This window comes from Pseudoalteromonas luteoviolacea (assembly GCF_018100925.1).
Taxonomy (GTDB): Bacteria; Pseudomonadota; Gammaproteobacteria; order Enterobacterales; family Alteromonadaceae; genus Pseudoalteromonas; species Pseudoalteromonas obscura.
This window is the reverse complement of sequence record NZ_JAGJEH010000002.1, coordinates 634,388-692,058: the sequence shown is the minus strand read 5'-3', so window position 1 is coordinate 692,058 and position 57,671 is coordinate 634,388. Positions and strand designations below refer to the sequence as shown.

50 protein-coding genes (2 of these 50 running past the window's edge) are annotated in these 57,671 nt (G+C 42.0%); 19 read left to right on the top strand and 31 right to left on the bottom strand.

Annotation, left to right across the window (positions count from 1 at the left end; all coding sequences use genetic code 11):
- From edd to glk, 3 genes are all read right to left on the bottom strand, one after another.
- Nucleotides 1-91, bottom strand: the 5' end (the start) of a protein-coding gene (gene edd, locus J8M00_RS05960; RefSeq protein WP_023399285.1) for a phosphogluconate dehydratase. 1,763 nt of this gene lie to the left of the window's left edge; only the first 91 of its 1,854 coding nucleotides appear in the window; it begins with the start codon at nucleotides 89-91; its stop codon lies beyond the left edge, outside the window.
- Nucleotides 92-363: 272 nt separating this feature from the next.
- The gene (locus J8M00_RS05955; protein WP_211009416.1) at nucleotides 364-1,374 is read right to left on the bottom strand and encodes a LacI family DNA-binding transcriptional regulator; all 1,011 of its coding nucleotides are present in this window, start codon (nucleotides 1,372-1,374) and stop codon (nucleotides 364-366) included.
- A 12-nt stretch (nucleotides 1,375-1,386) separates the two neighbouring features.
- Nucleotides 1,387-2,403 (bottom strand): glucokinase, encoded by a 1,017-nt coding sequence (glk, locus tag J8M00_RS05950; RefSeq protein WP_211009415.1) that lies wholly within the window; start codon nucleotides 2,401-2,403, stop codon nucleotides 1,387-1,389.
- 281 nt (nucleotides 2,404-2,684) lie between these two features.
- Between glk and J8M00_RS05945 the strand changes: the two genes are divergently transcribed.
- Together J8M00_RS05945 and J8M00_RS05940 are read left to right on the top strand one after the other, a co-directional pair.
- A complete protein-coding gene (locus J8M00_RS05945) occupies nucleotides 2,685-3,710 on the top strand; it encodes a LacI family DNA-binding transcriptional regulator (RefSeq protein WP_211009414.1) in 1,026 nt (341 codons plus the stop codon).
- A gap of 92 nt (nucleotides 3,711-3,802) precedes the next feature.
- The gene (locus J8M00_RS05940; protein ID WP_211009413.1) at nucleotides 3,803-6,142 is read left to right on the top strand and encodes a zinc dependent phospholipase C family protein; all 2,340 of its coding nucleotides are present in this window, start codon (nucleotides 3,803-3,805) and stop codon (nucleotides 6,140-6,142) included.
- A 64-nt stretch (nucleotides 6,143-6,206) separates the two neighbouring features.
- Here J8M00_RS05940 and J8M00_RS05935 read toward each other — a convergent pair whose 3' ends face one another.
- Nucleotides 6,207-7,127, bottom strand: a complete 921-nt coding sequence (locus J8M00_RS05935; RefSeq protein WP_211009412.1) for an ABC transporter substrate-binding protein — start codon at nucleotides 7,125-7,127, stop codon at nucleotides 6,207-6,209.
- A 99-nt stretch (nucleotides 7,128-7,226) separates the two neighbouring features.
- Entirely contained in the window at nucleotides 7,227-7,565 is a 339-nt protein-coding gene (locus J8M00_RS05930) for a gamma-glutamylcyclotransferase family protein (protein WP_247687237.1), read from the bottom strand.
- Nucleotides 7,566-7,841: 276 nt separating this feature from the next.
- Between J8M00_RS05930 and J8M00_RS05925 the strand changes: the two genes are divergently transcribed.
- Both J8M00_RS05925 and J8M00_RS05920 read left to right on the top strand, forming a co-directional pair.
- Complete coding sequence (locus J8M00_RS05925) at nucleotides 7,842-8,933, top strand: GGDEF domain-containing protein (RefSeq protein WP_211009411.1); 1,092 nt, start codon at nucleotides 7,842-7,844, stop codon at nucleotides 8,931-8,933.
- 82 nt (nucleotides 8,934-9,015) lie between these two features.
- Nucleotides 9,016-9,423, top strand: coding sequence for an aldehyde-activating protein (locus tag J8M00_RS05920; RefSeq protein WP_211009410.1), 408 nt, complete (start codon nucleotides 9,016-9,018; stop codon nucleotides 9,421-9,423).
- 53 nt (nucleotides 9,424-9,476) lie between these two features.
- Here J8M00_RS05920 and J8M00_RS05915 read toward each other — a convergent pair whose 3' ends face one another.
- Genes J8M00_RS05915 through J8M00_RS05900 form a run of 4 tightly spaced genes read right to left on the bottom strand, consistent with a single transcriptional unit; the run spans nucleotide 9,477 to nucleotide 12,758 of the window.
- Nucleotides 9,477-10,307: a hypothetical protein gene (locus tag J8M00_RS05915; RefSeq protein WP_211009409.1), complete on the bottom strand. Its 831-nt coding sequence runs from the start codon at nucleotides 10,305-10,307 to the stop codon at nucleotides 9,477-9,479.
- Nucleotides 10,300-11,337, bottom strand: coding sequence for an MlaD family protein (locus J8M00_RS05910; protein WP_211009408.1), 1,038 nt, complete (start codon nucleotides 11,335-11,337; stop codon nucleotides 10,300-10,302). Before J8M00_RS05910 ends, J8M00_RS05915 begins: the two co-directional genes overlap by 8 nt.
- A 3-nt stretch (nucleotides 11,338-11,340) precedes the next feature.
- Nucleotides 11,341-12,006 (bottom strand): ATP-binding cassette domain-containing protein, encoded by a 666-nt coding sequence (locus J8M00_RS05905; protein ID WP_211009407.1) that lies wholly within the window; start codon nucleotides 12,004-12,006, stop codon nucleotides 11,341-11,343.
- Nucleotides 12,007-12,008: 2 nt separating this feature from the next.
- Nucleotides 12,009-12,758, bottom strand: a complete 750-nt coding sequence (locus tag J8M00_RS05900) for an ABC transporter permease (protein ID WP_211009406.1) — start codon at nucleotides 12,756-12,758, stop codon at nucleotides 12,009-12,011.
- Between the two features lie 229 nt (nucleotides 12,759-12,987).
- Between J8M00_RS05900 and J8M00_RS05895 the strand changes: the two genes are divergently transcribed.
- Both J8M00_RS05895 and J8M00_RS05890 read left to right on the top strand, forming a co-directional pair.
- Nucleotides 12,988-13,578 carry an ACP phosphodiesterase gene (locus J8M00_RS05895; RefSeq protein WP_211009405.1) on the top strand — a complete coding sequence of 197 codons (591 nt, stop codon included), beginning with the start codon at nucleotides 12,988-12,990 and terminating at the stop codon, nucleotides 13,576-13,578.
- A gap of 88 nt (nucleotides 13,579-13,666) precedes the next feature.
- Entirely contained in the window at nucleotides 13,667-14,038 is a 372-nt protein-coding gene (locus J8M00_RS05890; protein WP_211009404.1) for a VOC family protein, read from the top strand.
- A gap of 13 nt (nucleotides 14,039-14,051) precedes the next feature.
- On the opposite strand, the gene J8M00_RS05885 is transcribed toward J8M00_RS05890, so the two are convergent.
- The 11 genes from J8M00_RS05885 to J8M00_RS05835 form a co-directional block, all read right to left on the bottom strand.
- Nucleotides 14,052-15,704, bottom strand: a complete 1,653-nt coding sequence (locus tag J8M00_RS05885) for an HD domain-containing phosphohydrolase (RefSeq protein ID WP_211009403.1) — start codon at nucleotides 15,702-15,704, stop codon at nucleotides 14,052-14,054.
- Nucleotides 15,705-15,721: 17 nt separating this feature from the next.
- Nucleotides 15,722-17,947 carry a CHASE2 domain-containing protein gene (locus J8M00_RS05880; protein ID WP_211009402.1) on the bottom strand — a complete coding sequence of 742 codons (2,226 nt, stop codon included), beginning with the start codon at nucleotides 17,945-17,947 and terminating at the stop codon, nucleotides 15,722-15,724.
- The gene (locus J8M00_RS05875; protein WP_211009401.1) at nucleotides 17,944-18,762 is read right to left on the bottom strand and encodes an MBL fold metallo-hydrolase; all 819 of its coding nucleotides are present in this window, start codon (nucleotides 18,760-18,762) and stop codon (nucleotides 17,944-17,946) included. The genes J8M00_RS05880 and J8M00_RS05875 overlap by 4 nt, the downstream gene beginning before the upstream one ends.
- A 22-nt stretch (nucleotides 18,763-18,784) precedes the next feature.
- Complete coding sequence (locus tag J8M00_RS05870) at nucleotides 18,785-24,499, bottom strand: Ig-like domain-containing protein (protein WP_211009400.1); 5,715 nt, start codon at nucleotides 24,497-24,499, stop codon at nucleotides 18,785-18,787.
- Between the two features lie 10 nt (nucleotides 24,500-24,509).
- Nucleotides 24,510-25,718, bottom strand: a complete 1,209-nt coding sequence (locus tag J8M00_RS05865) for a FecR family protein (RefSeq protein ID WP_211009399.1) — start codon at nucleotides 25,716-25,718, stop codon at nucleotides 24,510-24,512.
- Nucleotides 25,708-27,051 carry a tetratricopeptide repeat protein gene (locus J8M00_RS05860; protein ID WP_211009398.1) on the bottom strand — a complete coding sequence of 448 codons (1,344 nt, stop codon included), beginning with the start codon at nucleotides 27,049-27,051 and terminating at the stop codon, nucleotides 25,708-25,710. Before J8M00_RS05860 ends, J8M00_RS05865 begins: the two co-directional genes overlap by 11 nt.
- 315 nt (nucleotides 27,052-27,366) lie before the next feature.
- The gene (locus J8M00_RS05855; protein ID WP_211009397.1) at nucleotides 27,367-28,884 is read right to left on the bottom strand and encodes a polyamine aminopropyltransferase; all 1,518 of its coding nucleotides are present in this window, start codon (nucleotides 28,882-28,884) and stop codon (nucleotides 27,367-27,369) included.
- Nucleotides 28,884-29,669 carry a hypothetical protein gene (locus tag J8M00_RS05850; protein ID WP_211009396.1) on the bottom strand — a complete coding sequence of 262 codons (786 nt, stop codon included), beginning with the start codon at nucleotides 29,667-29,669 and terminating at the stop codon, nucleotides 28,884-28,886. The genes J8M00_RS05855 and J8M00_RS05850 overlap by 1 nt, the downstream gene beginning before the upstream one ends.
- A 1-nt stretch (nucleotide 29,670) precedes the next feature.
- Nucleotides 29,671-30,510: a DUF350 domain-containing protein gene (locus J8M00_RS05845; protein ID WP_211009395.1), complete on the bottom strand. Its 840-nt coding sequence runs from the start codon at nucleotides 30,508-30,510 to the stop codon at nucleotides 29,671-29,673.
- A gap of 209 nt (nucleotides 30,511-30,719) precedes the next feature.
- Nucleotides 30,720-32,057, bottom strand: a complete 1,338-nt coding sequence (astB, locus tag J8M00_RS05840) for an N-succinylarginine dihydrolase (RefSeq protein WP_211009394.1) — start codon at nucleotides 32,055-32,057, stop codon at nucleotides 30,720-30,722.
- Nucleotides 32,058-32,327: 270 nt separating this feature from the next.
- On the bottom strand, nucleotides 32,328-32,594 hold the full coding sequence (locus tag J8M00_RS05835; RefSeq protein WP_348772544.1) for a hypothetical protein: 267 nt from the start codon (nucleotides 32,592-32,594) through the stop codon (nucleotides 32,328-32,330).
- Between the two features lie 336 nt (nucleotides 32,595-32,930).
- Here J8M00_RS05835 and J8M00_RS05830 point away from each other — a divergent pair, with 336 nt between their 5' ends.
- Nucleotides 32,931-33,404, top strand: a complete 474-nt coding sequence (locus tag J8M00_RS05830) for a deoxycytidylate deaminase (RefSeq protein ID WP_023399260.1) — start codon at nucleotides 32,931-32,933, stop codon at nucleotides 33,402-33,404.
- A 48-nt stretch (nucleotides 33,405-33,452) separates the two neighbouring features.
- On the opposite strand, the gene J8M00_RS05825 is transcribed toward J8M00_RS05830, so the two are convergent.
- Nucleotides 33,453-34,028, bottom strand: a complete 576-nt coding sequence (locus tag J8M00_RS05825) for a hypothetical protein (protein ID WP_211009393.1) — start codon at nucleotides 34,026-34,028, stop codon at nucleotides 33,453-33,455.
- Between the two features lie 153 nt (nucleotides 34,029-34,181).
- Here J8M00_RS05825 and J8M00_RS05820 point away from each other — a divergent pair, with 153 nt between their 5' ends.
- Entirely contained in the window at nucleotides 34,182-35,366 is a 1,185-nt protein-coding gene (locus J8M00_RS05820; RefSeq protein WP_211009392.1) for a quinone-dependent dihydroorotate dehydrogenase, read from the top strand.
- 89 nt (nucleotides 35,367-35,455) lie between these two features.
- Here J8M00_RS05820 and J8M00_RS05815 read toward each other — a convergent pair whose 3' ends face one another.
- Complete coding sequence (locus J8M00_RS05815) at nucleotides 35,456-35,971, bottom strand: hypothetical protein (protein ID WP_023399257.1); 516 nt, start codon at nucleotides 35,969-35,971, stop codon at nucleotides 35,456-35,458.
- Nucleotides 35,972-36,259: 288 nt separating this feature from the next.
- Between J8M00_RS05815 and cyoA the strand changes: the two genes are divergently transcribed.
- The 7 genes from cyoA to J8M00_RS05780 are packed head-to-tail and all read left to right on the top strand — an operon-like array spanning nucleotide 36,260 to nucleotide 42,051.
- Nucleotides 36,260-37,069, top strand: a complete 810-nt coding sequence (gene cyoA, locus J8M00_RS05810; protein ID WP_247687236.1) for a ubiquinol oxidase subunit II — start codon at nucleotides 36,260-36,262, stop codon at nucleotides 37,067-37,069.
- Entirely contained in the window at nucleotides 37,059-39,095 is a 2,037-nt protein-coding gene (cyoB, locus tag J8M00_RS05805; RefSeq protein WP_023399255.1) for a cytochrome o ubiquinol oxidase subunit I, read from the top strand. Before cyoA ends, cyoB begins: the two co-directional genes overlap by 11 nt.
- A gap of 16 nt (nucleotides 39,096-39,111) precedes the next feature.
- Nucleotides 39,112-39,732: a cytochrome o ubiquinol oxidase subunit III gene (gene cyoC, locus J8M00_RS05800; RefSeq protein WP_023399254.1), complete on the top strand. Its 621-nt coding sequence runs from the start codon at nucleotides 39,112-39,114 to the stop codon at nucleotides 39,730-39,732.
- Entirely contained in the window at nucleotides 39,732-40,073 is a 342-nt protein-coding gene (gene cyoD / locus J8M00_RS05795) for a cytochrome o ubiquinol oxidase subunit IV (protein ID WP_023399253.1), read from the top strand. Before cyoC ends, cyoD begins: the two co-directional genes overlap by 1 nt.
- A 1-nt stretch (nucleotide 40,074) precedes the next feature.
- Nucleotides 40,075-40,959, top strand: a complete 885-nt coding sequence (gene cyoE / locus J8M00_RS05790) for a heme o synthase (protein ID WP_023399252.1) — start codon at nucleotides 40,075-40,077, stop codon at nucleotides 40,957-40,959.
- A gap of 4 nt (nucleotides 40,960-40,963) precedes the next feature.
- Complete coding sequence (locus tag J8M00_RS05785; RefSeq protein WP_023399251.1) at nucleotides 40,964-41,566, top strand: SCO family protein; 603 nt, start codon at nucleotides 40,964-40,966, stop codon at nucleotides 41,564-41,566.
- Complete coding sequence (locus J8M00_RS05780) at nucleotides 41,563-42,051, top strand: hypothetical protein (RefSeq protein ID WP_211009390.1); 489 nt, start codon at nucleotides 41,563-41,565, stop codon at nucleotides 42,049-42,051. The genes J8M00_RS05785 and J8M00_RS05780 overlap by 4 nt, the downstream gene beginning before the upstream one ends.
- Nucleotides 42,052-42,759: 708 nt before the next feature.
- Here J8M00_RS05780 and J8M00_RS05775 read toward each other — a convergent pair.
- The 6 genes from J8M00_RS05775 to J8M00_RS05750 form a co-directional block, all read right to left on the bottom strand.
- On the bottom strand, nucleotides 42,760-43,599 hold the full coding sequence (locus tag J8M00_RS05775; protein ID WP_211009389.1) for a glycosyltransferase: 840 nt from the start codon (nucleotides 43,597-43,599) through the stop codon (nucleotides 42,760-42,762).
- Between the two features lie 356 nt (nucleotides 43,600-43,955).
- Nucleotides 43,956-44,420, bottom strand: coding sequence for a hypothetical protein (locus tag J8M00_RS05770; RefSeq protein ID WP_211009388.1), 465 nt, complete (start codon nucleotides 44,418-44,420; stop codon nucleotides 43,956-43,958).
- Between the two features lie 213 nt (nucleotides 44,421-44,633).
- Nucleotides 44,634-45,497 carry a hypothetical protein gene (locus J8M00_RS05765; protein WP_211009387.1) on the bottom strand — a complete coding sequence of 288 codons (864 nt, stop codon included), beginning with the start codon at nucleotides 45,495-45,497 and terminating at the stop codon, nucleotides 44,634-44,636.
- A 434-nt stretch (nucleotides 45,498-45,931) separates the two neighbouring features.
- Complete coding sequence (locus tag J8M00_RS05760; RefSeq protein ID WP_211009386.1) at nucleotides 45,932-46,522, bottom strand: hypothetical protein; 591 nt, start codon at nucleotides 46,520-46,522, stop codon at nucleotides 45,932-45,934.
- A gap of 207 nt (nucleotides 46,523-46,729) precedes the next feature.
- A complete protein-coding gene (locus tag J8M00_RS05755; RefSeq protein ID WP_211009385.1) occupies nucleotides 46,730-48,004 on the bottom strand; it encodes a metallophosphoesterase in 1,275 nt (424 codons plus the stop codon).
- A 55-nt stretch (nucleotides 48,005-48,059) separates the two neighbouring features.
- Nucleotides 48,060-50,849: a TonB-dependent receptor gene (locus J8M00_RS05750; RefSeq protein ID WP_211009384.1), complete on the bottom strand. Its 2,790-nt coding sequence runs from the start codon at nucleotides 50,847-50,849 to the stop codon at nucleotides 48,060-48,062.
- 310 nt (nucleotides 50,850-51,159) lie between these two features.
- Here J8M00_RS05750 and J8M00_RS05745 point away from each other — a divergent pair, with 310 nt between their 5' ends.
- Nucleotides 51,160-52,071, top strand: coding sequence for a GGDEF domain-containing protein (locus J8M00_RS05745; protein WP_211009383.1), 912 nt, complete (start codon nucleotides 51,160-51,162; stop codon nucleotides 52,069-52,071).
- Nucleotides 52,071-53,069 (top strand): helix-turn-helix domain-containing protein, encoded by a 999-nt coding sequence (locus J8M00_RS05740; protein WP_211009382.1) that lies wholly within the window; start codon nucleotides 52,071-52,073, stop codon nucleotides 53,067-53,069. Before J8M00_RS05745 ends, J8M00_RS05740 begins: the two co-directional genes overlap by 1 nt.
- Before the next feature lie 51 nt (nucleotides 53,070-53,120).
- Here J8M00_RS05740 and J8M00_RS05735 read toward each other — a convergent pair whose 3' ends face one another.
- Both J8M00_RS05735 and J8M00_RS05730 read right to left on the bottom strand, forming a co-directional pair.
- The gene (locus J8M00_RS05735) at nucleotides 53,121-54,047 is read right to left on the bottom strand and encodes an electron transfer flavoprotein subunit alpha/FixB family protein (RefSeq protein ID WP_211009381.1); all 927 of its coding nucleotides are present in this window, start codon (nucleotides 54,045-54,047) and stop codon (nucleotides 53,121-53,123) included.
- The gene (locus J8M00_RS05730) at nucleotides 54,044-54,796 is read right to left on the bottom strand and encodes an electron transfer flavoprotein subunit beta/FixA family protein (protein WP_211009380.1); all 753 of its coding nucleotides are present in this window, start codon (nucleotides 54,794-54,796) and stop codon (nucleotides 54,044-54,046) included. The genes J8M00_RS05735 and J8M00_RS05730 overlap by 4 nt, the downstream gene beginning before the upstream one ends.
- A gap of 175 nt (nucleotides 54,797-54,971) precedes the next feature.
- Here J8M00_RS05730 and J8M00_RS05725 point away from each other — a divergent pair, with 175 nt between their 5' ends.
- Nucleotides 54,972-56,621 carry an electron transfer flavoprotein-ubiquinone oxidoreductase gene (locus J8M00_RS05725; protein ID WP_211009379.1) on the top strand — a complete coding sequence of 550 codons (1,650 nt, stop codon included), beginning with the start codon at nucleotides 54,972-54,974 and terminating at the stop codon, nucleotides 56,619-56,621.
- Nucleotides 56,622-56,717: 96 nt separating this feature from the next.
- Entirely contained in the window at nucleotides 56,718-57,200 is a 483-nt protein-coding gene (locus J8M00_RS05720; RefSeq protein ID WP_211009378.1) for an acyl-CoA thioesterase, read from the top strand.
- Nucleotides 57,201-57,256: 56 nt separating this feature from the next.
- On the opposite strand, the gene J8M00_RS05715 is transcribed toward J8M00_RS05720, so the two are convergent.
- Nucleotides 57,257-57,671 carry the 3' portion of a GNAT family N-acetyltransferase gene (locus tag J8M00_RS05715; protein WP_211009377.1) on the bottom strand. It continues 23 nt past the right edge of the window, so 415 of the gene's 438 nt are visible here — the last part of the coding sequence; its start codon lies off the right edge, out of view; its stop codon occupies nucleotides 57,257-57,259.

Here is a 57,671-nt window from a genome sequence, read left to right as displayed (position 1 = left end):
CTTCTTGTATACGCTTAAGGTAGGCACTACGAGTTGTCTGGCTGCGTTTAACGACTCTTTCAGTAACTTCTTGAATTCGAGGATGCAACATAATCCGCCTCTCTGCATGTTTAGAGGAAAAAGGCTCAGTACAACTAGCTGTGTACTGAGCAGCTTTGATTTACCCGTTCAAAGGTACGCTATCAGGTTGTCTCTCACCTCAACCTGACACCGGTGTCACTGTATTAACTCACATTCATGACACCGGTGTCAACCTATTGAACATTAAATTTAGATTAAATTCGGTCCATATCTAAATTATGGACAAAAAAAGCCCAATCGCTAGGGATTGGGCTTTTGACAAGTAGATGTAATTAATCTTTTCTATTTTGCAGCAGTGGACTCTCTGGTGATGAGTTTTGCTTCCAAAACTTTTTGATAAACTTCTATCGATGGATCAGATATTTGCAGTATCAACTGCTCTACAGCTTGACGGGTCATTTCCTCTACAGGCTGCGCTATGGTTGTCAAACCAGGCCAAATATGGCGTGCAATTGGAGCATTATCAAAACCGGCAATAGAAATATCTTCCGGCACTCTGATGCGCCTTTGCGTGGCAAGCTTAAGCACAGCTGCGGCCATGTAATCGTTTGAAGCAAACACGGCTGTTGGCATGGGCTCTAAATCCAAAATTTCTTTTGCGCTGTCAGCACCTGAGTGATAACTAAAGTTACCTTCTGCTACAAGCTTTTCTTCGTATTCAATACCGTGTTTGAGCAAAGCATTTTGGTAGCCACTAAAACGTTTTTCCGTTGCGCTGTGGTCTGGGTGACCTTTAATAAAAGCAATTTCTTTGTGACCAAGCGATATCAAATGCTCGGTAAGTTCATAAGCGCCCTGCTCGTCGTTACTTCTAACTGAAATAGAGGTGTCATCTTCTAAAGCTGAGGCTACTCGAGCAAAAGGAATATTTTGGGTCTTTAAGAAATCAATTAATTCTTGTGAGTCTGAAAAAGGTGGTGTCAGTACTAACCCGTCTAACCTTGACGTAGTCAACAACTGATCAACATTTTCAATTAGTTCATCACCACGCAGCTCACAGGGGTGTATCAGCAAATTATAATTAAACTTGTGACATGCCTCTAATGCACCACTTTGCACTCGAGTGATGTAACTCTTACTGGGGTTGTCATACAAACAACCAATAATAAAGCTTTTATTGCGCGCGAGCCCCCGCGCAATTGGGTTTGGCTTATAATCAAGCTCTTTAAAAACTTTGAGTACCTTCTCACGTGTGGCTGGACTTACATTGGGCTCATTATTGAGTACTCTGGAGACCGTTTTTTTTGATACTCCGGCGTACTCTGCCACGCTGTTAATGGTTACTTTTTTCATATTTATTCCAATCTACGAAAATTGGTTGCGGCTATGTAAACACGCTGCCGCACCAATTAAAGGAATATTATCCTGCACAACTAAAGTTACTGGAATTTGCCCTGCATATTGAGACATTATCCCCTTTTCTGTAAACCTTTCAACAAATCGACTAGAAATCAGTCGTTCAGTCATACGGGGTAAGATTCCACCGCCAATAAACACGCCACCCAACGCCCCGAAGGTTAACGCAAGATCACCTGCTACACTGCCAATCCAGTCACAAAATTGATTAAGTGTCGCATCACATACTTCACATTCACCCGCTCTCGCGCTGATCTGTGCTGCATTTAAGTCTTCTGATGGTAGTCCTTTAACTTGTGCCATTGCTTTATACAGCCTTGCCAACCCTGGTCCCGAAAACACAGTTTCAACCGACACATGACCGATACTTTCTTTAAGCACTTGTAACAACTGTTTGTCTAACTCAGTGACAGCCGCCAAACTAATATGACCCGCCTCACAACTTAGCACCGCACTGCTATGTATATCGCTTACATGACATGCTGAACCAAATCCTGTGCCCGGCCCCATCACCGCAATATTTGCCCCAGGAGCCGCTTGACCTGCTTTTATTTGAATATTGTCTTCTTTTTTCAAGTACGGCGCAGCGTATGCAAACGCTGCAAAATCATTGATCACAGCGAGTTGCTCAAAGCCAAATTGTGTTTGCACATCTTGTGAATTGAAGTTCCAGCCAAGGTTTGTCAGAAAAACCTGTTGACCTTTTATAGGCCCGGCGACAGCAAAACAAGCTCGGGAAGGTTTAGAAATCGTGAGTTTATCAAGGAAAGCGGAAAGAGCAGATTCAAAGGACTGAAACTCTGCACTAGGAAAAGTGAACTGATGGTCAATTGTAAACTGATTAGAGTCTAAATCGTATTTTGTCACGACGGCAAATCGAGCATTAGTACCCCCGATATCGGCAACGATAATCGGCTCGAACGCAAGGTCATGACCATTAAAACTATTCTGTGTTGTCTGGCTCATGATGTTTTTCTCTGTTGTTGCGGTGTTCCAAACACCTTTGGGGCTTTCGCCCACTTGTTATCCCAAATATATAGTCAGCCGAAACTTTGCACGCAGGCTGAAAAAAGAGCTGCCCCAAAAGAGGGCAGCTAAATACGTTTTGACAACAAAATGATAAAACACCGACATTATGACACCGGTGTCAAACTTCATCAACAGAAATTTACAGCTTTTGTGAAATTGGTTGCAAAAAAAAAATAATCAAAGACAATACTCACGACTCCACTAAAATAGTTTTGACCATGAAAACGAAAGGAAAAGCAACTTCATTTGACATCGCACATTTCGCAGGTGTTTCTCAATCAACAGTGTCGCGAGCACTACGAAATAGCCCGCTTGTCAACGAAGAAACTCGCAGAAAAGTGTGGGAAATTGCTAAAAAACTCAATTACAAAGTAGATAAAAATGCCAGTAATTTGCGTACCCAGCAAAGTGCAACATTAGCAATTTTGCTATTTGAAGACCCTACCGGCGATGAGTCTCAGATCAACCCTTTCTTTTTAAATATGCTGGGCAGTATTACCCGGGCATGTGCAAAAGAAGGATATGATTTGCTGGTTTCCTTTCAATCAATCAGTCAAGATTGGCGTGCAGAATATGAAGACAGCCACCGCGCTGATGGGATCATATTGCTCGGCTATGGCGACTATATGGATTACCAGTCAAGACTACAGAATTTATTGGCGCAAGATACAAAGTTTGTTTGCTGGGGAGCAAAAGTTGAAGGACGACCAGATTTAACGGTGAGCTGCGACAATTACGGCGGTGGTGAATTGGCTGCTCAACACTTTATTTCAACTGGTAAAAAACAGTGTGTGTTTATTGGTGATGCATCGGAGCACAGCCCTGAGTTTTTAATGCGATTTAAAGGCTTTAAGGATACCTTAGAGCAACAATCAATTTCATTGAGCGAAAGAAATATTGCCAATGCTATTTCCACCGAGGAGTCAGGGTATCACGCGACTCATTCACTTTTAGCAAATAATGTTAAATTCGACTCCTTATTTGCCGCCAGCGATTTGATTGCAATTGGCGCAATAAAAGCATTAAAGGAAGCTGGGCTTAGGATCCCTGAAGATGTCAGTGTGATCGGCTTTGACAACATCGCTGCTGCAAATTACATTACGCCCTCATTGAGCACAGTCCAACAAAACACGACCTTGGCAGGTCAAATGCTTGTTTCAAACTTGCTAGCGCTGATAAAAGGTGAACAAATAACCGAAACCTTGCTACCACCTAAGCTAATTATTCGCCAATCAACATCGTAATCAAAAACAGGTAATCAGATCCCACCAATAGCCCATTGTTTTATATGGGTTTTAGTGTAAAATCCCGCTTTTTTTTCACTATCAAGATAGTAATGAAACGATTAGCACTCCTTGCGCTTTTATGCAGTACCCAAGCTGCAGCCTTCAAAATAGATACACACGTCTGGGTTGGACAACAAGTCATTGAAGATTTGAAAGATGGTAAATTGGATTTTGATGTCGATGGTAAAACTGTATCAATTCCGGTCAATGACGATACCAAGGCTCTTATCGTCTATAATCAAAACTTCTATAGAGCGGGTAATATTGGTCCAGATATGTCGCCAGACGTATTTGTCGGACAATCTCAAATCCACACTGAAGACAAGCTCGACAACACCATGTGGAATACAAACTCATGGCTAAATTTTATAGACCGCGTCGCTGAATCTGACACTGAACGTGCTTTTGCATTAGGGTTTAAAGCCCACGCTGCCGCTGATATTTTTGCACATACTTATGTAAACAGATATGCCGGTGGTGCCTTTGACTTAGCTGATGGGGAAACGGATGTCGAGCTTCGTCATATATTAATAGAGAGCCTCATCTCAAAGTACACACCAAAAGGCAGCTACAGCAGCCATATTAGTGTGCCGTCTACTTTTATACGTGACAAAATAGTCTATCACCCTGAAACACAAGCACAGTGGAATTCGCCATCCGGTGCGCATTTATACGCTATTAATAACCTTCGTGAAAATGTTGAAAAACTTGCTAATTCAAAATTATGGCACGACCTCAAAGTAGAAGCGGTTAAAGCCATAGCTCAAGCTCAGCTCAACATAAAGTTGAATGATGCCACCGCTGAAAAAGTCGTTAAGCTTGGAGAAGAAGTCAATAAAGCTGGTAACTGGAGTATCGACCGTGCACAAGACGTCAAAGACTCTGTTTCAAGTTTGAAAAAAGAATTAAGCCGGGGTCACGAAAAACTAATTAATGAGCAACTAAATGCCATTAACAATGCATCAGATGCTATCGTCAAATTACACGGAGACATTTCGTCAGCGCAGCTAAAAATTTTAGAATTGCAAAACGAACTGGCTAGTATTCCAGAGAAGCTATACAGAAAGGTTAAAGACGAAGTCTGTAGTAGTGGAGGTCTCGTGGGTTTGATGACATGTAATACCGTGTGGGTCGACGAATTTATTGGTATTAACCCAACTTATACATTGCAAAAAAAGCTCATTAAAGAGCAACAAAACTTAGTTGAGAGCTTTGGCAGCTCAGTGTCAAAGCAGGTATCCGATGCCAAGAAAGCATCTAAAGACTTGCACGATATTATTAATTCCACCATTGAACTTGAGAATCAGCTTTCAAATAACCTGATTGATACTTTACAACAGTACAATTCAGCCTCAATTAGTCCAGTCGAAGCCTTCCTAAAAGCTTGGGTAGAGAACATTGATTTAGCCACATCAAGATATATCCATAACCTAAACTTCGCCGTCGTCTACTCTGTCAGCGATAAAGAGTGGTCGCAACGACTCATTACCCAATGGGTACAATGTAATTCTAGTGCCCTACTGGGTACGCCATTCTACTTAACCGACACACAGTGCATAGTTAAGGATTTTTTGGACGAAGTGCTCAATAAACTAGGGGATATCGCCCCTGTTGTGAGCCCTGCCGCTGCTATTCACAAAAAAATGGGTGAACTAAAACGCAAAGCAACGAAAGAAGTTGTTGAAGTACTCATTAAAAAGCTCACAAGCGATGAAATGCATCAATTGTTTAAGCAATTGCAATCTGACATGGGAGAAGTTGCCCTGCAAAATGCCTTTAAGGTCGACAATTCAGGCAAAGGGTTGATGATCACACATGACATTGTGACCCGTATTAAAGCCGATATGCACGTAAACGGCGGGAATCAATTTGATGTCAATCGATTCGCAGCAATCCGAAACGCTGTAACCCTTGCGAAATTAAGCGTCCTTAACCATAGTGAACTAAATGCACTCATTGCAAAGTTTGGTCTGTCCTCGAGTTCACATTATGGTAGAAACTTTTACTATGCAGGTGAAAACATCTTAACCTCAGCCGTTCGTTCACTAGATGGTAATCATCAATGGCAGGAAACAGCACCGCAATATGTGCGCCGAGACGGCTATCAAGGCGTACCAACCACTGAGCGTATTTTTGGCTATGCGCATAACCACGGTAGAGAGGGATTTAAATTATGGGAAGACGATAATGCTCGCCGCTCTATATTTAAACGCCTGTTTGTTGGCCCGCTCGTTCCAGGCATTGATGCCCCACATGAAGTCGGTCTATCACCGCTCAAAGGTATTCAGCACAAATTAGACACATGCAGCTTTGCGCCATTTCCTACTGATGAAAATGACAAAACCTGTACGGCAATTCGATTAATACCTGCGATTAGTATGTTGTTTTAGAATTAAATTTCAATTAGCTTGCAAATAAGCCGAGCAGATAGCCTCGGCTTATTTTTTAAATTAGCTATTGCTTGCACGTGTTGAAGATAGCGTGCCAACGCGCTCTGTTCTCAATTACCCAACTTTGTGCAACTTGCTTGGGAGTTTGCTTTTCGACATCCACTTTAGCAGACAAAGACTCTATTTCATCGTTTGTTAGGTCAAATTGCCGTAACCCGTTAGCCAAACAAGGAAATAACTCAACGAACCGATTACTAGACACTTTTTTCAACCACCCTGATCTTGGGTTACCGCAATCATAAGGTAGCTCAGCATTTATTCCCCATTTAGCATCCTCTTCACACGCTTTGGAATGGACAGGAAACTCAACAAACTCTCCGGAGTAAACACTTCCAACCCAGTTAGGTGTCCAATTAAATATCAAAATTGCTTGCTGTTGAGCCGTCGCGTTTGCTAACTCCCGCCATAAAGCTTGATCATCTTCGACTTGCTTGACAACAAAATTGAGCCCCAGCGCTTTAATTCTTGCTCTATCTGGCTTCTCCCATGGGCCCGCGACATACACCCCTTTGCCTCTCGAGTCGGATCTTACAAAAATATCATGGCACTTTCTCAGAGCGCGCCAGTCAGGTAATCCAGGACACGCATCTTTAACATACATGGGATACCACCAATCTTCACGAGTCGCCACCGAGTATGTACCTAAATCAACTAGCCCTCCGCTATTTAGCAATTGGGTGTATTTCTCTTCCATTGTGCCCTGCCATACCTCTAATTGCAGATCGGCCTTATTGGATTTGAGTAAGTACCACTGAGCGTCCACTTCAACATTGATAAACTCGACTTCATAGCCAAGCCTTATGAAAACCTGTTCGGCAATATTGGCCAATATTTGCTGACTGCTCCAGTCATTTACCAATACCCTAACAGGTGTAGCGAAAAGGGAACTATGAAAAATCAATAATAATAAACAAAGTTTACGCATAGTCATTGCCATACTTGGATCAGCAAATACATTCTTCTCGTCGTGCAATTCGGTTGTTACTGTTACCTAATCGCTTCAGGTCACTTGGTATGAACAAGACTACTTAGCTAAAGTGTAAATATACGCTTTACAATACTTTGCATTTTCCATTTTCACTTCACACACTTGCCTCGAATACTCTTCACCTTCGAAAGCATCAAGCATAGACAAGTGGTCACACAGCCGTTGTGACAAAAATACATAGCCCTCTACCCATTCAGCTTGTGAATTAAGTAAGATACCAGGATACCCCATATCAGCACCCCAACCCTGCTCACAAAGCTGCCCACGCACCCACCCTTTTTTAAACTCGCCACGTAAAGGTTCTAAAATATGTGCATTTACGCAATTGGGTGCCAAAGAACCATAGACAAATAAACAATTTATTTCCTCACTCATAGTAACTCCGCAACTCCACCTTACTATTACTATAGATTAATACGCTTTTTTAGCCGCCAATAAAGCCTGCCGCCTTGCTTTTCATGCAAAAACCAGAACGTTTGCTAAGCTTTTAAGTACGTTCTGAGTTGAAACATGCGCCCAATCTCTCTGAGCTACAATCAATAACACTAAAAAAGGACAATACTCTAAGTGCAAGTTCATGACTTAACTTTGATGCTTTCACTTTTTATAGCATCCATAACCGGGGCAATTGTCCTAAGCGCAGTCACCAAAATGAGTCAAACGATTGAAGGAGCTCGGTTTTGGGCTATAGCACTCGGTATTTTATCTATTGCTTACCTATCCCAGTTAACGTTGCAAAGTGCGCCAAGGCAACTAACAGTTGCAATCTTTAACACCTGTTTAGTTTTTGGCCATGCTCTGTGGCTAATTGGTGCTTGGCACTTTGTTCACACCCCTCCCTCCACAAAAAAAATACTAATCCTAATAGCACCAGTGCTAGTAATGTCTTTGTTTTTCACTTTCATACTGCCAGATCGTCCCAGCCGTTTGCTGGTGATCGGCATTTGGTTGTTATTGGTAAGAGCGCATTACGGGTGGGTCCTGTGGCAACATGCGAAGCACGATAAAAATGAGTATATAGCAGTAAAAATAACCGTCGCTGTCGTATTACTTGAACTTGTACTTACTAGTATTTATACACTGTATGGTGCCTTTGGCGCACTTCCTAGTATTGGAGAGCAATTCAGTTGGGTGGGAGGGTACACTTGGTTAGTCGCACTCATTGGCATTGTTGCGGGTATTCCATTGCTTATGTTACTCAGCGCAGGGCGATTTGTTCGCAAACTGGAGTATGCAGCACATCACGACGAGTTAACTGATTTACTGAACAGACGTGGCCTATCCCGTTATTTGGGAAACATTATGCCGCTGTCACAAAGAAAGTGCCATTCTCTCAGTGTGATCATGATAGATGTCGACCATTTCAAGAAGATTAACGATCAGTTTGGCCATCAAACCGGTGACATAATACTTACGCATATTGGTAACGAACTGAAAGCGACTATGCGTGCCTCTGATCTGGTCGTTCGTTGGGGAGGAGAAGAATTCTGCATCGTCTTATTTGATACGCCCCCGGCGCACACTCTACAGTTAAGTGAAAAAATAAGAAGTAGCTTTTCACAGAGTATCGAAAAGATTAAACCAGAAATTGGCGAAGTGACTTTGAGTGCGGGTATCGCCTACACTGATTCTGTGTCTCAACAAGCCTTTGAGGCTTCGCAAATTCATGCCGATAAAGCTCTATATCAAGCCAAGAATAATGGCCGTAATAGAAGTGAGGTTTACCACATTGAAGATACATAAACACAGAGAATATATTTTTGATACATAGTAGTAAGTACATTATTGTCAGTAAATTCGTATTCCTTTATCGATCGAGAACCAAATGAAGTACTGTGCAAGCTGTAAATGTGGAAATGTAGAGGTGTCGGTGAACTTTCCTCATCCAATTGAAAAATACCAACCCCGCGAGTGTAATTGTGACTTTTGCCTCGCCAACGGCCTCGCCTATTTATCAGATCCGAATGGTACACTGTCATTGACCGCTAAAGATCCAATGAAGCGACTCAAACAAGGGTCACTACAAGCGACATTTTGGCAATGTCCCCATTGCATGGATATTGTTGCTGTCACACAGGCAAATAACAATAAAACAAGAGGTGCTGTGTCCAAACAGCTATTCGAAGCCAAGTATCGGATCCCGCCTTCTATTCGTGTTAGCCCCAAAAAACTATCTCCAACGGAAAAGCTCATACGCTGGAACACTGCGTGGTCAACTGTCATCGACACCTAATTGTTCTGCTATTTTGTGGTCTCGCAATAAGGTTGGAGCCAGTCGTGTCTAACTTACTCACTTGAATTTGAGATGTTAATGCTGGCAGATAAACGTTGTTGTCTCTTTGCAAAGTATTGAGCTTTGTCTAGCTCACCCCGTTGCCGATAAAATTTAGCGGCGAGGCCATAACAATCCCGAACTCTATTGGTTAACTCTAATTCGGAAAAGTGCACAATAGCTTGTTCAATTGCCTGCTTTGCTTGGGGAGCTTGATGGTCTACACGCCACAGAGCATTGTAGTAAACAGCAAAAGACAATACTTCGATGTTATTTAAATCTCCTTTACTTTTTAGCAGTTCCAACTGAGTAAGGTCTTGGTTCATTTGCTCCCAGGGCAACAAACTGTTCTTTACATACATCCAACTTAACCAACGATAGTAAATCTGTTTTTCAATATTCCCTTCGTAAGCGGCACTTAGTTCATTTGCATAAGCAGAAGCCCTTCGAGTTTCACCTTGTTCAAACGCTTGTTTAGCTTCCAACGCCTTGATAGGCAAAGACAGCTCAGCCCCCTCAAACTCTTGCAATTGACGAGCATGCCCTATGAATTGTGATGCATTATCAGGTTTATCTAAAAGAATATACACCATCGCTTTTTTAAGTTGCAAAATGCCCATTAATTCCACATCATTTCTCAAGTGCGCATACTTATAAGCCGTATTGTAATTGCTTAGGGCTATATCTAACTTTTGCTCTTGTCGCTTTCGATCCCCTCTTGCAGCCCAAGTATTGGCCAAATCTAGGTATCTCGTGACGCGATATTGCTTTTCTGGTGCACTAGAGCACCCCGAATTGAGGAAGAATAACACCATGATCAACACTGCCGCTGCATACTTAATCATGCATTTCCACTCCTGAGGAACTAGGCTTTTGTTCTATACCATCTTTTAGAATTGGGTGATTATTTAGCGCCTGTAACGTTTTATCCATTTTATCCAGCACCTGCTGCATGCTGTGAATCGCTATCGCAAACTGCTCTCTTTCACTATGCACTTCTTTAAGCATAAGCTGCATCACAGTCAGGCTTTCATTTAAATTGCTAAGCACTATAGGCAGCTGTCTATTTGTGACCTCACCTATTATATCTGCGGGTTGAGCATAATTATCTAGTGTTGTTTCTGCTTGCCCCATAAGTCTCTCTGTCGTCAGTAAAGTGGTATTTAACTGCTCTAATACTTGAGGCATTTTCTCTAATAGCTGCTGACTCTGGGCCAATGTACGTTCGGCATCAGGCAATAAGTCACTGCTTTTAACTTCTTCACTAACTACCATTAAGTTATCACTGATCTTGGCAACTCTATCTAACACCCTGAATATGGCACCCGCTTCAGGGTTATCCTCTTTTTGAAAATTCTGCAGTAATTGATTAATACTGGCTAAAATTGACTCGATATCATCGCCTTTTTGGGCGATAAAACCCTGCTCTATGTAACTTTTTCCAAGAGCACTACTGATATGTGGAATAAAACTATTCGGTGCAAGTTGAGCGAACTGGTTAGCTCGATTTAGCTCAGGTAAAATAAGCTCAAAAGTCGTCACATCATCAAAAATGGGATGTTGCTCCCCTGCCAGGACTGCATATTGCACTACTTTATTTTGGTACTCGCGAAATACCCAAAGTTCGACTTCTATCAAGTTGGTTTCATGATTCAATTTAAACCCGTCTATTCTGCCTATTTTTAATCCTTTAAAATAGATAGCTGGCAGCGCGCTTAGCCCACTCGCATCTTGTAAAATGGTTTTATAATACGTTTTATCAGCAAAGGTGTGATTATTTATGAGGATCATAGAAGTTAAAACAACGAGCATTACAATGCCAGCTACGCCAAAAGCGAGTACTATATTATTTGTTTTTTTGGGGCTATGCTGCATAGGCTAAAGCTCCGAATAACAAAGCATCTCATTGAGCTCTAACTGCTCATCCGCTAGCTGGTTGATAACCTCTTTACGATTAGAGCATAAAATAAGCGTTGTCCCCTGTTCTTTTAAGCGTACCAATAGGTTGAGAACATACAGCCCCCACTGCTCATCAATTTCTGTCATTGGGGCGTCCCAGATAACTGCTTTAGGTTTTAACAAAAGTGCCCGAGCTAACCCCGCAAGAGATGCTTGCCCTGATGACAACATCTCTGTTCTTTGTGCGAGATAATGTTGCAGTGAAAACTCCTTAGCTAACGAGTTTACACGTCGTAATTTCTCACCTTTATCCAACTCTTTAAAATGCCTATTGAGGGGCAGCATAAGGTTTTCTTCCAAAGTTAAATTCGAGATTAAACCTGATAACTGAAATACCACACCTAAGTTCCGTCTAAATTCAGCATAGTCTTGGGCGTGCATTTGATTCACAGCACTGCCATTGATAACTACTTGGCCGCTATCAGGTCTAATAATGTCACTCGCTATACTGAAAAATAGTGTTTTCCCACATCCTGAACGCCCAGAAACCACTAAACACTTACCAGTTCCAACCTGAGCATTTAAGTCACTAAAGATCACTCTATTCTTTACGCTGTGTGAGATATTTTTGAACTCAATATGCATAGTTAACGCCCCATCAAAATCACGTATAACAATGTCAATGCGACATGAATCAAACAGACCGAAATTAACCCTCGCCCCACAGCTTTAATATTTCGCTGTGGTACTTCTGTGATTGCTCTATTTACCGTTAATCCGTGATAACTAGATATTAAACTGATGAACAAACCAGATAGTGCGACTTTGGCTAACATAACCACAATATCGAGCCAATGTAGTTCCCCAATTAGTTTTGCAAAAAAAGTACTTACAGGAATTGATTGAAAGGCGTTGCTGACCAAATATCCGCCGAAAATACCACAGGCCACGAAATAGCTCATCAGTAACACCAAAGATATAATCATCCCGAGTACCCGCGGTGCGACTAAATAAGAGATAGGTGAAACCCCCATAGAGACCAAAGCATCTATTTCTTTACTAACAACCATGTTACCTAACTCGGTAGTTATTGCGGTTCCAGAACGTGCCAATACAATAAAGCACACAATAAAAGGTCCAAGATCCCGGACAATTGTCGAGATCAATATGTCATAAATCCAATTACCTTGCCCGATTGCTGCCAGTAGAGGGTAACCTTGAACAATAATCAAAGCCCCTATGAGCATAGCGATAAGTACCACTAATCCAAGCGCTTCAACACCGGTGAATCGGACCTGACGTACTAGCACGTCAAAGCTAATGGAGCGATTGCGATGAAAAAAAATAAAATCAGAGATAACGTATGCAGAAAAAGGCAAAAATCCATATGCAATCATAACTGTACCTCGTTATCAAAGTTCAGTAGATCAAGCATGAATAGTCGTCTTAACAATGAGTCATACCATTAAGGTTAGCAGAACAATCCAAATATTGGCCCCGTAGTCAGAAAAAATCCCTCTTGTCTCGTCATCGTTATCAACCGTCGCTTGATAATAAAAATCTTACCCTTATATTCAATAATAACCCTGAGTAAACCTTGACCTACATATAATCAAAAGGTGATGTGTGAACTATCTAGCTCATTTGTATCTAGCTAAGAAAAATGCAGATTCCTACTATGGCAATTTGTTAGGCGACTTTCAGCGTGGTATCGACACTCGCTCACTTCCTGCAACTATTCAAAATGGCCTAGCCAACCACATCTTAGTAGATAAGTTCACAGACCAACATAAATTAGTTAAGCAATCTCAAACTATGTTTAGTGCCAAACGTAGGCGGTTTTCGGGTATTGCCCTAGATGTTTTCTACGACCACTTATTGATCAAAAATTGGAGTGCATTTAGCACAACTCCCTTTGAAGCATTTAAAACTCAAAGCTACAGTTTACTTAGACAGCATTTGCCATCCATGCACCAGCCTATGCAGCAAGTAGTCGAGAAATTAATTACTGGCGATTGGTTTTCTCACTATCAAACCCTAGATGGAACCACTCGAGCCATAGATAATATTGCCAATAGAATCAGATTTAAAAATGAGTTTAAAGGCGTAGGCAAAGAGCTTACCCAACACTACTGCGAGTTAGAACAGCTATTCCTCATGTACTTTCCTGAACTTATAAATCATGTTGCGGATCACGGCCCGGAAAACCAAAATTAATGTGCATATACAAGCGTTTTGGTTTACAAACTAGATTAGGTTTGAAAGTATGAAGCAATCCTCTTTCTAAAAAACGAAAAGAAAAACCATGAATTTGAATCAAGTTACTTTACCTGTAAAAAATATGCCAGAAGCCGTAGCCTTTTATCAATTACTGGGGTTTACACTTATTGTAGATACGCCTCACTACGCACGTTTTGAATGTCCAGAAGGCGGCAGTACCTTTTCACTGTCTTTAGAAAGTGAGCCTTTTACCAACGGTGCGGTGATTTATTTTGAGCATCAAGAATTAGACAACTGGGTCGATGGATTAATTTCAAAAGGCATTGAGTTTGAACAATTACCCACCATGGAAAGATACCTTTGGAAAGAAGCCGTTTTAAAGGACCCGTCCAATAATAAAATTAAACTCTATTGGGCAGGTGAAAACCGCCTAAATCCGCCATGGCGAGTAAATTAAGTTTAATTACTCATCAAGGCTTTGAATAACCCGGAATGTTGGCGACGTCTATATCATCAATTTGCTCTGGTTTTAAATATTGGTGTGCATAATCAAGATAAACACCAGAGCTCACAAAAACATCAAATAAATCCGGATCAATATGATCTCCGAGTTTCATTTTACCCATAATAAACAGGCATTCACTCAGTGGTTTTGCATCTTTATAGGGTCGGTCCGCAGCAGTTAAGGCTTCAAATATATCAGCGATTGCCATGATCCGTGCTGGCACCGACATTTGATCTCTAGTCAGCCCTTTAGGGTATCCGGTGCCATCCATTTTTTCATGGTGACCACCTGCAAACTCCGGTACCCTGCGTAAATGTTTAGGAAATGGCAATGCCTCTAACATCTCCAATGTAATATCCATATGCTTATTGATCACAAGCCGCTCTTCTTGAGTCAAAGTACCCCTAGCTATACTCAGATTGTAAACCTCTTCTTCCGTCAATAAAGGTTGTCCAACACCACCAATAGAAACATCATAGTTACTCGCTAAATCTTGAACCCGTTGCTGGTCCGACTCTTTCATAAATTCACCGCCAATATTAGCTCGGGACAAGAACGCACTTTCTTCATCAAGTTTATCTAATGCCAATTGCAACTCTGCTTTGAGATTTTCAGCTTCTTGTTGTTGATCCAGCACCTCAGCTTCAACAATTTGCCTGCTAAACTTTAATTCGATATCCCTTTTGGCTATTTCTATTTTCGCTACGACTAGCTCTATTCGATCGTAAACTGAATGCAATTTGGTTGCTTTATCCATGACATATTCTGGAATAGCGATTTTACCGCAATCATGCAACCAACCCGCCAAAGAGAGCTCATGTCTATCTGCCGCAGTCATTTGAAACTCAGCCATTGGACCTGAAGACGCATTATGCACTGCATCAGCAATCATCATGGTTAACTCAGGTACCCTTCTACAGTGCCCCCCTGTATAAGGTGACTTTTCATCAATGGCTTTTGCAATTAGCCGTGTAAAAGCTTGAAATAAAGTTTCCATATCATCAATAAGCTGACGGTTTGTCAGTGCAACAGCAGCCAGTGAACTGATCGAGCAGATCAGTTCAACCAAATCGGCGGAAAATCTCACAACTTTCTCTTTGCTTCTTGGATTAATGAGTTGCAGTACACCATTGAGATCTCTCTCGTGATTTGCCATTGGCACAGTTAGGACTGACTGGGTGTGATAACCGGTTTTTTTATCCATGGCTCTTGCAGCTGACAAATCATAATCGGTGCAATCATATACATCATCAATCCGAATCACGTCTTTTTTGGCTGCTGCAAGGGCGACAAGTGCACTTTCATTAGGTGAGCCGTCTTCTAAATAGATAGGTATGGCAGGAAACGGGATTTCTTTACCGGATGTTCCGCCCATATGAAGGCCTAGCGGCTCATTGATTAGAGTTGCAAACTTAAGCTGAGCATCCTCAGATACCGAGTATATTGTCCCGCCCTCTGCATTACTCAGAGCAATAGCAGACTCTAAAATATGCTCAAGAAGTCGATCTGTATCATGTTCTGATGACAGCTCAATAGCCAGCTTAAGCAAGTGCTTAAGTGCCACTTGGCTTTCTATGCTCTCTTCTTCAGCTACTGTGCTACGAATTGACAAATCCATGGCCCATTACACCTTTACTATTTCGACTTGTGCGTATAGCTGCCATCCCAATTTTCACCAGGAGGGTTTAATTGCATATCTCGCACTCTTTCGCAAAGAAGTTGATAAATTTTTCTTTGCGGCTGTAACTCTATTAGTTTAGTAAAAGCTGACAAAGCTTCCTGCCAAGATTGCGATAAATACAACTGCCATGCAAATTCATGTGCTTTAAGCTCTTCTAATTGCTCATCAGAGATTTCTGTTTTTAGTGCAATCGGCTCAAAAATTGTCACAGCCAAGTTTTTCCCTTTTACTTTTACCTTATCAATCGGCCTAAAAACGATATTGGGACATAATTCATGTGTCATTTCACTGATCAAGACACCCACACCATAAAATTTGGTCAACCCTTCCAAGCGTGACCCTAGATTGACTGCATCTCCCAAAACCGTGTACGCTCTTCGATATTCAGACCCCATATCGCCAACATTCATATCGCCAGTATTTAATCCGATGCCAATAGCAAATGGAGGAAAGCCTTGCTCTAACATTTGTGCCTGTAGGTCTTCCACTTGTCGCTGCATATGCATAGCGCATTTCACTGCAAGTTCAGGATGATCATCGACCAATAGCGGGGCATTCCAAAAAGCCATCACCATATCACCAACATACTTATCAATGGTCCCTTGATACTCAAAAATAATTTTGGTGATTGGTGAAAAGTATTGATTCAAATACGCTTTTAATCGCCCTGCATCAAGTGACTCGGAAATACTGGTAAACTCCCGAATATCGGCAAACAACACCGTCATTACGCGCTTTTCACCTTCCATTGACGCCTGATCGGGCTGTTCTAGCATCGAAGCAATATGGGCTGGAGGAACATACTGATCGAAAATAGACTTAATTTGTACACGCTCTTTATGCTCTCGCACAAACCCTAAACTGCCAAGGACAGTCGTTTGCGATACAGTTAGCCCAAGCACTGCAATTTGAGGAAAGTCTAAGCGCCAAACGACCCAAGCGTAAAAACTAAAGAAAATAAAACAAGCGGTGATAACCGTCGCCAATATCGTCATTCCCATGACCCCCAATAACGGGAGCACTAGAGACATGACGACACCTAAAAAAACCAATAACACCACCACAGCACCATCGATCCAATCCGGCCTTGAGGGCAACAACTCTGGAAAAACCAGCCCTTCCAATACATTTGCATGTACTTCAACACCTGGATATTGCACCCCGACTGGGGTTGTTCTTAAATCTGCATGCCCTACCGCTGATGTACCCACAAAAACGATTGCTTGGTCAAACAATTCTTTGTCAATCTCTCCGTTAATCACATCTATTGCGGAAATATAGGGAAAGCTAAAAGCAGGGCCTCTGAAGGGGATAGCAACACGGCCATAGTCGTCCGTAGGAATAAGCGTAGTACCTAGCTTGATCCCCTGTACACTATGGCCATCACCAAAAGGTTTTGAGATGATTTCAACACTGTCAGCTAAGGTGTATAGCCGTGCAGCTTCCAGCGCTAGGGCTGGATAAGCATGCTCTTTATGCTTGATCATCAACATTGAATATCTTACAAAACCGTCTCCATCTGGCGCACTGTTGATAAACCCGGTACCCGGGCTATTTTGTTGCAATACTTTGACATTCGCGACGTGACCCGCAAAATCAGGGATCGGTAATTCCGTTGGCGCTATGTCACCTGCAAATATAGGTTCGGGCAACTTGCCAACCAAGATATCTTGCTGATGCTCAAATAACATACCTAGTACTGTATCTGTTGCATCCAGAGTTTTTGAAAATGCGATATCTGCATCTATGTCTGGTGCAACTGAGCGCAAAATATCAATTGTGTCTAACTCATTGCTCCCCAAATGCTTCGCCACCTGAATCGCGGGGTTTAATTCTGGTTCTGAAAACAGTACATCATAAGCTACAACGGAAGCGCCAGCTGCTACTAACTGATCCTGCAACTTTCCCATAACGTGTCTACTCCAAGGAAAGCGCCCAACCTCAATTAAGCTTTGCTCATCGATATCAACGATAACAATGGGTAAAAACGACCGCTGCTGCCAAGGCAGCGTTTCTTTCAGCCTTACGTCATAGGCTAGCCCCTCAAACCGCTTCATAACTTGGCCATAAGGCGCTGCCGGTGACAAGGCAAATAAGTGCAGCAGAATAAAAGAAAAAGTAATAATGCAACCGGTAGCCCACTGAAGCCGATAAAGCTTGAAGCGTTTAGCTAGGCTCATTTAATTACTAACCCTTCTTTGGCAATAATTGTTTTAAAATCATAGCCTTGCTGCTTTATATCAACGGCAATTTTATCAAGATCCCTATCAGTCCTTGCTGGATCATGACTGATTATCACTAAGTTTTTGACCTGACCTTGTACAGCCAGTGATAACGCATCTTTGATTTGAGAATGTCCCCACCCCATTTTCAGAGGATAGTCACTGGGAATAAACTGCCCATCGTGGATTAAATAGTCAACACCACGTACAAACTCAATCCATTGATCAAAGCTGGTCACCGGATCATTGGGCGGATAGAGTTCATTATCAATGGCATAAACTATTTTTATTCCATCAACGGTCAAACGATAAGCGCTACCACCTCCGGGGTGATTCATCGCTTTTCGCTCTATTAAGATATCTTTGTACCACCAAGAATCATTTGCTTGTTTACTAACTTGCACTTTTGCAGGTAAGTCATCAGCCTGAACAGGGAAATAACTCCCCCCCATTTGCTGTAAAATTGCATCAGGTGCATTTGCCTCAGTTACACCCGGTACAATGGTGATATCGCGATTGGGCATATAAGCTGGCACAAAAAATGGAAAACCCTGAATATGGTCCCAGTGATTGTGGCTCAGCAAGATGTAAATCTCCCTAGTATCTTTAATTAACTCATCACCTAGTAGTCGGATCCCAGTACCTGAGTCCAATATAATATGTGTGTCAGCTAGGCTTTGCAGTGACACACAAACTGTATTTCCACCATATTCGACAGTATCTGGTCCCGGTGTGGGGATTGAGCCCCGCACACCGTAGAATTTTAACCTCATTCTATGTAAACCTCGCTAACTGCTAATCAGCAATTTCGATTTTACCAGCTTGCAACACAATAACTTTCGGCTCATCCTGTTGTAAAACAAGTACAAAGTTATCGCCGTTATTCAAACTAATAGCAGAAGAAAGCTGCCCTGTCATGGCGGTAGCAAAGTTTTGATAACCCACAGAGTTAAACGTCGCATCGAATGTACCCGCATCATCTGCTAGCTTAACTCTCGCAATATACACATTCAGCCCGCCTGTTTCTTGAAGGAATAACACAAGCTCCCCTGTACTTTGAACCCAACCTTGTTTAATACTCACAGCAGTTGAGCCCAGCTGTTCAAACGTCAGTACGCCAGCCGAACCAAAATTACTATCTATAGAGCCATTAGCATTTACTCTCAGAACAAAGTTTTTACTTCCAGCAGTACCAAAGATGACAAACCGCCCCTCTGAATCAACCAAGGAACCTTGCAAATCAATTGTTTCACCTGACGTCAAACCGATATCCAACTCTGCTACACCCATGTTGCCAAAGGTTGGATCAAGCGCTCCGGTTACTGTTGCTTTAGCGAGGATCACTCTTGGTTCTGGGAATACTTGCTCATCAGTCCCTATCCCTACTAAAAATGTCGACACAGGATGCACAAAATCAATGCTTCTTGCCGATGTATTACAGGCAGGCGTACCCGGCACTGGGTATTGAAAATTGCCAGTTAATACACCTAGGCTTGAGAACACAAAGCCGTAGCTTTGATTTATGCAACCATCATAAATTTTTGCAAATGCAAGGAAATCGCCAGTAGCAAGCCCATACAACCTTTTGATTGTAATAGACTCACCTGAGTATGTACTTGCAGATATTTGTACAATTCCTTGATTTACACCACCTGCAAAGCTCATATCTTGAATGCTACCAGTAGCAAAGCTGGCAATGTATGCATCCGTGTTGGAGGTTACCCCGCTAAAGGCCATAAGGACATTTCCAGAGATTACTTGAGCAGATGCTGTGGCAATCGCATTAATGCCTGTTGATAATTGTGATATTCCCAAATTACCGAAATCTGCTGAACCTTTACCTGTCGAATCCAACTTGTAGATATATGGCACATCATTGTTTTGAGATGTCTTAGCATCCCCTACTAGGAAAAACTTATCACTTTGTAAGACAGATAAGAGGCCAAACTCAAAGCGCTCATCAGCATCTCCAACTGTGACGTTTGCCACTCCATTACTTCCAAATGTCGAATTGGGTACTCCCGCTAAAGTGAACTCACCAAACCAGTATGATCTGAAGAAGTTATTGCCGATCAGATTGTATTTATCCCCAGGGATTAAAAGCCCCTGTGCAGTACGTAACATCCCTCCCGGATTTAACCCTAACGAATTAAATGCTGTAGGACCACCTAAGTCCGGTACCCAATCAGAGTCAGCGACACCGACATGGGAGGTTCTAAAGATTTGCGCAACGCTATAGGAAGATGTTGATTGGCCTCTACCAACACCTATGTAGTAATGATTTTCATCTGCAAACAAACCTTTTCCAGAAGCATGCCAGCTACTCAAGTCGAGCCCACTAATCGACGATGAAGGCAGCTCATTTAAGTCGTATACTTTAAAACCGTCGGTATCGAATGTATTGTCGAGTGTACCGTCATTGGCTAGTCGCATTACAAACGTCGATTTTATTGTCCCGCCAGGCAAGTAGGTATCACCTGTAACCAAGAGCTTATTATCTGACAGTTGAGCAACATCATTTACGCGGTCGTCAAATGATAACGATGCAATGTCTAACTGTAACATGCCTGAAGAGCCAAACGCTGAATCTAAACTCAATGTTGAATCATTGAAGCGCGTAATTAACACATCTTTGTTACCCGCTTCAGATGTTGTTTCACCATAAACTAAAATGGTTCCACCCAAACCAACGGCCCCATTTGCAAACTGAGATGAGTTCGGTGCAATATCTAATGATCCACTTATCTCTCCTGTGCTGCCAATACGGCGAACCATAATGGTCGTCTGAGTGCTCACTGTCACATTTGAAACGACAGTGACAACTTGTGCATCATCAACAAAAATTGCCACCGGTTCAACACGCGCGTTGGATGTTAACGGCAATTGTGTATATCCAGAGCCTGCGCCATAGCTGGTGTCATGAGCACCATCTGCCGTGAGTCTAAATAATAGAAGCTCTTGGGTTGCACCGAAATCGGCATAACCTGCAACATAGATTCTATTTTCACTGTCAATGGCAACTGCGCTGGCCACTATATTTTGTGGTTGCCCGGCAACTTCGATGCCAAAATGACTGGTGAATACGCCATTGGTTGCAAAAGTCCTGTCAAAGAATCCATCAGAATTCAGCTTACTAACCGCCGCTCGATGAATATTTCTACTAATACTCGCTTCAAACTGTCCAACCCCACCAACGGTCAACAACTTACCATCAGATAAAACGATAGTTTGCCCATATTCATGGTATTCCATGCTGGCCCTTAAACGAACAACCTGCTGGCCATCTGTACCAAATGAAGTGAGCTTATTCGCGACATAGGTTTGTACTGCCACACTGACGTTGATGGTAATTGAAGCACTCGCACATAAGGGTGGTGATATGTTGTCACACACTTCAACGGTCAAGTTGTACACAGCTTCACCGTTACTGCTTATTTGGCTCGCATTTGCCACAGTTACATTACCATTTTGAGCAATTGAGAATAGGCTTGAATTGGTACCCGTCAAGGTATAACTAATATCATCCCCATCAGGGTCTGACGCCATAACTTGTAACACAAGAGTGCCATCAGCAACGTCCGTTTCTATGTTTGCCGAATTGGCCGCGACAGTTGGCGGGTAATTTCTCGGTGCAACAGTTATTGTTACTGTTGCTGTATTCGAGGTTTCACCTAGTGTATTTTGAACTTGATAGGTAAAACTGTCAGTGCCCACAAAGTTTGTCATTGGAATATAACTAATAGAACCTGTGGATGTATCAATGAAAGTTGAACCGTGCTGGACCGCACTAATAATTTCAATACTTGATAGATTTAAAGTTTGTCCTTTGGCATCATCATTACTCAGAACATCTATCATCACAGAGGTATTTTTATCAAGGGTTGCAACATCAGCAACTGCAACTGGTGTGGTATCAGGTTCTACAATAGTAATAGTCACAATCGCGATATTAGATTGCAAGCCATCATTATCACTCACTTGATATGAAAAGCTATCTGTACCCACTGCCGTTCCAGTATGAACATACAAGATACTACCCATTGACTCTATCGTCACGTTACCTTTGCTGGGGCTAGACACAAGTTCAAGTGAACTATATTCAATTGTTCCGTCTGGGTCTGAGTCATTATTTAACACCTCAATGACGACTGAACGGCCAATCTCAACTTGCGCACTATCATTATTTGCAATAGGACTTTGATTTACCGCTTGCACAGTCACAGTAACGGAGGCAATGTTTGAGAGAGCTCCTTCGTTGTCTTGTACACGATACTGAAATGAATCTGTTCCAGAAAAGTCGGATTGTGGCACGTAAATTAATACGTTATCGCTACTATTTTTACTCACTTGACCATGAGACGGTGCTGTGGTGATTTCTATCGAATCAAACACCAGCGTACCATCTGGATCTGAGTCATTGGCCAAAACGTTAATATCTACTTGAAAACCCTGCGATGTGCTCGCCGAGTCATTCACAGCAACAGGTGCCACATTATCACCTGTGACAAAAATTCTGACCAATGCCTCGTTAGATCTTGCGCCTTCGTTATCACTCACAACATAGATGAAATAATCTTCCCCTCTGAAGTCCGCATTGCTTTGATAAACAAATTGCCCTGTACCTGAATTAACCGATACGGAGCCATGCATAGGTGGCATTATTATTTCAAGTGTCGTTAAATCTAATTGCCCATCAATGTCTTCATCGTTGTTAGTAGCACTTATCGATACGGCTTGCCCTTGCGCAACTTCAACTGAGTCATCGTTAGCAATTGGTGGATCATTCACAGCAACGACCGTAATGACGCCGTGAGCACTGGCACTTAATCCCGCTTCATCAGTAATACTGTAAATAAAGACATCTTGCCCAGCAAAGTTTGCATTTGGAATGTACCTAAAGCCACCTTCTTCTGTTAACTCCAGTGTGCCACTACTCGTTGCACTTTCAATACCGAGAGAAACGCCACTGAGTGCTTCATCAGAATCATTCTCTAACACCCCAGGTGCCGCAACTGACAGAATAAAATCTTCGCTAGTTTCAAATAGGTCATTGACGGCCACAGGTGGTTGATTAGTAACTTCCTCTTCAACAATAATAGTGACTTCTGCTGTTTGAACTTCACCATCATTACTGCGCACGTTGTAAGTAAATGAGTCTTCTCCAACAAACTCAGCATTAGGTGTATATACAAAAGTACCATCTGAGTTGAGCACTAAAGTGCCGTTGGACACGTCTCGCTCAGGCTGTGTTTCAACTTGTAATTCCTGATTACCCAAGTGTATATCGTTTACTAGTACACCATTGCTTGAAACTGAAAGTTCAGTATTTTTCTCTACTTTATAGGTATTGTTCAGTGTCAATATGAAGACTTGAACAGCCTCAATATTAATCGTTACGGTCGCCTGTGCGGTTGCTCCCTGAGCATTTTCTACCTGATAGACAAAACTGTCGGTACCAAAAAAGCTATTTGTTGGAACATAATTAAAAGCGCCGTTACTTGATATGCTTACAGCTCCGTTTTGAGGCGGGCTGACAAGCTCACTAGAAACTTGCAAAGGGCCAAAGCCTAGGTCTAGATCGTTGCTTAAAACATTTCCTGAAATTGACTCAAACTGTAAACCGGAAAAAGTATCATTATTAGCAATTGGCGGAGTAAACTCAGTAGCAGGTAATAAAATAGACTCGCTAAATGCACTTTCGCCACTACCATCAATACCCGTGATCAAAGCATAATAATGTTTTTTAGGGTCTAACCCAGTAAAGGACTGACTAGTATTTGACAGCGCGACAAAGCGATTTCCTTCAGGTAGCGTTCTGATTTGATTCAGGTTTTCAATTGGTGTCTCTGATACGTATGCGTTGTACCTAAGCGCACTATCTAAAGCCTGCCAATTTAATTGGACGGTTCCATCCTCTTCGCGTTGAACAGGTTCAACCACGATGGTTCGCGGTTGCCAATTGACTTGTTTGATAGCAACAACACTCAAGTTACCATTTAAGTCCTCAACCCAGACCTGTAGGCTAATACTGCCCGCTTGCTGACCAAAATTAAATGGATTAACACCTGTTTGGGTAAATGAAAAAGGAGATACACAACTCTCATCACACAGCACAATTGCTTGCTCAGCATTTTCACCAAAACCTAATAAAACACGGCCAATACCATCTGGGTCTTCGATGTTACCGACCGAAACTGTAATATTCCCCCGTTCAGTGAACTCACCTTGTGGATGAGTAAGATCACCTGTTCCATTGATCATCAATTCGTCAACTATTTGGGTTTCTAGTAATCGTGCATGCCTAAATCTTGGTTGATAGGAAAAGTCGACGACCACTGGGGAGTTTGAATAACTATCAGGCACCTCACTGTTGGTTTGGTTGTCAGGCTGAACGATGGTGTTATTACCGCTCTGTTGAAGTGGTTTGCTGTCATCTCCACCACCACAACTGCTAACCAATAAAATCAGCGATACTGCTGTCAATATTCGAATAAATGCACTTAGGTTCATAGCGACTCTCCTAAGGCTGACTCAGAATAAAAGCACCCTGAGCAAATACGCTAGGGTCTTCTATTTCTTGCAAATTAAACGAACCGGTTAGCTTATCAAGGCCTTGTGTGAATTGGCTTTGAATCGTACCGTTTGCTAAGTTATTGCCATGTGAGGCAAAGTTTACACCTAAGGTCATACCCTGCGAGTTAATGAGCCCGTTAAATGCTGCAAACCACTGCCCTCCTGAATCTTGAAAGGACAGCGCCCCTTGCTCTACAGTTCCGCGGTCAAAGTTGACTGTCATTTGCATATCAATGGCACTCACTGCTCCAAGGCTGGACGTCGCATCAACCCTATCTATTACAGAGTAAGCCGCAGTGCCTGAACGCTGCTCAATCAACTCTTCCAATGGCTCCGTGCCTATACTATCCAGCTCTTGTTCGTTAATAAATTCGTTCTGAGACACATCCTGTACAATTTGTGAGAAGCTACCTGTAACCAGTGGTGTTGATTGCTCTGCGGTGGTTATTTCAACGTTAGCAATTGTGCTCCCCTGCTCGTCCGCTTCTGTAGATTGTGCTGATTTACTTGGCGTTGATGATAATGACGACAGCTCTGAAGGTGGTTTAAGCAACGATGTTACAGTGCCGCTTTCACTTACTTTAGCAAATGAGAAGTCCCCACCCTTTCCAAGTAAAACAGGCCCTTCTCCCCCAGTTGCATTGCTCATATCCAACTCTATCGTGCCATCCCAAACAGCCAAAAATAGCTCGTTGTTTTTCCATTCTACTTCATAATGAGTACCGCGGATCCCAATACTACCAACCGGCGTTTTTAGTTTATAATTGCTTTTGTCTCCTTTTATTTCTCCGGTGATAGTCCGCAGCCCCCCAGATATAAGCTCCATAACAACCGAACCACCGTCACCACTTCCCAATGTATACTCGTCAATCTTCAATTGGGTTTGCGCCTTTAAAGCGATTAAAGCACCATCTTGCATTCTTAACTGCGCTTGACTCGATGTTCCAGTGTTGACGACGTCGACATCATAAACCGGACTTCGACGCTTCAATGGCCTCTGTGACTCAGTACTGCTATCTGAAGCTATAACATCGCCTCGAGACATTATGGTCTTTCCTGCTTGCTCAGCTGAGACAGATATGGGTAATACACAAGCTATAAGCGCAACCCTTGCAGCCAGTTTACTTTTAGCAATTAACTCAAAGTTAGAATTCATAACGGACTCCCGTGAACCATTCGGTTCTGTCATAGCTATACAAGGTAATTGAACTGTGTTTGTCGTAGTATGAGGCAGATAAATCAATACTTAGCGCTTGGCTCCACTGATATCGCCAATTCAAGTTGAGAATGACCAGTTCCTCATTTCTGGTGGTCAAAAAGAACGGGTGTGCAGCACGGTGTTCTATATCTCTGTATTGCACCTTGAAACCAAGTAAACTGTTTTCACTCGTTTTGTGGCTTATAGAGCCAGAGACAAAGTCATAGTCACGTCCATAGTGTTCGCCTTCGTCATATCGAGCTGGCTGCCATGTGTAACCGACATCCGCCCTGAGTAACCAACCAGCAGAGGAATATCCTAAAGAACCTTGCACGGTATAAACACGGCTGTCTAAGTTTCGTTCTTGAACATTGTTTTGCGAAAATACAAAAGCACTAAGCGCAGTAAAGTAGTGGTTGCTGAGAAAGTACTGGGCAGAGCCGTATAGACCAATATCTTGCTGATAAGTGCTATTATCAAGCGTTAAAACACCAAACTGCCCACCTGTTGATAGCGTCAGTGCTTCTTGTTTATGTTCGTATCCAAACCGGATAGTGCCTTGATACCTATCAAACTCGTCGGTGTCTTGATGACGTTGATCCGAGTAATCGACATCTAGTTTCCAGCTTTGGTATTGGGTCTGCTGCCAAACGCCGCGGAAGTTATACTTAAAGCGCATAAAGCTGTCAGCCGTTTTTCGGCTCGTTTGATCAAGTAAAAATGGCACACCGCCAATCACAATACGATCATCTAACGCACCGCTGTTAACGTTAGAGTCATGGCCTAAAGCCAAAGCGATTGCGTGACTAAAGGACTGCTCTAGTTTTTGAGACTTTCTTTCTATTGATTCAAGCGCTTGATCTACGCGCGAACGCATCGAAGGGCTTAATTGGGAGCCCTGAAGCCCCTTAAATACACTGCTAGCCTGCGCCAAATTATTTTGCTTTGCATAGGTCAGACCCAATAAGTAATGACTGGGAATATGGTCAGGCCAGCTTGCAAGCGTACGCTCAAGGGCAAAGATAGCTTCATCATATTTGGCCTGTTCCAAAGCAGCTTGCGCATATAAAAAATCAAAATTAGGTTCACCTGCCCATTCATCTATAGCCGCTTCGGCTTGTCGAAAGGCAGATTGATAATCTTTTGCTGTCAGTTTAGATTTGATCTCAGTGAGCGTTTTTTTTAGCTCATCGCTTGGCTGCGACATCTCGCTTTGCGCCAAACTCAATAAACTTACTCCACTGGCCATTATAATAAGAGCATACCGTACGCATCGAAGTACTAGTGACATAGCTAATCACCCATTATTGGTTATCGTATGTTCATCACTATCTACTTCAAGCAAGACCACTTTACATGACCTACGACTCGCCACTGACTAGAACACTTAAAACATGCCTAGATAGGATAAGCAAAGTATAATCAAGGACGTTAAAAATTCACTTGTGATTTCAGGTACATTTTATAAAAAGCAAGAAATCAGGCTTACTTAATCATAAAATTTAAATATTTCTAGCCGCTCACAACCAAAATATTTGTGGCTCGTAAGGAAAAACGATAACTGACTTAGATAAGCAAGGTGATCAGCCGCTGGCTCTGGGCGTAGTTAGTTCCAATACCGCCACCCATCAAGATACAAATACAACACGTTAGGCCTGTCGAGGGTGCTCACTACTTCTTTATCGACTTTTTGATCACCTGCTAAAACTTGCATAGCGCTATCCAACTCATGGTGATAAAAACGTGTTGAAATATGCTCGAATTTTAATGGTTTCTGGCAATTTGACTGGCACCCCATCACAAACCCCCATTCCCCAAATGAAGGAACATTAGCAAAAAAAGTTTTTACATCCTTCATACCACTGGCTGCAACGGTATTTCTTATGGACCAAAAAGCTTCTTTGGCAAAAAACGGGCTCGTCGCTTGTGTCACGAATATACCACTTGGAGTTAATGCCCTACCGATAAGGCGATAAAACTGTAAGGAATATAAACGTGCCAAACTCACCGTTTTAGGATCTGGTAGGTCAACGATTACCAAATCAAACTTACGCTTAATTTGTTGCAAAAACACCATTGCATCACCATGCCAGACCGACACTTTTTCCGAATTTAGGGCATTGGCATTTAAATCTTTTAAATAGTGGTTTTCACGAGCAAGGCGTGCAACCGCTGGATCTAGGTCGACCAAAGTTACATGTTCCACATCGGCGTACTTGAGTACTTCTCTAACAGCCAGCCCATCTCCCCCACCCAGCACTAGGACATTTTTAATATTATCCCTGCGCTGCATCGCTGGGTGAACCAATACTTCATGGTATCGGTACTCATCGATCGAGGAAAATTGTAGACCTCCATTGAGGTAGAGCCGAACATCATTTTTATGTCTGGTCATGACGATTTGTTGATACTGTGTTTGCTCACTATGTACGACAGGATCGTCAAACACATGCCCATTCCAAGCTTTATTTAAACGAGCACTCGATGCCATAGTGCCAATCAAAATGACCGATACTAAAATCAGCGCCATTCGTAATTGATATTTTGGCTTGTCCATTATCTGAGAAGAGAAATACCACAATAATGACAATGCGATAGACAAGTTGATCAGGCCGAACATGAGCGAAGTTTTGAATATGCCCAACCAAGGAAGAAATATAAATGGGAACAATAAGGTCGCTAATAAGGCACCGAAGTAATCAATAGACAAAACGTTAGAGAGATTCGCTTTAAGACTATAGTGCTTTTCCATCAAGCGACTCAGTAGTGGGATCTCAAGCCCGATTAGCGTACCAATCACAGCTGTCAGCGTAACGGACGTTGCCTGAACCGAAATATCTAACGCATAGGCCAAATACAAAAGCGGCACACTCAAGCCCCCACACAGAGCGAGTAATAATTCAAACCCAATGAACTGTGCGAGTAACTTGTCATCTTTCACAAACCGTGAAAGATAAGATCCCACTCCCATAAATGCCATATAAACACCTATGGTCAAAGAAAACTGCGTTATGCTGTCACCCAAAAAGTACGAACCAGTTGTGGCAATGAGTAACTCATAAACAATTGAGCACAGCCCCGCAATGAAAATACTAAAAAGCAGGATATGGCTTTCGCGCAACATTACTTGCCTCCAACCCCACTGCGAGTGCGATACCCTGCACTTGATAAACTATGTTCACGCATATGTCTGTCAACCGCCAAGTGTTTTTTATAAGCTGCTTTTCGGTGATAATCAATATCGGCGTCTGAATCATTTTGGGCAAGAAAATATGCAAAGATAAGGAGCACTGAATATAACGCTAATAACCACCCAACAGGCTTAAAGTTTAAATCGTAACTGTCTTCGCTTGAACCATACTTGTTATGCATCTCAATATGCTTAAAAACAATAACGCCACACAACAAAGCAATAGGGACAAGTATAAAGAGTAAAACCAAAAACGCCGCCGCATCACCTCTTAGTTCAGTGACCTTAAACCTGAAATCTTTTTTCTTCGAAGGCGCATAACTATGTGGTCCATTGCTTTCATGTAACACCACACTATAAATACCCGCTTCTGCTAAGCGAATCTCAAAATCAAGGTTACCTTGCGATTCCCTCCAAAACCCCTCAGAGTCTCTGCCTGTTTCTGTCCAAAGCTCTCTGCTCAATGTAAATAAGTACTGTTCATTGGGGTCAAAAACCTCAAACTCAACACTCTTCCAGGTGTTATCAGGCATCATGCCATAGACTTCGAAGCGTACCAGTGCACCGTCTTCAGAAACGCGGAACTCATACGGTTTTGACTTATAAGCCTTGCCAAGAACGGTCCTTACCTCCCGTACACTTTCATTGAAGTAAGCATTGAAATAGGCTGCAATAACTATCGCCAATATTGTTGTAGCTAAAACGCGACTTACCATCATTCTAGAGCACAACCACAATCACGCTGGCAACAGATAAAGCGACACCACCTTCGACCAAGGCCACTGACATATTATGCTCTTCACCAACTGCCTTATCTATACACACAGATGGGAATAACACTTTATCAATGAACAAACGAGCCAACGGGAGTACGACAAAGCCGATAACCGCATCTTGAGCAAATAAAGTAATACTTGACTGCCAGTTTTCGAATTCACCAACTAAAGCGTGCAATAACACCATGCCCAAGGCAACTAATGTTGCTGAAAATGTTGCCGCTACGGCATTGTTGCCCGACTCCAATTGCGTCATCAAATTATAATCAGTCAACAAATCGTATACGCGCGCGAACACAACCAAGGTTATCTGACCCAAGACATAAAATACAATTGCAGACATCCACCCTCCTTCCCCATGTAAGGAGGCGCCAATTAAAAGCGCACTGGCAATATAACTCGCAGCTTGTACAGCACCCGTCGAAACATTCTGCTTTTCGATTAACTGCTTTTTATTACAAAATGCGTGCAAAATTAGCTTATCGTTGATAACTCTTGAGATAAGCAGCATTACCATGCCGACAAAACAGTAACCAGCTACAGCCAATAAATCATTGACCAATCCAGCACTTGGGCCCATTAACACAGCGCAAAATATAATAGCAACGGCGACAATATAGCCAGCGACTGATGTCGCAAGCGCACTATTTTTCTTAATCAATATTTCATGAAAGGTATCGTAAGGTGTTGTGAAGTTATATAACCATTTGGCTAAAAACATCATAACCAGTAATAAGCCAACAAAGCTTAAACTTTGCAAAGTCATTAGAAGTGAATCGTACATAATGAATAACTACTTTTTTATTAGAATGGTCGTACTTAGCGTTTAGCCCAGTACAGCTGCAAACTTTTAGAGTTCTTTTCGAAAGCTATAACTTGCCCATAATAACATCAGTTTAGTTATTCAGTCTTTATAATTATCAGGTTTTATCCGACTTTTATAAACAATATAGTTGAGCGCACCGTATGTGCGCTGTCTCCTTCAGTTAAGCACTAAACTCTTTGAAAATCATAAACAGAGCCCAGAGCTAAAATTTGGCTGAGTTCGTCTAAAGCAGTGTAGCTTTCGGTAAGTAATTGAGGATCTGCCAAGTCATACTCAGATAAGTGGTCTCTGTAGTGTTTCTCAACCCATAGACAGAGTGTGTGATACAGGGTTTCATCTAGCAAGCAAGACTGGTTGCTTGCTTTAAGTTCCTGCTCAGACAAAACTACCCTCAACCGCAAACATGCAGGGCCCCCGCCATTTTGCATGCTTTGTTTGACGTCCAAATAAATGACTTCATTGATTGGGGTGCTCGCTTGCTTTAGTGCGCTCAAGTAGGACTCTACACTATCAACCTTTTGACATTCGCTTGGTGCAATTATGGCCATTCCACCATTTGGTAAGCTAACTAACTGACTATTAAAGATGTAACTTTGAACAGCGTCTTCCACGCTAACATCAGCCTCAGATACTTCAATTAAGTGCAATGGGCGACTTCCCTTATACGCATCTCGAATGTGTTTAACGGCAGCTTGTTGCTCATAAAAAGCTTGTTCATGAAACAAGAAAACGTTTTCATTTCCTATTGCTATCACATCGTTATGAAATACTCCTTGATCTATCACGTTTGGATTTTGCTGAATAAAAAGGCAATTATCTGGGTTTAACATGTGACTGCGCGCGACAGCTTCGCTGGCTTGACGAGTTTGCCTTGCTGGAAATTTAGTGGGCCGGACTTCACTACGATTATCTTGACCATACACAAACACAGCTAAGCCGGCGTGGTTGTATGAGTCTGCCAGTCTAGTATGGTTTGCCGCCCCCTCGTCACCAAAAAGAGGGTGCTGAGGTAATGGACTGTGGTGAACAAAAAAAGCCTCATCGTGGAACACTGACTGTAGAATGCGCGCCGTCGTATCAGCTTCAATGGCTCGGTGCAGCTTATTGCTAAGGTTTGCTGGTGTAAAATGCACTTTATTGTCTTGTGTATCGCAACTTGGGGAGATCGTCGCAGCATTGGCTGTCCACATAGAAGACGCCGAATAACAGGCTTTCAACAATTGCGGCTCTACTTGAGCGGCTTTTACAATGACTTGCTTATCACTTCCTGCAAATCCTAGAGAGCGCAAAGTCTTTAGGTCAGGCCGTGCATTTGGTGCTAGCACCCCTTGATGCAGTCCAAGTTGTGATAGTGCAAACATCTTTCCCAACCCTTGCAAAGCAGCTTGCTTCGGATTTGAAAATTTTTTTGCGTTCGCTTTTGAAGCAACATTTCCATACGAAAGACCTGCATAGTTGTGTGTAGGCCCCACGAGTCCATCGAAATTAACTTCATAATAGTTCATTATTGCCCCCTTTTAGTGCGTGCTGCACCGTTTTGGTAAGATTCACACAGGTTGTAGGTCAAAACCCATTTAAAAACCTGTTTAAATACAGCTTTACGCTGGCCAGTAAAGCCAGCACAACGAAGCATCAAGTTTAGTGCCAAATCTCAATATAGGCGGTAATTGTGGATACACGCGGAAGGGAGGAGATAATTAAAGGGTAAATGAACCTTTTCATACATTGACAAATATAAATCTAGCTTTTTACTGGTTGTTTTTGAAGGATCCACCCTATGCGTAGCTCACCCCCATAAGTAAACATAGTGCTGAACTAACAAGCCAAAATGTCAATGAGTTACTTGGAAACATAGGCATGATTACAGGGAATGCAATACCGCGACCGATAAGCATAATTGCAACCAAAAATATGACTGTCTTTAAAAGTGGTAAGCGACGGGTAACACCCGCTCCTGACAATGCAAAAATTCCCCATATAAAAAGCACACCAGCAATAAATGACGTCATTACTACTGGCTCAACTCTGCCCGCTTCGGCCATGCTCTCCAGCACCCAAAAAGCGATACCAAGGTGCGCCAAATATAATACAACCTATATGCAGTAACGCAGCTATAAAACTTGACGATGCCGCAAGAACCAAGGGTTTATTATTCAAGAGTAACGCCCTATTTAATAACTAAAAAGTCATAATAAATTACTTTTTTAAAAAGACTTATAATAATTAATAAGGCACAAAAAAACAGCACTCCCACATTTACTGTAAGTTTAACAAGATTAAAGTATATTAGTTCTTTGTTTGATATCAAAGTTAGGCTTCGAATTATTGCCAATACTGCGTATACTATCATTATAAACGTAGTATTAAAGGCATAAGCAATGAGACCAGATTGGGATGAATACTTCATTGATTTAGTTGACAGTGTTGGCCAGAGAGCCACCTGTGATCGGGGCAAATCAGGCTGTATTATAGTTAAAGATAAAAGAATAATATCAACAGGTTACGTGGGCTCTCCCTCTGGTTTACCACACTGTGATGATGTTGGCCATTTGATGAAGCAGGTGACTGATAGTGATGGGACCACACGACAACACTGTGTACGGACCATCCATGCAGAACAAAATGCTATCTGTCAGGCCGCAAGGTATGGTGTACCTTTAGACGGTGCTACATTGTACTGCACAATGGAGCCATGTCGTGTTTGTGCAATGCTGATAATCAGTTGTGGCATTTCAAAAGTTGTTGCTAAAAAACGATATCATGCAGCCCAAGAAACGAGAGATATGTTTGCAATGGCGGGGGTTGAACTTGTTGTAATAGAACAAGAGGTTGCCACATACGACGACCAATAACCCATTGAGGAGTGGCTTCTACTCTGCCCACTCCTCTAACACTCACCTTTACGCCATCGACAACCTGCCAAAGATATCTTTATGGAAGTTTTCACCAGTTATACCATGGCGTTTGACTTTATCATGATTGATGCGTTTATTTGCTTCCATTAATTGATTAATAAACTCATTAATTTGAATGTTATAGTATTTAAATACTCCGACACTTCTAGATATATTTACATCACTTCTATTTATTTCATCTGCTAAGCAAAACTGATGTTGAAAAAGTACTTGCGTTGGCGAGTCTAGTGCTTGGTTAAACCTAAAAACAGCCGCGTTGTCTATCGCTTTGACTCGTGTTTGATTGCCGTAGCGCTCCCAAGCCACAGCACAGACGGATACAGTAAACTCCTTACCAAACTCCCTAACAAGCTTCTGGAGCGGATCTGTGGCACCATGAGTAAAAGCATTTATGTTAAACGATTCAACAGACACAGTGCCGTAGCGAGACTCATACCTCAACTGCAAAGTATTCAATAAATAAAACACTTCCCCTGTACTTTGCCAAATAGGCTCCACTATGTTTCGTGTTATCGGCTTGGCAACTTGCGTACCCAAGAGTTTTAACATCAGCTTTTTCATTAGCACCTCCATAAATTCATTACCACATTTTAAATGATAATAATTCTTATTGCTATTATTATTTAAAGATCATAAGCTAAAAAGCATGAGTTACCAGATGTGCTTGTGAAAGCACCCAACAACAACAATCGATGACAAATTTGGAGGTTGAAAATGCGCCTTATCATCGGCATTCGTAACTTTGTGTTAAAGCTACTGTACAGAGCGGTTCGTCCGCTGATCTTCCTGATGGACCCAGAAGACGCGCACTACATGTTCAAACGTGTAGGCGTTATATTGGGCTCAAACTTTCTAACTCGCTGGTTCACCTCGCTTTTCTTCAACTATGGACACCGCAGTCTGAATATTGAAGTTGACGGTATCAAATATAGAAACCCATTAGGTTTATCTGCAGGCTTTGACAAAGACGGCGAATTAACCAAAATTTACCCATCGATTGGCTTTGGCTTGGCAGAGCTTGGATCGTTTACTGGTGAAGTTTGTCCAGGTAACCCGGGTAAACGTCTGTTTAGAATGGTTAAATCAAAATCAATCTTAGTGTGGTACGGACTAAATAACCAAGGTGCTGAAAAAATTTCATCTCGATTAAAAGGCGTCAACTTTGGCAAATTAAAAGTTGGTATCAATGCTGCCAAGTCAAATATTACCCCAGAGTTTGACCTTAATGACTCAATCGATGACTACACCAAAACAATGAAGCTCTTTAAAGATATTGGGGATTACTACACGATTAATATCAGCTGCCCTAATACCCAAGATGGCGAACCATTTGTCGACAAAGCCAATTTAGATGCATTACTAATTGCAGTAAACGAGCACAGGGTCGAAGATAGACCTATTTATGTAAAACTAGCGGCAGATATGACTCTTGAAGAAATTAATATCATTGTAGACGCCTGTGTTGAGCACAAAATGGATGGTGTAGTTTTGACAAACCTTGCAAAACCTAAATTTAATCAAGAGTACGTAAAAGACGAACTACCTTTCCATAAAGGCGCGATGAGCGGTTTACCACTTCAGAGGATCTCCACAAATGTGATCAGGCATGTTTATCGAAGAACTCGTGGAGAATTGACTATTATAGGTGTTGGGGGTGTATTCACGGCAAAAGATGCGTACGAAAAGATCACCTCAGGTGCAAGCATATTGCACATGATTTCGACTTTAATATTTGACGGTCCACAAAATATCAGCGAAATCAATCGAGGTCTTGTTAAACTGCTAAAGGCGGATGGCTTTAACTCCATTGAAGAAGCGGTAGGCTCTAGGAACCCACTGCCGAAAATAAAAGAGGTCAATGAAGACCCCTCTGACAAGGGAATAAGCTCGGCAGCATAAAGCTGCAATCACGATTTGATGCTACGAGTGGTGATAACTTTTTCATTCTCCAAAGTTTATCACCACTATTTGCACCAAACTTTCTCGTTTTAATCTGGAATGGGTGACGACAAATTTGAACTATCAGCAATAAATTGGGCTTTAGGATGCCCTTCTAACTGGGTCTCTACAATATGTGTTTGTGACTTTTTGACATCGATAATTATGATAACATCGCCTGCATCGAGGTGCTCATTGACTAAGATTTGGAAATATTCATCGAATGACTTACCAGCAAGCCTAACAATTAGCATGACGACAAAACCACCTATGATGCTTGCGGCCAGTGCTTGTAACAAAAATTTATTTGTCCAGTCAGTAAAAAAATACATAAATGTGATCAGGGCCAACGCGGTGATGCCAGCAAGTAAGAACGCTCGCTTTCTAGCTGACAAGATTTGGGTTTTTTCTATTTGAGTTGAGCCATGTAAATGATGGGTTTCAATACCATTTTCATCCCGCGATAGTACGTAAAAATGGTGATCATCGATACCCAGTTCATGTACCTCATTCGAAATCATTTCTGCGTCGTCTAGGCTATCAGTGGAATAAAATAATCTCTTCATATCGCACGCTCCAGAATTATTTTTGACGGTGTCATTACGAAGTCTAGACATAAATTGCTCAAAAAACATCTAAATTTGCAATTCGTACGTATTGATCTAGCTCAAGACATCCTTGAATTTTGGCTGTATTCCCTATAACATTCCCCTCCGAGAGGGGTGTAAATGGAAACAGTTCTCAATTGCATTAATCTCGTTAATTTATTCAGGCAGGTAATGGGGTAATTACCCGCGATATCAAGTAGGTTGAATATGCTGAAAAAGTCCTTGTCACTCGTAATGGTTTTTACGATGGCGTTTCTTCTAACAGGTTGTGAGCTTGCTCTTTTTGACCCTGCGGGGCCAATTGGTGAACAGGCGAAAGACCTGATTATAATCTCTGTGGCTTTATTACTTATTGTAATAATCCCTGTATTATTTATGTCTATTTACTTCCCGTACAAGTATCGTACTAGCAATAAAAACGCTGAGTACAAGCCGTCGTGGGAACACTCAACAAAAATCGAACTTGTTGTTTGGATTGTGCCTTGTTTGATCATTGCTGCACTTGCATATTTCACATATGTCACGTCTCACGACCTAGACCCGCGTAAGCCGCTAGGTAAAGACGAAGACACATTGACTATTCAAGTTGTTGCGATGGACTGGAAATGGCTATTTATCTATCCAGAGCAGCAGATCGCAACCGTCAACGAAATTTCAATCCCAGTGAATACACCGGTTGAGTTTTTAATCACGTCAGACACTGTGATGAACTCATTCTTTATTCCAAGATTGGGAAGCCAGATTTACGCGATGGCTGGTATGGAAAATAGACTTAACCTGATGGCATCTGAAGAAGGTACATTCAGAGGCATGTCTGCAAACTACAGCGGTTTTGGTTTCTCAGGTATGAAGTTCAAAACACACTCTGTAGATCAAGCAGGCTTCGATGCTTGGGTTAACAAAGTTAAAGCTTCAGAGCATGTACTAGACGAACCTACTTACAAAGCGCTTAGCGAGAAATCAAAAGACAATCCGGTAGTTTACTACTCGGATGTTGACCCTCTGCACTTTAAGAAAACCATAGAGAAATACACTGGGGTTCAAAATGGCAAGTAAAGCTACCATAATCACAGATCCGGATCCGCTCACGGGTAAACTGACCTGGGATTCTATTCCTGTTCATGACCCTGTAATTCTGCCAGTAATGATCTGTGCAATACTTGGCGGTTTATTCCTATTCGCACTTATCACTAAAATGGGTAAGTGGAGATACCTTTGGGAAGAATGGTTCACATCTGTAGACCATAAAAAAATTGGTATCATGTATGTCATCGCAGCGATTGTGATGTTGGTCCGCGGTTTCGCGGATGCAATTATGATGCGTACTCACCAAGCATTGGCAACCGCCGATAGCGTGGGTGCGGGTTATCTCCCTCCTGAACACTATGACCAGATCTTTACTGCTCACGGTGTAATTATGATTTTCTTCGTAGCCATGCCTTTGGTTGTTGGCTTGATGAACATCGTTGTACCACTGCAAATTGGCGCGCGTGACGTTGCCTTCCCATTCCTGAACTCTCTGAGCTTCTGGTTGTTCGTAGTTGGTGCACTACTAGTTAATATTTCACTATTCCTTGGTGAATTCGCAGCGACTGGTTGGTTGGCATATCCACCGCTTTCAGGTATTGAATACAGTCCCTGGGTCGGGGTCGACTATTGGCTCTGGGCACTTCAGATCTCTGGTATCGGTACCCTACTAACTGGTGTTAACTTCTTCGTTACTATCATCAGAATGCGTGCGCCAGGCATGAAGCTTATGCAAATGCCAGTATTCACATGGACTTCTCTATGTGCAAACGTACTAATCATTCTTTCGTTCCCTATTCTAACAGTAACTATCACGCTACTAACGCTTGATAGATACCTAGGTACAAACTTCTTCACTAATGACCTTGGTGGTAACCAAATGATGTACGTAAACCTCATTTGGGCATGGGGTCACCCAGAAGTTTACATTCTAATTCTACCTGCGTTCGGTATCTTCTCTGAGGTTGCAGCGACATTCTCTCGTAAGCGTTTGTTTGGTTATACATCTCTTGTATGGGCAACAGCGGTTATCATGGTTCTAGCAATGGTTGTATGGCTACACCACTTCTTCACCATGGGTGCAGGTTCAAGTGTAAATGCCTTCTTCGGTATCGCCACCATGATCATAGCCGTCCCAACCGGAGTTAAGATCTTCAACTGGCTATTTACTATGTATAAAGGCCGTGTTGAGTTCACAGCATCAATGTGGTGGACATGTAGCTTCCTATTCACCTTCACCATTGGTGGTATGACAGGTGTAATGCTAGCTGTTCCTGCAGCTGACTTCGTACTTCACAACAGCTTGTTCCTAATTGCACACTTCCACAACGTAATCATTGGTGGTGCAGTATTTGGTTACTTCGCAGGTCTTACTTACTGGTGGCCTAAAGCGACTGGTTGGATGCTTGATGAGAAACTTAACAAGCTTTCTTGTGCGCTTTGGACAATCGGTTTCTTCGTTGCGTTCATGCCGCTATACATCCTTGGTTTCAACGGTATGACTCGTCGTCTTAACTACTACGACAACCCAGAGTGGACTCCGTTGCTAATCGTTGCAATGGTTGGTGCATTTATCGTAGCAGCTGGTATCGCTGTTCAGTTCTACATGGGCTTCATCAGCTTCAAGAACCGTAAGCAAAATATGGACGTTACAGGCGATCCTTGGAATGGCCGTACGCTTGAGTGGGCGACTTCGTCACCACCTCCGTTCTACAACTTCGCTAAGCTACCTAAGATCCATGACCGTGATGAGCATCATTACAAGAAAGAGCATGGTATTGCTTACCAAAAGCCTGAGAAGTACTCAAAGATCCACATGCCATCAAACACATGGGCTGGCTTTGTGATCAGTGCATTCTCACTAACTTTAGGTTTCGGTTTCGTATGGCACATCTGGTGGATGGTTATAGCTAGCTTCGTCGGTATCGTAGCTTCTTGGATTGCGTATTCATTTGATCGCAACAAAGACTACTACGTACAAGTCGACCAAGTTGAAGAAATCGAGTCAAAGCACTTGGCAGCTGTTGCAGAACACGCAGCTAACAATGGCAAGTAGAGGAAAGTTTTAAACTATGTCAAACGATCACGTAATCGCAAACGACGTTCATGATCACCACGATGATCATGATCATCATGATACCGGTGGTGATACTATATTCGGATTCTGGATATACATCATGAGTGACTGTATTTTGTTCGCAACATTGTTTGCAACATATGCAGTACTAAGTGGCGGCTTCGCTGGCGGCCCAACACCAAAAGAGTTATTTGACCTTAATCTAGTTGCAGTTGGTACTGCGTTCCTACTATTCAGTAGTTTCACGTTTGGTATGGCAATGCTTCAAGCCAACCAGCGCAAGATGAAAGGCATGATCACTTGGTTGGTCATCACATTACTACTTGGCCTTGGTTTCCTTGGCTTAGAACTGTATGAGTTCTGGCACTTCAGTACGCTTGGTGCAACACCTCAGACAAGTGGTTATTGGTCTGCATTTTATGCACTAGTAGCTACGCACGGTCTGCACGTATTTGGTGGTATCATCTGGATGCTTGTTCTATTCGTTCACTTCAAACGTGACGGATTTACAGAAGACAACCTAGTAAGACTTTCTTGCCTAAGTTTATTCTGGCACTTCCTAGACATCATCTGGATCTGTGTATTTAGCGTTGTGTACTTAGTAGGAGTGATGTAATGGGCCACACTAATAACGAACATGGCACTGGCGGTGCAGCTCACGGTAGCGTTAAAGAGTACACGATAGGTTTACTTCTATCTCTTGTACTAACTGCTATTCCGTTTTTAGTTGTAATGTATGATTTGGCATCTCCAGCGTTAACGCTTGGTGTCATCTTAGTTACAGCAATTGCACAGCTATTTGTACAACTTGTATTTTTCTTACACATGAACTCATCTTCTGAGCAAATATGGAACACTACTTCAGCCGCGTTTATTGTGTTGACAGTGGCCATAGTTGTGATTGGCTCCATTTGGATTATGGAGCACCTAAATCACAACATGCTCATGGGACATTAAAATGTTAAGAAGTTACCTGTTAATTACAAAACCAGGCATTATCTTTGGTAACTTAATCACTGCGGTTGCGGGCTACGTGCTCGCAGCCAAAGGTAATATTGATTTCGTTACGTTTACAGCAATGATAGTGGGTACGGTGTGTATCATCGCCTCTGGTTGTGTTTTTAATAATGTGATTGACCGTGACATCGACCAGTTGATGTCACGCACAAAGTACCGAAAGCCACTCTTAGAGTCTATTTCGGTAACCAAAGCTTTGGCCTATGCAACCCTTTTGGGTTGCGTAGGTTTCGCCTCATTAGCACTGTATGCATCTATGATGAGCTTTTATTTTGGCGTACTTGGCTTCGTTGTATACGTAGGTCTATATACGCTCTACTATAAGAGAAAATCGATATACGGTACTTTTGTTGGCAGTATTTCAGGCGCTTGTCCTCCTGTAATGGGGTACTGTGCCGTTAATGGTCAATTTGATATTGGTGCCGTTGTAATCTTGGCGATCTTCTGTATTTGGCAAATCCCGCATTCTTATGCAATTGCTATTTACCGATTCAAAGACTACAAAGATGCTAATATTCCAGTACTACCAATCGTCAGTGGTGTTGAAGTTGCTAGAAAACACATGATTGGCTTCATTGTTGCCTTTACTGTACTTGCACTTTCACTATTCACATTAAACTACGTTGGTGCCATTTTCGCATCTCTTACGTTTATTATTGGATTGGTCTGGCTATTGAGCACTATTTTCGACTTCCATCGCATGGACAATCATACTTGGGCTAAACGCGTGTTTATTCTATCACTCGTAGCCATTACCTCTATGAGCGTCTTGATGTCTGTTGATTTTGCTCACATTGACCCAACCTCATATGTGACAGCAAGGTAGAGTTATGAAGCAGTTTAAGCCCGCTCACTTACATTGGATTTTGTCTTTTCTTGGTATTATTGGACTAATTTGGTTTTATTTAGCTACGACCACTAAAGACTTTAATGAAACGAGAAAATCTTTCGATGAATTAGGTGGCGATTTTACGCTGCAAAGCTATGCCGGTCCTGTTTCACTCTCTGACTATCAAGGCCAAGTTGTCGTTATGTACTTCGGCTACTTATCTTGTGCAGAGGTATGCCCTAACTCACTCGCGGTAATGACAAATGCATTCATGCGTCTTGAGAAACAAGGGCTTGATCAGGTGCAGGGCTTACTTGTCACAGTAGACCCTGCGCGTGATACAGTAGAAGATTTAAAGGAATATACCGACTACTTTCACGAGCGTATTACCGGTTTAACTGGCAGCGCTGAACAAACTAAAGAAGTTGGTGGATTATATGGCGTTTATTATGATGACCAAAACCTTGAAGAGTCGTTTATGGAGTACTCTGTAGCACATGCTTCAAGATTTTATATCATCAATAAAGAAGGCGATTTAATCACCGCAATGAGTCATACAACAACGCCAAATGAGCTTGCAGCACAAATTAAGGAGCTACTATGAAGCACAAGTTATTCATAGCGGCCCTATTGCTAACAAGCACTCAGGTTGTTGCAAAAAACTCGATTGAAACGATCATCGAAAAATATAATGTCAAGAACTGCCACAGTGAATTAAAAACCATGGCAGAGGACGTTATTGGTTCAAAGAAACATCGCCTACTCGTTTCAAATCAAACCAGCAAAAATGAGTTTGAAACCTTGTTGGTTACGGGTGTACTTGAATATAAAGATAGACAAAGCCATATCACTTTTTCTATGTCTCACAGTGATCAACACTGTGAAGTTACTTATAAAGAGAGCTTTGCTGTTAAAAACCCATGTATTGTGGTACGTGAGGAAGTATTCAAGAAGTGGCTATTTAAAGGCAAATTAAACGACCATACACATGTTTTTTCTCATAAAAGAGATGAAAACTTTGTTGGCTATATGACCAGTACCAAAGACGGCTCATATTGTTTAGTCAGCCGTCAAAAGAAGACTTCTTAGTCTGTTTAGAATCAGTGCAGTAATAGTCTCTCTTTACTGCACTACTCTAGCTTCTTACCACACTTCCCTTCTCGATAAACTCCTACTTTTCCATACTCTTTTTATGTAAATTACAGGCTTTGAGAGCTCGCTCAGCGCACACCTCTGCATTGATACTGACTGCCAATGTCAGTAAAGCCTAAATTGACTTATTTGCTATCAATAAGGTGCGCTCTATATGGCCGACTGTGAAGGGGCGTATATAGTCCAGCCACCTCACTCGCTTTCAATCGCCTCGACAATTAAATGCGTTAGAAGCACTTATCAATACAGTGTATGACAAGCATCGTATTGCCTTTTTAGATTTAAGTAAAAGTACGATAGCAAACAGAAGCACAAAACCTGTAACCATACTAATCAGATGAATAATTGCGTTATCTGGAAGTGCTTGCGGTGCTTTTGCAAAGACATTTGCAAAGTTGGAAACAATGATTTGATAAAGATGCTAATTAAATGTAATCCTTCTCAAACAGATACATGAGGTTTTAAAAAGCCGATCCTCGCTAGCCGCGCTATTTCTGAGCCATGATTACCCATGTTTTTAAAGGTATCGCTATGAGGTGATCTGCCAGTATTTGTTGGAGTACCATCAAAAGGTGTGCTATGCATGACAGTACAACAATAGAGTACCTACTCTTTCTCACCTATCAAATTCAGTTATAGAGCAATTTACCTCGGTACAAAACGCTCACTAAACAGCTTTATTAAAAAGTTAGGCAGTGGATATTTTTTGTAGATCACCTTTAAGTAGGCTTGCCACGCATCATCTTTGAGCTCGTTGATTTCGTTGCTTGGTATAATATCTTTATAAATCTCTGAAAAATCCTTTAAAAATTGCACATCGCGACGCCTACTGGTTTTAGCGTATCCCTTACCAGCATAATGAATAAAATCTGCTTCTAGATAGTTTTCTTTGCCAAACATATCCATTCGATTAAATGCTTTGTCGATGCTTTGGTGCTTTAGTCCATGCTTATGTATGCAATAGTTGAAATAGCTTTGTTCGTAAAAGGATATCTTATTGCACAGTTTTTGTAGGTCTTCCAAACTAGTTTTTGAAAATAAGCCAGACTCCTTTGAAGCGAGGATGACGCCGGCGTTGTAATATACCGCTCCCTCTTCAGTACGTGGCCAAGATACATTTCCGAGTACATCAGTCACTAGCTTAATATCTGATTCGCGATTTTTTAATGCCCCCTCGTTAAGCCAATAAGTCGTATCACGATCTGGGTATAGATCAAATAAGTCTTTTGCATTCGGCTTAATTAACACGTCAGAGTCAAGGTAAAGCACCCTATCGTACTCTTTTAGCAACTCTCCAATACGCAGCTTTTCTGTCCAAGCTGGCGATGCGTGATATGCAGGTTCAGCAATGTCAATTTTGTAATGTAAGCTTTTTGATACGATCAAATCTGCACCGACTCTATCAGCGTAGAGTTCGAAGCTCTTCAAGGCAGCCTGATACATTGGGTTGTCGCCGATGGCGAGCGTAAAAATTGCTTTTTTCATTAATCTTGTATCCGAGTACTTACATAGCGTTATATCCTGAAAAGCTCATTGGCTCTGCAAGACACAGTTCAAGTCAGTGTTTATTTTATCTTTTAAAACACTTGGTTACAACGCATCATAAATTTTTCATAAAAGCCATAAACGCAGGTCAATGACCTAAACCTAGTTAAAAAAGTAAGATAACAAATACTCACATTACATATCGTATAAGAATGCAAAGCAGCTCAATAATATTGTTATGAATAGTAAACATTGTAACACGTGTAAACGGCACGAAAGTAGAGCTAGCATAGTGGGTTTCAATGATACTAACGTCTACTCTCTGTGGTTCAAATTACAAATATTTATGTCTAGAATTATAGATTTTCAGCATCAACAATACCTGATAGCGATATTCTGAGCATATCGTCATTATATACTTCTAAGGCGCCTCGTTTTTTATTGCGATATGTCATTTCCGGGGCAAGTAACTCTGTCCATTGCCCGTGGGCATATTTTTGGATTGAGTGTTTAACGGTTCCAATTATTCCCAACTTTTCAGACTTTTCAATATTGCCTATGAGCACGATTTTATAAGTTGGTTGACTATAAGCATCGTAATAGATTACTTCGCCCGGTTCACCTTCAACCAGCGTAGCTGTTACGTCATAGGATACCCAGTCACCGATTTCCAATTTAAATTCATAGCTAAATGTTTGCTCACTGCTCACTAGTTGCTGCGGCGCCTTATTTTCAGTTGATACATTAAGAGTTTGGGCATTGCCCGAAAAAATTAGTGACGCGCCTGTAAAAAGTATGGCTTTATGCCAAGCTCTGGTCATGTGTTACATCCTGTATATTGTATGTGATTTTTACATAATAAAAACGTTTGAGAGTCGACTAACGATATATTAGGGAGGTGAAGCTGATATGAACAAACACCAACTGCTTTTTTGGTGACAGTCTCAATTGGCTCACCAGGACTTGATAGCACCCTAAATTAAAAAAGGTGACTGTACTTAGGTCACCTTTTTGTTGAGCTATATATGGAGCAATTAACTACCAATATTGTTAGATACTTTAAAACTCATTTGTGGATCTTCAACAAACTGTGTCATGCCAGGGCGCTTATAAAACAGCGTGCGTGTATAGTTTGAAATAGCCCAAATTACCCCTTCTCTATCGACGTCGATATTGTAGAAAGAGCCGAATTTTGCAAGTTCACCATTGTTCAAGGTATACACACTTTGAGGGCCATCATTGCTTCCATAAACACTGGCAACAACGTAAACTTGGCCACCACCAACAGCAATGTCTACCAAAGAGCACAAGTTGCCACAAGCCACTTTTTGCTGTGTCCATTTAACTCCATCGTACTTAAACAACTTGTCACTTTCTGTGATTGCCCAAATCACGCCACCTAGTGCAACGTCAATTTTAGTGATCACTTCATTATCAATACGGAAATAGCCTTCAAAGCTGCCACTCTTGTCGTTAAACTTTTTAAGGCTTCCATCACCATTTACACAATATACATGGTCAACGGTGAACGAACTGACGTCTGTTGCCCCCCAGCAACCAGTCACTGACTGCCAATCATAGTTTTGGTATCTAAACGCGTTGCCGTTTTCTGAAATAGCAAATGTTGCCCCTTCATAAAATGCATAACCTTTGTCATCGGGCGATGTACCAAAATGATAGTGAAAGTACCCACCTGAAGCCGCGATCGCTTTTTGTCCGTGGGGAAGTTTTTTCTCTCTCCACAATCCGAACGAGTCATCTTTTTGTACCCATGGTACACCTAATCGGTCAATCGCTACACGTACCGGAGAATTGATAAACCCTTCCGCATTCGCACTATTTGGCAAAGTCACGCCTAAAGTCGCAATAACAGCCAAAGTTAAACTTGTTAATCTCATTTCCTTATTCCTATACTAGTGGTTGTCACGCGGCGTAGTTTACATAAAAATCATATTCAATCTTGTACCTAAATGATGTATGTCGATACTATTCAAGCAAATTGAACTTAACGTCTAATTGCTAATTAGTTTATATTAAATCTATTTATTACGAAGTGGCTTCCTTTATCAATAAAAGAGAGCAGTATCTGAAGGGGGCTTAATTTGGTTACTAATGGAGTTTTTTCGCAGACCTAAAAATGCATAAAATTTGGAGCCCTAACCAAGTATATTGCACACACATATTTCCTATTGAGGTCAAGGGGTTTAAATACAAAAATCTATAGAAGATATCTAAAAAGTTGCTGGGGAACTTTTAGTTTTCCCCAGACTTAGATATCATTTCTTGGCTACTCGATAATTTTCAGTAGAAAATACTTTCTATAATAAAGCCATTACCTGATATGCCACATATAACGAGATTCCATATTACATTCATTGAACATAACTAAAGAGTCATTATTTCTAGGATTAAACCCACCTTTACTAATATGAACACAAGAGTATGCCATATCATTTTTTATTTGAGCGGGTGAACCATATTCATACCGCTCTAGTGACCATTTTTGCCATGGATTATTTGGATCGCATGGTCGCAGAACTACCTCTGTATTATTATTAACACCACCATAGCTATTGGTGTGAAATTTGGGTTCCCAACACAAACCTGTGCGCTCTGCTCTATATGAGTCAGACTCATTATCTCCCATCCAACGAATTTGTCTTTCGGATGTATAAAACCAAGAAACTCGACTTTCAATACTATTGCATGAATCTCCATGTACCACTACATTAGTACCATTTTGAGTCTTAAACTTTATATTTCCACCATTTGGATGAATACAGGCTCGGCTACTTGCCAGAGCATGTTTTACTACTCCCCCTAGATAATAGTGGCTTTGATTCACTTGATAAGCTTCTTCATTAGCAATTGATGATAGAGACACCAAAGAAAAAGCTAACACCGTACTATTGATTAATTTCATAACATTTCCTTATTAACAAAAATCACGTAGGATAATAGCAACAAGAAAAAAAAGAGCAAAGAAAAAATCAACATATTAATATAATAGTATCCAATCACACCATTTAATCCAGTTCAAAAACAAACTACAAACACACCAATTAACTCAACCACTTAAAATATATTAAACTTTAAATTAATAAGCCTATTTTAAATATAAACCTGTTACTTAGTCACTACGATGCTTAAAAGAAAAACTCGCTTCTGGCTGCAACGAGCCTGATTTATCTTTCGGTGTGGTATAAAAGCTGACATTCAGGCGATCACTGCGGTTATCAAGTTCAATATGCGCAAAGCCCCAAATGAAGCTTTTCGCCCAAATAAGATCATACTCTGGGTAACGATTTTCTTGTTGCTGTGCAAACGGTGAGTGAGTTCCACGCATTTTTGACGCAGCTCCGCTAATAATTAAAGGCAGTTTGGGCTTATTATTCCCCGGCAAAACGCGAGAACAATCATCCGTAAGTAGTTCAAGGTCATGTTCATGTCCTGCAATATAGGCGTCTGCATACTGACATAACTCAGGTAAAATCAGCCGTCTTAACACGTGTCCTTCGTCATATTTAGTGCCGCCAATTGACCACAAAATATGGTGCCCGTAGACTATTTTCCACTTTGCTTTCGATGATTTTAAACCATCAGCTAACCATACTAGTTGCTTGTGGTCTTCGCCATTCACCGGAGACTCGTGCACCTCTATGTCTTCAACTTCTGCGACACCGCTTGCCAACGCTGAAGCAAGGCCTTGTTCACTACCGTCGTGTTTAAGTGGGATCTCGTAATAGTGCTGTCCAGATAACAACATGTTGGTATCGAGCACAAAAAACTCAACATCATTGCCAGGCTCGCCGATTTTATAACTATAGTAGCCTCGCTCATCCATATGGAAATTAGGCTGTTTTGCCATCCACTCCGTTTGAAGCTTTACCCCTTTTCGGGATGTTTTCCAGTCATGATTGCCCAGCGCAGAGTAAACAATAAGATCCTTATTATTTTTAAATAGTGGCTTTAGTGGCCCTAAAATAAGATCATTCATGCGCTTTTGATCATCTTTTCCATCATTGGCGTCAGCCCCATCTGGGTAGATGTTATCACCAAGTTGTATGCCAAACTCACAGGGCTTACGCTCGCACAATTTCGCCATTGCAGAGCCTACAGCCGCAGCACCGGTATCTTCTGTCGCGATTTCGGTGCCTGGATAAACATAAATTGGCGCATGGTCAAACTCGTCAATGGGTCTGTTGTCTTCAAGCCAATCCGCCTTCTCTGCTGCAATAAACTGCTGTTTGTTTTTGGGTTTTTTAATATGTTTGGTTTTCGGGTAATCAGGGTGGTATCCACCATCACCAAATGCCAAAAACGAAATAGTATCTTCAGCTGATACCAAAAATGTGCTGCTCAGCAATAGGGCTGACACTGCTATATGAGAGAAAGTTAACTTCATCGAGTATTCGCTGCTTAGTTGCCTAAACAGCGCCATTGTTTATTAGAATAAAAAATTAAAATGAGCTTAAGGTAATACCTAGTTGATACGAGCGACCATAACTTTCATATTGATAGTTGTAACGCGGTTGCGCGTGGTACACGTAGAGGGGTTCATCGGTAAGGTTGAGCGCATTGAAATACACTTGCGTTTGCTCGCTGATGTAATACTTCACACTGAAGTCAATTTGGTTATGCGCATCTTGGTAAACACGGCCATCATTTTCGGTCATGATGTACGATTTACTCTTGTAGCTATTACTCAATCGCGCACTAAGTAGGCTACTTTCATAGCCAATCATGAGGTTTGCAACGGTGTCAGACTGGTTAGGCAGGGCATCATCAGCATCAATAAATGTACCATTCGCAGATATCATCAGGCCATTATCGAAATTTTTGGTATAAGCCAATTCTAGTCCGCTGAGCTCGGCTTCTCCACCATTTACCGATTGGATCACTTCTTCAAATCCATCCCAAAGACCATTATCTTGTACCTGCTTTTTAGCTATATAGTTATCAATATTCTTGTGAAATAACCCCGCAGATAACACACCTATCTTGCCTGGATAATACTCGATAGAAAAATCAATGTTACTTGCTTCATACGGGTTAAGGTTTGGATTTCCAACTTCGCCTTTTCGTTCAATTTGTACAACGTCGTCATCCAAAGTCGTTTCGCTTTCTAATAATTGAAAAGCCGCAGCATCTCCAAAGCTAGGTCTAGCAATGGTCTGAGTATATGCGAAGCGAGTTATAAGCGAATCAGAATGGGCATATCGCATCGTGAGGTTAGGCAGTAAGTGGTCGTAATTTTTACTTACCTCCCAAGGTGTGATAGCGACGCGCTCACTATCCTCAATATCATTCTTAAGTAGCTCTACACGACTACCAACTGTGTCGTACTCTGTGTCTTCATACCTTAGACCGGTAATCACATTCAAATCGCCAACATCTAAACTCAACATCGCATACAGGGCAGACACGGTTTCTTGTGATGTATAGCTTTTGCCCTTACTTTCAATATCTGATTCCAAAACGTTTAGGTCAAAGCCGGCTTGATTCGATGAAAAGTAAGACCTGATCCCTTGCCGTGATAAACCTGGACCAAAATCGCCTAAATCAAATTCAGGACTGTCGATCGCAAACTGTTGCGCAGTGATGTCATCAAAGCCACCGTCATAAACCTTGGCATTGACGCGATTGAGTTTTTCTCTGTCAGAGTATTTCACCCCCGCCTTGAACTGTGCGTTGTAACCGTTAAGCACAAAATCCTTGCTGATATCCAACTTAAAACTGATTGCTTCATCTTCACTCAGGTTGTCTTCCCATACAATTTCATCCATTGAGAAATGACTGAGATCATGTGCTGAAGGTGGGTGAGATAAAGTGGGCGTATCCCCTAGGCTCGCATACCCCAAAGTAAGTGCTTCAGCTGCAAAATCAACATCCAATCGATTCGGCTCAGCTTCATCTGACTTAGAATAGCCAAGGTTATACTCAATAAACCAACTATTTAGAATGTGCTCCGCACCAGCCACAACTGACAGAATACTTTGCTCTTCATATCTATCTTTGGTGTCCCTGTCCATTTCAGCATCAGAGAAATAGGCAGCAGTGTCACTAGACTCAGCAGTTAGGTATTTGCCCTTGTCATACCGATACTCATTGCGCTTGCGGAATTCATCATCAGAAAATTCACTATAAAGTGTGCGCAGATAGTATTTATTCATCGCCCCTTGATGCAAATCCAGATTCAGTGCCGCGCCTAATCGCTCGCGTTTAACTTGATAGTGCCGCTGCTCTATTTCTTCGGCACCAAAAAACTCAACGTCCTCTCCTGTTTCTGCACTCTCCTGCTCTAGCAACATCCAGCCACCGTCCGTTTCCATATTGTGAGATCCAAACTTGCGCTCAAACCAAGAAACCGCTGTTGCCACTCCTAACTGTGTACTCGTGGCTAAATCGTAAATATCGCTAAAACTTGCTGAGAGTTTTGGACTTGTTTCATTCACTAACTCATTGTGAGAACCTTGTGCTGTGAAACTATAACTTTGCCCTTGTCTATCAAACGCACTTAAGCTTTTAACGTTGATGCTGCCACCGATGGCGCTTGCGTCCATATCTGGTGTTACCGTTTTACTGACTTCTAAGCTTTGTATAATCTCGCTAGGTATCACATCCATCGCGACACTACGGATCCCTGCTTCTGGAGAGGGCACATTTGCCCCATTAATGGAGACGTTGTTCAATCCAGGATCGATACCTCGGATCCCCACAAAACGCCCTTCACCTTGGTCACGCTGAATAAACATGCCAGGTAAACGCTGCAAGGCCTCCGCCGCATTTTGGTCGGGTAATTGGCCGATACTATCAGCACTGACAATCGTCATGATCCCATCTGCATTTTTTTGACGGTTAAGTGCCCCAGCCTGGCCTGCTCGCTGCCCAACAACAATGATGTTATCAACCTCACTGTCTAGTGGTTCGAGCACAACAGACACAGTGGTTACTTGTTTATCGTCGATTTTGACTGTTTGACGATAAGATTGCGCACCAATATAGCTCACTTCAAGTGTGTAGTTTCCCGCAGGTATTTGTGTAAAAATGAAGCGGCCATCTCGGCTCGAACTCACTTGTTTGTTTAGCTCAACAATTTTAACGTGTGCCCCTTCAAACAGCGCTTTGTTTTGTGCATCTCCTATCTGTCCCTGAAGGGTATTGGCTTGGGCACCGGTTGCAATTAAACCGAGCAGCATGGCCACAGCTTTGTGAGACTTTGAAAAAGGTAACGGTAGTGTATGTTTCATATTTATCTCGTACAGATTGTATTGATTGTTCACCCTAAAAATCGCAAAAACCTTATCTGTACATTATGAATTATTTATTTCACCCACACCTAGAACACACTGATTTCAATAGTTTTTCACTATAAACCAAGCATTACTGAGCTAATTTCACCCCCTTTAAAGTGTCGAAAACAATCGCCTTGTGATGTTTTGCTCAATTATTGCTATTAATATTAAAAAAACTGTCAAAGTAGTGAGCTAAATTGACCCTGTTAAAGAAATTTAACCGCAATAACATAACAATAATACTCACTAGGCTCAGCATTGAATCATGATATTTCCCTTTCACAAAGTTAGACATTTTTACTTGTGGCTATTGCTCATATTATCGGTCGCCGCAACCTTAATGTGCACAGTGTATCTAGGTGAGCATAAACCCTCATCCCACATAGAAACTCTCGATGCGCTAGGCGAAGGAGGTCTGGCATTTATGTCTTTGGTATGGCTTATCGCTACGTTGTTAAGCCGCCCCACTGGGCGCGTCACCACAGCGCTTGCTGGCGGGCTTACTTTAATGCTCATTTCACTGTTATTAGACTGCCTCGATGAATTTTTTACATTTGATCATATCCATCCAACTCTAAGCTCCTTAGAGGCCTTTCCTGCGTTGCTGGGCATGATTGTTATGAGCTTTGCTATGTACTGGTGGTATCAAGAGCAGACATATTTAAATTTAACCCTGCTCAAAAAAGAGCGGCACTTTCGCGAGCATACATTTACCGACTACGTGACAGGGCTTTATAGTGCCCGGTATATGGAAAAGCAAATTAGCACTGAAATTGAACAGCTAGTTAATACTGGTACAAAGTTTTGCGTTGCTATCTTGGACTTAAAATCATATGGACGCTTCTGTTTCGAACACGGTATTACCAAAGGAGAGCTATTGCTACGTGATACTGGCCAGTTAATCACGTTAAACATTCGCGGTTGTGACTTAGCTTGCAGGTACGCGGGTGACAAGTTCATTGTCCTATACCCCGCTACTCCACTTCATACTGCCCAATCTATTACAGAAAGAGTATGTGCAGCTGCACAAATACATTATCAATACGATGAAAACTTACTTACGCTTGACCCAAACACTTTGCATTGCGCATGCATTGAAGTCGCACAGCCAATGCAAAGCAAACAAATATTTGAACTTTTAATCAAACAGTTGCACCACAATAAGCAGGTAGCGTAGTGCTTTATTTTGAAACTTGCGAATCAAAACTCTCAAGCCATCAGTTGCTAGTACCGCTAATAGAGCTTGCCAAACAACGCGGGATACACCCTGACAAAGCACTCAAGGGAACCAAATTGTTTCACAGTGATTTTGAACAACCAGATCACGCCTCTAGCTTTTCGCAGCTAGAACAAACAATAAAAAACGTCATGACTTGCCACCTTGGACAGGACATCAGCTTTGTGCTTGGACAACATTTACTCCACAGTATCTGTGCACGCTATGCGTCGTATTTATTTCATTGCAGTAATCTCAAAGCATTACTTGTCGCTTGCAAACAACTACAAGGTGAGTTGTTTCCATATTTTAGCGTACGAATGTTTACGCAAAACAAGGCTATACATTTAATAGTCAACCCTGCGATTAGTGAACTCCAGCCGAGCGTTTACCGCTTCTTGCTCGAAGTGTGGCTAAGTTTAATCAACGGCTTTTTAAAGTGGCGCTTTGCAAATACGCAAGTGCAATTTCAACTGCCGTATACAACACCAATATATATTGAACAATATCAAGCCATAGGTGCAAATCTATTGTCATTCGGCCACCATTTTACTACTGTGGTGATTTCCAAAGAAGCATTACAATCGCGGCAAAACAGCGCAATACCGGCACTCCAGTCTGATATAAAAACTTTAGCCAACAGCAACGCTATTGGTTTTTTAGCCTATGCGGAATCATTTTTAATTGCCAACCCCAGAGCAACATTAGAAGACCTCGCCAATTACTTTAATACCAGTGGTGCAACACTGAAACGAAAACTCGCATTGCACAACAGTCAATTTAGTTGCTTAAAAGATAGGGTACTGAGCCAACAAGCAGGCTTCTGCATTGGGCAACAAGGCTACTCAAACTCGCAGGTGGCTAAAGTTCTGGATTTCAATGATTTGCCAAACTTTAGACGCGCAATTAAACGTTGGTTTGGCGTGACGCCGTCAGAATTAAGAAAAGTAAGGATATAAAAAGGAAAAAAGCCGCGGCATAGTGCACACGGCTTCAACAACCAGAATAGGTTACAGAGCTTGTTCTAGCTCAGGTAATACGTCAAATAAGTCGGCGACTAAGCCATAATCAGCGACTTGGAAAATAGGCGCCTCTGGATCTTTGTTGATTGCAACAATGATTTTAGAGTCTTTCATACCAGCAAGGTGTTGGATTGCTCCGCTAATACCTACTGCAATATAAAGATCTGGTGCGACAATCTTACCAGTCTGCCCTACTTGCATATCATTCGGTACGAAGCCAGCATCTACAGCCGCACGAGATGCACCAATTGCCGCACCAAGTTTATCTGCAATACCATTCAGAAGCGCAAAATTGTCACCGTTTTGCATACCACGGCCACCAGAGATAATCACAGGAGCTGCTGTAAGCTCCGGGCGCTCTGATTCTGTTTGCTCAACACCAACAAAGCTACTTAGGCTATTAGCAGCTCCATTTGATAACGTCTCAACAGACACTGGAGCTTGCTCACCCGCTGCATCAAACGCACTGGCACGTACCGTGATCACTTTTTGTGACTCTAACGATTTTACAGTTGCAATTGCATTGCCCGCGTATATTGGACGCTTAAAAGTATCAGCATCAACTACATCAACAATTTCAGAAATTTGTGACTTGTCTAAAAGTGCAGCAACACGCGGTAAAATATTTTTACCCGTTGTCGATGCACTGGCAAGAATATGGCTGTAGCCCGCAGCTAACTCAACGACTAGATCTGCTGTATTTTCTGCCAATTGATGTTCAAAGTTTGCATTATCAACCAACTTAACTGATGTAACGCCTGCAATACCAGCAACAGCGTCTGCAGCCGCAGCAACACTGCTACCCGCAACTAATACATCAACCTCACCGCCAATTTTGACAGCTGCCGAGATCACTTTCGCAGTTTCAGGCTTTAAAACACCATTTTCATGTTCTGCAATGACTAATACGCTCATGAGATCACCTTTGCTTCTGTCTTAAGTTTAGTTACTAGCTCTTCAACGCTCTCTACGACAACACCAGCTTCTCGCTTAGCCGGCTCATCAACTCTAACAAGCTCAACACGTGGCGCTAAGTCAACGCCGAGTGAATCTGCTGCGATGACATCAAGCGGTTTGCGCTTCGCCTTCATTATGTTCGGCAGTGTCGCGTAACGAGGTTCGTTTAAGCGTAAGTCAGTTGTGACAATCGCCGGTAATGCTAAAGACACAGTTTGCAGACCGCCATCTACCTCACGCGTCACGATGGCATTGCCACCTTCTATTACCAACTTAGATGCAAATGTTCCTTGGCCTCGCTTCGTCAACGCACCAAGCATTTGGCCTGTTTGGTTATTATCAGCATCAATAGATTGTTTACCTAAAATGACTAACTCAGGGTTTTCTTGCTCTACTAATTTAGCCAGTAATTTTGCAACATGTAGCGACTCTAAAGTTGCATCTGTTTCGATGTGGATCGCCTTGTCAGCACCAAGTGCCAATGCCGTGCGCAGCTGTTCTTGACAAGCTTTATCACCGATAGATACGGCGATTACTTCAGTTGCACTGCCTGCTTCTTTTAATCTAATCGCTTCTTCTACTGCGATTTCGCAAAACGGGTTCATGGCCATCTTAACATTGGTAAGATCAACATTGCTGTTATCTGCCTTGACTCTCGCTTTGACGTTGTAGTCAATCACGCGTTTGATTGGTACAAGTACTTTCATGGTTACTCCATCATCTGGTTATTTGTGTAGCTGACGCGTACGTCAATAAAACAATTTAATGAAACCAGCCTACTTCCTGTTGACGTAAACGTCAACCTAAAATAACCTTAGCTTAACGTAAAAAGAACTTAACTCGAGTTTAAGTTAATCTACCGTCAATGTATACGAGGTAAAAATGGTCGAACGTGAAACCATGGAATTTGATGTCGTCATAGTGGGTGCGGGCCCTGCAGGCTTATCATGCGCTATTCGACTCGCTCAACAAGCACAGCAAAAAGAACAAGAACTCATGATCTGTGTGGTAGAAAAAGGCTCAGAAGTGGGTGCACATATTTTGTCCGGTGCCGTTTTCGAGACCAAAGCATTAGATGAACTCATTCCAGATTGGGCGCAAAAAGGCGCACCTCTTACAACAAAAGTAACAGAAGATGAAATCTACCTGTTTAAAGATGAGCAAAACGCAACAAACCTACCACATATGGTGGTGCCAAAAACCTTTAAAAACGAAGGTAATTACATCGTTTCTATGGGCAACGTCTGTCGTTGGTTAGCTGAGCAAGCAGAAGCGCTTGGGGTAGAGATTTTCCCCGGCTTTAGTGCTCATTCACTGATCATTGAAGAAAACGAAGTTAAAGGTATTGTCACAGGCGATATGGGCTTAGACAGAGATGGTCAGCCAAAAGATACCTATATGCCGGGTATGGAGCTGCGGGCTAAATACACAGTGTTTGCTGAAGGTTGCCGCGGCCACTTAGGTAAACAATTGATCAAAGAGTTTGAGCTAGATAAAGACGCCACACCACAGCACTACGGCATTGGTTTTAAAGAAATTTGGCAAATCGACCCAGAGAAGCACAAAGAAGGTACTGTGGTTCACGGCACTGGGTGGCCACTTGATAATGAAACCCATGGCGGCTCATTTATGTACCACGCCGAAAATAACCAAGTTGTGGTTGGTCTGATCATCGATTTGAACTACAAAAACCCATATTTAAGCCCATTTGATGAATTTCAGCGCATGAAACATCATCCAGTGTTTAAACAAACCCTAGAAGGCGGTGAACGTATTTCATACGGTGCACGCGCAATCGCAAAAGGTGGATTACACGCATTGCCTAAAATGCACTTTCCTGGCGGTTTGTTGATTGGCTGCGATGCAGGCACCTTGAACTTTGCCAAAATCAAAGGAAACCACACAGCAATGAAGTCCGGCATGATCGGCGCCGATACTATCATTGAAGCGCTCTCAAAAGAGGACGCGGCAGCTGACTTACAAAGTTTCGACGACAAGTTTAAGGCGAGTTGGCTGCACGAAGAGCTTTATCAATCTCGAAATTTTGGTCCAGCCATGCACAAGCTTGGTCGCTACTTAGGTGGCGCCTACAACATGATTGACCAAAATTTCTTCTCTGGTGCATTACCTTTCACAATCAAAGATATTAGCAAAGATTACGAGTCCCTAAGACTGGCCAAAGACGCGACTAAAATCGACTATCCGAAACCGGATGGCAAGCTCAGCTTTGATAAGCTTTCTTCGGTCTTTTTATCAAATACCAACCATGAAGAAGTTCAACCCTGCCATTTGCAACTCAAAGACGCCAGCATACCAATTTCGGTTAATTTAGAGCAATATGCGGAACCCGCACAGCGTTACTGCCCTGCTGGTGTTTACGAGATAAACGAAAATGAAGCAGGTGAAAAGCAATTTGTGATTAATGCACAAAACTGTATTCACTGTAAAACCTGTGATATCAAAGATCCTAGCCAAAATATTACTTGGGTGACACCAGAAGGCGCTGGTGGACCCAACTACCCGAATATGTAATAACCCAACCAATTATTTACATATCTCAAATTGCAAGGGGCGAAACGCCCCTTTTTTTCTATACTTACCTCATACTCGATAAACGATGAGGCGCGTATGGCCAATCAATCAGAAGTGATTTTCAGGTTTTTAGCTGAACCAACCGACGTCAATTTTGGCGGAAAAGTCCACGGCGGTGTCGTAATGAAATGGATCGATCAAGCTGGGTATGCCTGTGCTGCCGGCTGGAGTGGCGCCTATTGCGTCACGGTTTCAGTTGCTGGTGTGCGTTTTCATCGTCCTATTTTAGTTGGTCAAATTGTTGAAGTATCAGCGAAAATTGCCCATACCGGAAAAACCAGTATGCAAATATTTATACAGGTAAGGTGTGGCGATCCACAAAAACAACACATGGTCGAAACCAATCACTGTATCATTAGTTTTATTGCTATGGATCAAGCTGGCTACCCTATTCCCGTTTCTAAATTTATTGCGCAAACTCCTGAGCAAAAAGCACTGGAGCAATACGCGATAAAAATGAAAGACATCGCGATACAAACGGAGTCGTTGCTGCAAGCTACATTAGATCAAGACGAATAGAGCCAATTGGGCTCTGTAGAACCCTAGACAGCTCTTATCTTTGAAATTGAGGAGCTTTATATATGTTTTTCCATTAAAATTAGTTGCTTACCTCGGTGTTGCGACACACCAAATTGATGGTAACCAAGTTTACGATATACGTGTATACCACGTGAGTTAGTCGCAAACACATCTAGCCATATTCTCTTAGCTCCTAAGTGCACTTTACAATAAAGGGCCATCTCCTTAATCGCTTGCTGGCCGATCCCTCGGTGTTTTTTTGCGATGACAACACGTCGAAATTCCACATCTCCAGTAAGCGCTTTAACTAGGATAAAAAAACCGGACAATCTACCTTCACAAAAAATAGACAAGTACAATGTGTGCGTTTGGCGCATTTGTGCTAAATGCTGTGACCTTGTATATGGAATGATAAAGTGTTCCGTGTCGCTTTCTTGCTCCATCTCTATAAATGTATCGATATGTTCTACT

Bases quoted from the DNA above. Each gene is read 5' to 3' on its own strand.
- J8M00_RS05955 (WP_211009416.1), bottom strand. From the start codon at position 1,374: ATGAAAAAAGTAACCATTAACAGCGTGGCAGAGTACGCCGGAGTATCA.
- glk (WP_211009415.1), bottom strand. From the start codon at position 2,403: ATGAGCCAGACAACACAGAATAGTTTTAATGGTCATGACCTTGCGTTC.
- J8M00_RS05945 (WP_211009414.1), top strand. From the start codon at position 2,685: ATGAAAACGAAAGGAAAAGCAACTTCATTTGACATCGCACATTTCGCA.
- J8M00_RS05940 (WP_211009413.1), top strand. From the start codon at position 3,803: ATGAAACGATTAGCACTCCTTGCGCTTTTATGCAGTACCCAAGCTGCA.
- J8M00_RS05935 (WP_211009412.1), bottom strand. From the start codon at position 7,127: ATGCGTAAACTTTGTTTATTATTATTGATTTTTCATAGTTCCCTTTTC.
- J8M00_RS05930 (WP_247687237.1), bottom strand. From the start codon at position 7,565: ATGAGTGAGGAAATAAATTGTTTATTTGTCTATGGTTCTTTGGCACCC.
- J8M00_RS05925 (WP_211009411.1), top strand. From the start codon at position 7,842: ATGAGTCAAACGATTGAAGGAGCTCGGTTTTGGGCTATAGCACTCGGT.
- J8M00_RS05920 (WP_211009410.1), top strand. From the start codon at position 9,016: ATGAAGTACTGTGCAAGCTGTAAATGTGGAAATGTAGAGGTGTCGGTG.
- J8M00_RS05915 (WP_211009409.1), bottom strand. From the start codon at position 10,307: ATGATTAAGTATGCAGCGGCAGTGTTGATCATGGTGTTATTCTTCCTC.
- J8M00_RS05910 (WP_211009408.1), bottom strand. From the start codon at position 11,337: ATGCAGCATAGCCCCAAAAAAACAAATAATATAGTACTCGCTTTTGGC.
- J8M00_RS05905 (WP_211009407.1), bottom strand. From the start codon at position 12,006: ATGCATATTGAGTTCAAAAATATCTCACACAGCGTAAAGAATAGAGTG.
- J8M00_RS05900 (WP_211009406.1), bottom strand. From the start codon at position 12,758: ATGATTGCATATGGATTTTTGCCTTTTTCTGCATACGTTATCTCTGAT.
- J8M00_RS05890 (WP_211009404.1), top strand. From the start codon at position 13,667: ATGAATTTGAATCAAGTTACTTTACCTGTAAAAAATATGCCAGAAGCC.
- J8M00_RS05885 (WP_211009403.1), bottom strand. From the start codon at position 15,704: ATGGATTTGTCAATTCGTAGCACAGTAGCTGAAGAAGAGAGCATAGAA.
- J8M00_RS05880 (WP_211009402.1), bottom strand. From the start codon at position 17,947: ATGAGCCTAGCTAAACGCTTCAAGCTTTATCGGCTTCAGTGGGCTACC.
- J8M00_RS05875 (WP_211009401.1), bottom strand. From the start codon at position 18,762: ATGAGGTTAAAATTCTACGGTGTGCGGGGCTCAATCCCCACACCGGGA.
- J8M00_RS05870 (WP_211009400.1), bottom strand. From the start codon at position 24,499: ATGAACCTAAGTGCATTTATTCGAATATTGACAGCAGTATCGCTGATT.
- J8M00_RS05865 (WP_211009399.1), bottom strand. From the start codon at position 25,718: ATGAATTCTAACTTTGAGTTAATTGCTAAAAGTAAACTGGCTGCAAGG.
- J8M00_RS05860 (WP_211009398.1), bottom strand. From the start codon at position 27,051: ATGTCACTAGTACTTCGATGCGTACGGTATGCTCTTATTATAATGGCC.
- J8M00_RS05855 (WP_211009397.1), bottom strand. From the start codon at position 28,884: ATGTTGCGCGAAAGCCATATCCTGCTTTTTAGTATTTTCATTGCGGGG.
- J8M00_RS05850 (WP_211009396.1), bottom strand. From the start codon at position 29,669: ATGATGGTAAGTCGCGTTTTAGCTACAACAATATTGGCGATAGTTATT.
- J8M00_RS05845 (WP_211009395.1), bottom strand. From the start codon at position 30,510: ATGTACGATTCACTTCTAATGACTTTGCAAAGTTTAAGCTTTGTTGGC.
- astB (WP_211009394.1), bottom strand. From the start codon at position 32,057: ATGAACTATTATGAAGTTAATTTCGATGGACTCGTGGGGCCTACACAC.
- J8M00_RS05835 (WP_348772544.1), bottom strand. From the start codon at position 32,594: ATGGCCGAAGCGGGCAGAGTTGAGCCAGTAGTAATGACGTCATTTATT.
- J8M00_RS05830 (WP_023399260.1), top strand. From the start codon at position 32,931: ATGAGACCAGATTGGGATGAATACTTCATTGATTTAGTTGACAGTGTT.
- J8M00_RS05825 (WP_211009393.1), bottom strand. From the start codon at position 34,028: ATGAAAAAGCTGATGTTAAAACTCTTGGGTACGCAAGTTGCCAAGCCG.
- J8M00_RS05820 (WP_211009392.1), top strand. From the start codon at position 34,182: ATGCGCCTTATCATCGGCATTCGTAACTTTGTGTTAAAGCTACTGTAC.
- J8M00_RS05815 (WP_023399257.1), bottom strand. From the start codon at position 35,971: ATGAAGAGATTATTTTATTCCACTGATAGCCTAGACGACGCAGAAATG.
- cyoA (WP_247687236.1), top strand. From the start codon at position 36,260: ATGGCGTTTCTTCTAACAGGTTGTGAGCTTGCTCTTTTTGACCCTGCG.
- cyoB (WP_023399255.1), top strand. From the start codon at position 37,059: ATGGCAAGTAAAGCTACCATAATCACAGATCCGGATCCGCTCACGGGT.
- cyoC (WP_023399254.1), top strand. From the start codon at position 39,112: ATGTCAAACGATCACGTAATCGCAAACGACGTTCATGATCACCACGAT.
- cyoD (WP_023399253.1), top strand. From the start codon at position 39,732: ATGGGCCACACTAATAACGAACATGGCACTGGCGGTGCAGCTCACGGT.
- cyoE (WP_023399252.1), top strand. From the start codon at position 40,075: ATGTTAAGAAGTTACCTGTTAATTACAAAACCAGGCATTATCTTTGGT.
- J8M00_RS05785 (WP_023399251.1), top strand. From the start codon at position 40,964: ATGAAGCAGTTTAAGCCCGCTCACTTACATTGGATTTTGTCTTTTCTT.
- J8M00_RS05780 (WP_211009390.1), top strand. From the start codon at position 41,563: ATGAAGCACAAGTTATTCATAGCGGCCCTATTGCTAACAAGCACTCAG.
- J8M00_RS05775 (WP_211009389.1), bottom strand. From the start codon at position 43,599: ATGAAAAAAGCAATTTTTACGCTCGCCATCGGCGACAACCCAATGTAT.
- J8M00_RS05770 (WP_211009388.1), bottom strand. From the start codon at position 44,420: ATGACCAGAGCTTGGCATAAAGCCATACTTTTTACAGGCGCGTCACTA.
- J8M00_RS05765 (WP_211009387.1), bottom strand. From the start codon at position 45,497: ATGAGATTAACAAGTTTAACTTTGGCTGTTATTGCGACTTTAGGCGTG.
- J8M00_RS05760 (WP_211009386.1), bottom strand. From the start codon at position 46,522: ATGAAATTAATCAATAGTACGGTGTTAGCTTTTTCTTTGGTGTCTCTA.
- J8M00_RS05755 (WP_211009385.1), bottom strand. From the start codon at position 48,004: ATGAAGTTAACTTTCTCTCATATAGCAGTGTCAGCCCTATTGCTGAGC.
- J8M00_RS05750 (WP_211009384.1), bottom strand. From the start codon at position 50,849: ATGAAACATACACTACCGTTACCTTTTTCAAAGTCTCACAAAGCTGTG.
- J8M00_RS05745 (WP_211009383.1), top strand. From the start codon at position 51,160: ATGATATTTCCCTTTCACAAAGTTAGACATTTTTACTTGTGGCTATTG.
- J8M00_RS05735 (WP_211009381.1), bottom strand. From the start codon at position 54,047: ATGAGCGTATTAGTCATTGCAGAACATGAAAATGGTGTTTTAAAGCCT.
- J8M00_RS05730 (WP_211009380.1), bottom strand. From the start codon at position 54,796: ATGAAAGTACTTGTACCAATCAAACGCGTGATTGACTACAACGTCAAA.
- J8M00_RS05725 (WP_211009379.1), top strand. From the start codon at position 54,972: ATGGTCGAACGTGAAACCATGGAATTTGATGTCGTCATAGTGGGTGCG.
- J8M00_RS05720 (WP_211009378.1), top strand. From the start codon at position 56,718: ATGGCCAATCAATCAGAAGTGATTTTCAGGTTTTTAGCTGAACCAACC.